Source organism: Saccharothrix sp. ST-888, assembly GCF_000955975.1.
GTDB lineage: Bacteria > Actinomycetota > Actinomycetes > Streptomycetales > Streptomycetaceae > Kitasatospora.
Genome location: NZ_JYJF01000014.1, coordinates 1 through 57671, shown reverse-complemented (window position 1 = coordinate 57671; position 57671 = coordinate 1). Strand labels below are relative to the sequence as shown.

At 71.7% G+C, this 57671-nt stretch carries 54 protein-coding genes and 1 pseudogene (1 of these 55 running past the window's edge); 7 read left to right on the top strand and 48 right to left on the bottom strand.

The genetic code is table 11. The annotated features are described in order from the left end of the window. Nucleotides 1-2, bottom strand: partial view of a 30S ribosomal protein S2 gene (gene rpsB, locus UK12_RS08220; RefSeq protein ID WP_045301229.1) — a 2-nt sliver only. 877 nt of this gene lie to the left of the window's left edge; a 2-nt sliver of its 879-nt coding sequence is all that appears in the window; its start codon straddles the left edge of the window (only 2 of its three bases are visible, at nt 1-2); the stop codon falls past the left edge of the window. 197 nt (nt 3-199) lie between these two features. Here rpsB and UK12_RS44725 point away from each other — a divergent pair, with 197 nt between their 5' ends. Then, nucleotides 200-1462, top strand: coding sequence for a M23 family metallopeptidase (locus UK12_RS44725; protein ID WP_331386642.1), 1263 nt, complete (start codon nt 200-202; stop codon nt 1460-1462). Between the two features lie 77 nt (nt 1463-1539). Here UK12_RS44725 and UK12_RS08210 read toward each other — a convergent pair whose 3' ends face one another. The 18 genes from UK12_RS08210 to proS form a co-directional block, all read right to left on the bottom strand. Further along, on the bottom strand, nt 1540-2163 hold the full coding sequence (locus UK12_RS08210; protein WP_045301227.1) for a TetR/AcrR family transcriptional regulator: 624 nt from the start codon (nt 2161-2163) through the stop codon (nt 1540-1542). A 128-nt stretch (nt 2164-2291) separates the two neighbouring features. After that, nucleotides 2292-3131: an RNA polymerase sigma factor WhiG gene (whiG, locus tag UK12_RS08205; protein ID WP_269431998.1), complete on the bottom strand. Its 840-nt coding sequence runs from the start codon at nt 3129-3131 to the stop codon at nt 2292-2294. Between the two features lie 637 nt (nt 3132-3768). Beyond that, complete coding sequence (gene dprA, locus UK12_RS08200; RefSeq protein ID WP_197084660.1) at nt 3769-4845, bottom strand: DNA-processing protein DprA; 1077 nt, start codon at nt 4843-4845, stop codon at nt 3769-3771. A gap of 337 nt (nt 4846-5182) precedes the next feature. After that, nucleotides 5183-6850 (bottom strand): YifB family Mg chelatase-like AAA ATPase, encoded by a 1668-nt coding sequence (locus UK12_RS08195; RefSeq protein WP_045301225.1) that lies wholly within the window; start codon nt 6848-6850, stop codon nt 5183-5185. A 1-nt stretch (nt 6851) separates the two neighbouring features. After that, complete coding sequence (locus UK12_RS08190) at nt 6852-7331, bottom strand: YraN family protein (protein WP_197084659.1); 480 nt, start codon at nt 7329-7331, stop codon at nt 6852-6854. A 160-nt stretch (nt 7332-7491) separates the two neighbouring features. Next, entirely contained in the window at nt 7492-7818 is a 327-nt protein-coding gene (locus UK12_RS08185; protein WP_045301221.1) for a DUF2469 domain-containing protein, read from the bottom strand. Next, the gene (locus tag UK12_RS08180) at nt 7815-8438 is read right to left on the bottom strand and encodes an NUDIX hydrolase (protein WP_045301289.1); all 624 of its coding nucleotides are present in this window, start codon (nt 8436-8438) and stop codon (nt 7815-7817) included. The genes UK12_RS08185 and UK12_RS08180 overlap by 4 nt, the downstream gene beginning before the upstream one ends. 169 nt (nt 8439-8607) lie before the next feature. Beyond that, nucleotides 8608-9453, bottom strand: coding sequence for a signal peptidase I (gene lepB / locus UK12_RS08175; RefSeq protein ID WP_231591094.1), 846 nt, complete (start codon nt 9451-9453; stop codon nt 8608-8610). A gap of 64 nt (nt 9454-9517) precedes the next feature. Continuing rightward, nucleotides 9518-10273 carry a signal peptidase I gene (gene lepB, locus UK12_RS08170; protein ID WP_197084658.1) on the bottom strand — a complete coding sequence of 252 codons (756 nt, stop codon included), beginning with the start codon at nt 10271-10273 and terminating at the stop codon, nt 9518-9520. A 475-nt stretch (nt 10274-10748) separates the two neighbouring features. Then, nucleotides 10749-11567 carry a signal peptidase I gene (gene lepB / locus UK12_RS08165; RefSeq protein ID WP_197084657.1) on the bottom strand — a complete coding sequence of 273 codons (819 nt, stop codon included), beginning with the start codon at nt 11565-11567 and terminating at the stop codon, nt 10749-10751. Nucleotides 11568-11796: 229 nt separating this feature from the next. Continuing rightward, a complete protein-coding gene (lepB, locus tag UK12_RS08160; protein ID WP_063838224.1) occupies nt 11797-12768 on the bottom strand; it encodes a signal peptidase I in 972 nt (323 codons plus the stop codon). Between the two features lie 77 nt (nt 12769-12845). Then, nucleotides 12846-13196 carry a 50S ribosomal protein L19 gene (gene rplS / locus UK12_RS08155; RefSeq protein ID WP_045301282.1) on the bottom strand — a complete coding sequence of 117 codons (351 nt, stop codon included), beginning with the start codon at nt 13194-13196 and terminating at the stop codon, nt 12846-12848. 153 nt (nt 13197-13349) lie between these two features. After that, complete coding sequence (trmD, locus tag UK12_RS08150; RefSeq protein ID WP_045301214.1) at nt 13350-14168, bottom strand: tRNA (guanosine(37)-N1)-methyltransferase TrmD; 819 nt, start codon at nt 14166-14168, stop codon at nt 13350-13352. Nucleotides 14169-14173: 5 nt separating this feature from the next. Then, nucleotides 14174-14809 (bottom strand): ribosome maturation factor RimM, encoded by a 636-nt coding sequence (rimM, locus tag UK12_RS08145; RefSeq protein WP_045301212.1) that lies wholly within the window; start codon nt 14807-14809, stop codon nt 14174-14176. Nucleotides 14810-14939: 130 nt separating this feature from the next. Next, entirely contained in the window at nt 14940-15179 is a 240-nt protein-coding gene (locus UK12_RS08140; protein ID WP_030275689.1) for an RNA-binding protein, read from the bottom strand. 2 nt (nt 15180-15181) lie between these two features. Next, entirely contained in the window at nt 15182-15613 is a 432-nt protein-coding gene (gene rpsP, locus UK12_RS08135) for a 30S ribosomal protein S16 (RefSeq protein WP_045301209.1), read from the bottom strand. Nucleotides 15614-16297: 684 nt separating this feature from the next. Next, the gene (locus tag UK12_RS08130; protein WP_045301207.1) at nt 16298-16876 is read right to left on the bottom strand and encodes a hypothetical protein; all 579 of its coding nucleotides are present in this window, start codon (nt 16874-16876) and stop codon (nt 16298-16300) included. A gap of 385 nt (nt 16877-17261) precedes the next feature. Continuing rightward, on the bottom strand, nt 17262-18674 hold the full coding sequence (proS, locus tag UK12_RS08125) for a proline--tRNA ligase (protein WP_045301205.1): 1413 nt from the start codon (nt 18672-18674) through the stop codon (nt 17262-17264). Nucleotides 18675-18892: 218 nt separating this feature from the next. Between proS and UK12_RS08120 the strand changes: the two genes are divergently transcribed. Continuing rightward, nucleotides 18893-19726 (top strand): class I SAM-dependent methyltransferase, encoded by an 834-nt coding sequence (locus UK12_RS08120; RefSeq protein WP_197084656.1) that lies wholly within the window; start codon nt 18893-18895, stop codon nt 19724-19726. Between the two features lie 163 nt (nt 19727-19889). Here UK12_RS08120 and UK12_RS43080 read toward each other — a convergent pair. From UK12_RS43080 to nsdA, 9 genes and pseudogenes are all read right to left on the bottom strand, one after another. Continuing rightward, nucleotides 19890-20663 (bottom strand): annotated as a pseudogene (locus tag UK12_RS43080) (hypothetical protein). 16 nt (nt 20664-20679) lie between these two features. Continuing rightward, nucleotides 20680-21354, bottom strand: coding sequence for an AAA family ATPase (locus UK12_RS41025; protein ID WP_197084653.1), 675 nt, complete (start codon nt 21352-21354; stop codon nt 20680-20682). Between the two features lie 14 nt (nt 21355-21368). Continuing rightward, entirely contained in the window at nt 21369-21821 is a 453-nt protein-coding gene (locus UK12_RS41020) for an ATP-dependent metallopeptidase FtsH/Yme1/Tma family protein (protein WP_197084652.1), read from the bottom strand. Nucleotides 21822-21877: 56 nt separating this feature from the next. Then, nucleotides 21878-22396 (bottom strand): GNAT family N-acetyltransferase, encoded by a 519-nt coding sequence (locus tag UK12_RS08110; RefSeq protein WP_231591096.1) that lies wholly within the window; start codon nt 22394-22396, stop codon nt 21878-21880. A gap of 202 nt (nt 22397-22598) precedes the next feature. Beyond that, nucleotides 22599-24164, bottom strand: a complete 1566-nt coding sequence (ffh, locus tag UK12_RS08105; protein ID WP_045301199.1) for a signal recognition particle protein — start codon at nt 24162-24164, stop codon at nt 22599-22601. A 213-nt stretch (nt 24165-24377) separates the two neighbouring features. Next, the gene (locus UK12_RS08100) at nt 24378-26822 is read right to left on the bottom strand and encodes a [protein-PII] uridylyltransferase (RefSeq protein WP_045301197.1); all 2445 of its coding nucleotides are present in this window, start codon (nt 26820-26822) and stop codon (nt 24378-24380) included. A 166-nt stretch (nt 26823-26988) separates the two neighbouring features. Next, nucleotides 26989-27327 (bottom strand): P-II family nitrogen regulator, encoded by a 339-nt coding sequence (locus UK12_RS08095; protein WP_045301195.1) that lies wholly within the window; start codon nt 27325-27327, stop codon nt 26989-26991. Next, nucleotides 27324-28721 carry an ammonium transporter gene (locus UK12_RS08090; protein ID WP_045301193.1) on the bottom strand — a complete coding sequence of 466 codons (1398 nt, stop codon included), beginning with the start codon at nt 28719-28721 and terminating at the stop codon, nt 27324-27326. The genes UK12_RS08095 and UK12_RS08090 overlap by 4 nt, the downstream gene beginning before the upstream one ends. Before the next feature lie 367 nt (nt 28722-29088). Beyond that, nucleotides 29089-30543, bottom strand: coding sequence for a transcriptional repressor NsdA (gene nsdA, locus UK12_RS08085; protein WP_231591093.1), 1455 nt, complete (start codon nt 30541-30543; stop codon nt 29089-29091). Between the two features lie 516 nt (nt 30544-31059). Here nsdA and UK12_RS08080 point away from each other — a divergent pair. Then, the gene (locus UK12_RS08080) at nt 31060-31749 is read left to right on the top strand and encodes a bifunctional DNA primase/polymerase (protein WP_045301188.1); all 690 of its coding nucleotides are present in this window, start codon (nt 31060-31062) and stop codon (nt 31747-31749) included. Between the two features lie 142 nt (nt 31750-31891). On the opposite strand, the gene ftsY is transcribed toward UK12_RS08080, so the two are convergent. The 6 genes from ftsY to UK12_RS43070 all read right to left on the bottom strand — a co-directional run bounded on the left by ftsY (nt 31892) and on the right by UK12_RS43070 (nt 40239). Further along, a complete protein-coding gene (gene ftsY / locus UK12_RS08075; RefSeq protein ID WP_045301186.1) occupies nt 31892-33130 on the bottom strand; it encodes a signal recognition particle-docking protein FtsY in 1239 nt (412 codons plus the stop codon). 262 nt (nt 33131-33392) lie between these two features. Further along, nucleotides 33393-37058: a chromosome segregation protein SMC gene (gene smc / locus UK12_RS08070; protein WP_082119422.1), complete on the bottom strand. Its 3666-nt coding sequence runs from the start codon at nt 37056-37058 to the stop codon at nt 33393-33395. A gap of 276 nt (nt 37059-37334) precedes the next feature. After that, nucleotides 37335-37538 (bottom strand): hypothetical protein, encoded by a 204-nt coding sequence (locus UK12_RS08065; RefSeq protein ID WP_045301185.1) that lies wholly within the window; start codon nt 37536-37538, stop codon nt 37335-37337. Nucleotides 37539-37942: 404 nt separating this feature from the next. Then, nucleotides 37943-38236, bottom strand: coding sequence for an acylphosphatase (locus UK12_RS08060; protein ID WP_045301184.1), 294 nt, complete (start codon nt 38234-38236; stop codon nt 37943-37945). Nucleotides 38237-38246: 10 nt separating this feature from the next. Next, complete coding sequence (locus UK12_RS43075) at nt 38247-38753, bottom strand: winged helix-turn-helix transcriptional regulator (protein WP_045301183.1); 507 nt, start codon at nt 38751-38753, stop codon at nt 38247-38249. 139 nt (nt 38754-38892) lie between these two features. Further along, complete coding sequence (locus UK12_RS43070) at nt 38893-40239, bottom strand: hypothetical protein (RefSeq protein WP_045301182.1); 1347 nt, start codon at nt 40237-40239, stop codon at nt 38893-38895. 166 nt (nt 40240-40405) lie between these two features. Here UK12_RS43070 and UK12_RS08045 point away from each other — a divergent pair, with 166 nt between their 5' ends. After that, on the top strand, nt 40406-41326 hold the full coding sequence (locus UK12_RS08045) for a hypothetical protein (RefSeq protein ID WP_045301181.1): 921 nt from the start codon (nt 40406-40408) through the stop codon (nt 41324-41326). Between the two features lie 127 nt (nt 41327-41453). Here the strand turns inward: UK12_RS08045 and mutM are convergent, their stop codons facing one another. The 10 genes from mutM to UK12_RS07995 form a co-directional block, all read right to left on the bottom strand. Then, nucleotides 41454-42335, bottom strand: a complete 882-nt coding sequence (gene mutM, locus UK12_RS08040; RefSeq protein ID WP_045301180.1) for a bifunctional DNA-formamidopyrimidine glycosylase/DNA-(apurinic or apyrimidinic site) lyase — start codon at nt 42333-42335, stop codon at nt 41454-41456. A 10-nt stretch (nt 42336-42345) separates the two neighbouring features. After that, the gene (gene rnc, locus UK12_RS08035; RefSeq protein WP_045301179.1) at nt 42346-43119 is read right to left on the bottom strand and encodes a ribonuclease III; all 774 of its coding nucleotides are present in this window, start codon (nt 43117-43119) and stop codon (nt 42346-42348) included. A 19-nt stretch (nt 43120-43138) separates the two neighbouring features. Further along, nucleotides 43139-43312, bottom strand: a complete 174-nt coding sequence (gene rpmF / locus UK12_RS08030) for a 50S ribosomal protein L32 (protein ID WP_030275709.1) — start codon at nt 43310-43312, stop codon at nt 43139-43141. A 2-nt stretch (nt 43313-43314) separates the two neighbouring features. Beyond that, on the bottom strand, nt 43315-43959 hold the full coding sequence (locus UK12_RS08025; RefSeq protein WP_231591092.1) for a YceD family protein: 645 nt from the start codon (nt 43957-43959) through the stop codon (nt 43315-43317). A gap of 173 nt (nt 43960-44132) precedes the next feature. Further along, a complete protein-coding gene (locus tag UK12_RS08020) occupies nt 44133-45386 on the bottom strand; it encodes an ATP synthase F0 subunit B (protein ID WP_045301172.1) in 1254 nt (417 codons plus the stop codon). Nucleotides 45387-45614: 228 nt separating this feature from the next. Continuing rightward, nucleotides 45615-46118 (bottom strand): pantetheine-phosphate adenylyltransferase, encoded by a 504-nt coding sequence (gene coaD / locus UK12_RS08015; protein WP_045301170.1) that lies wholly within the window; start codon nt 46116-46118, stop codon nt 45615-45617. A gap of 28 nt (nt 46119-46146) precedes the next feature. Continuing rightward, the gene (gene rsmD, locus UK12_RS08010; RefSeq protein ID WP_045301169.1) at nt 46147-46731 is read right to left on the bottom strand and encodes a 16S rRNA (guanine(966)-N(2))-methyltransferase RsmD; all 585 of its coding nucleotides are present in this window, start codon (nt 46729-46731) and stop codon (nt 46147-46149) included. 167 nt (nt 46732-46898) lie between these two features. After that, nucleotides 46899-47411, bottom strand: coding sequence for a hypothetical protein (locus tag UK12_RS08005; protein WP_045301167.1), 513 nt, complete (start codon nt 47409-47411; stop codon nt 46899-46901). A gap of 116 nt (nt 47412-47527) precedes the next feature. Continuing rightward, on the bottom strand, nt 47528-49744 hold the full coding sequence (recG, locus tag UK12_RS08000; RefSeq protein ID WP_045301165.1) for an ATP-dependent DNA helicase RecG: 2217 nt from the start codon (nt 49742-49744) through the stop codon (nt 47528-47530). 71 nt (nt 49745-49815) lie between these two features. Then, the gene (locus UK12_RS07995) at nt 49816-51456 is read right to left on the bottom strand and encodes a DAK2 domain-containing protein (protein WP_045301163.1); all 1641 of its coding nucleotides are present in this window, start codon (nt 51454-51456) and stop codon (nt 49816-49818) included. A 310-nt stretch (nt 51457-51766) separates the two neighbouring features. Between UK12_RS07995 and rpmB the strand changes: the two genes are divergently transcribed. Further along, entirely contained in the window at nt 51767-51952 is a 186-nt protein-coding gene (rpmB, locus tag UK12_RS37655) for a 50S ribosomal protein L28 (RefSeq protein WP_014138233.1), read from the top strand. A gap of 121 nt (nt 51953-52073) precedes the next feature. On the opposite strand, the gene thiD is transcribed toward rpmB, so the two are convergent. The 3 genes from thiD to UK12_RS07980 all read right to left on the bottom strand — a co-directional run bounded on the left by thiD (nt 52074) and on the right by UK12_RS07980 (nt 55232). Next, nucleotides 52074-52871: a bifunctional hydroxymethylpyrimidine kinase/phosphomethylpyrimidine kinase gene (thiD, locus tag UK12_RS07990; protein ID WP_045301161.1), complete on the bottom strand. Its 798-nt coding sequence runs from the start codon at nt 52869-52871 to the stop codon at nt 52074-52076. A gap of 77 nt (nt 52872-52948) precedes the next feature. Next, on the bottom strand, nt 52949-53974 hold the full coding sequence (locus tag UK12_RS07985; protein WP_045301278.1) for a 6-phosphofructokinase: 1026 nt from the start codon (nt 53972-53974) through the stop codon (nt 52949-52951). Nucleotides 53975-54263: 289 nt separating this feature from the next. Further along, nucleotides 54264-55232, bottom strand: a complete 969-nt coding sequence (locus tag UK12_RS07980; RefSeq protein WP_045301159.1) for a thiamine-phosphate kinase — start codon at nt 55230-55232, stop codon at nt 54264-54266. Between the two features lie 223 nt (nt 55233-55455). Between UK12_RS07980 and UK12_RS07975 the strand changes: the two genes are divergently transcribed. Together UK12_RS07975 and UK12_RS07970 are read left to right on the top strand one after the other, a co-directional pair. Further along, complete coding sequence (locus UK12_RS07975) at nt 55456-55689, top strand: Lrp/AsnC ligand binding domain-containing protein (protein ID WP_045301157.1); 234 nt, start codon at nt 55456-55458, stop codon at nt 55687-55689. Nucleotides 55690-55708: 19 nt separating this feature from the next. After that, on the top strand, nt 55709-56230 hold the full coding sequence (locus UK12_RS07970; RefSeq protein ID WP_197084650.1) for a DUF3515 domain-containing protein: 522 nt from the start codon (nt 55709-55711) through the stop codon (nt 56228-56230). A gap of 25 nt (nt 56231-56255) precedes the next feature. Here the strand turns inward: UK12_RS07970 and UK12_RS07965 are convergent, their stop codons facing one another. After that, the gene (locus UK12_RS07965; protein ID WP_045301154.1) at nt 56256-57407 is read right to left on the bottom strand and encodes a D-alanine--D-alanine ligase family protein; all 1152 of its coding nucleotides are present in this window, start codon (nt 57405-57407) and stop codon (nt 56256-56258) included. Nucleotides 57408-57671 lie beyond the last annotated feature (264 nt).

The following is a 57671-nucleotide window of genomic DNA, read 5'->3' as shown; positions in this document are numbered from 1 at the left end:
ATGGCCGTGCTCCTCAGTGTTGCGCCCGGCCTGCTTGCCCTCGTCGTTGCCGAGATCGGGAAGCTGCCAGGTCAGGCTCGGTTTGTCCGTGCCGGTCGGGTGACCGCCACGCCTGACGCCCCGGACGTGCCGAGCCACCTCGGCCTGGCGACCACTGGGGCCGCAGCAGGCTCGGCGGACCGAGCGGCACTCGCACCGGATGTGTCGGGAGGCTGGTTCGGGCCCTTGCGGATCCGCACCTTCCGACGCATTTCGACCGGTGGCGGGGCGTGCGAAGTCGACCCGGGTGGACCGGGTCGCGTGTGAAGTGTACGGGAAGCGCCGAGTGACGAGCGACTCCGGACGATTCGAGGCGGCTTCCGGGCGGCCCCGGACGGACCCGCACACGCTCCTGCGGGGTGTTCCCGAGGCACTGGTACGCCTGTCTTTTCACCCGTCCGGGGGAGCGCGGGTTTCCACAGGCGGGAGTTGTCCACAGGAATCGGGGTGGGGCTGGTCAGCCGGGCGCACGGGCACCAGCCTCCTGCACATGGCGAACCTTCTGACGGCGGTCCCTTGCACGATGGGGTTTACGAAGCAGGGGCTGGGGCGGGCGCTGGCCTGGGCTCCGGCGCGGGGGCGGGGCCGGACTCCGGCGCGGGGGCGGGAGCGGGCTCCGGCTTGGGCCCTGGCTTGGGCTCCGGCTTGGGCTCGGTTCGCGCGCCGGGCGCGCTCGAGGTTTCTCGACGGGCTTTCGGGCCGACCCGTGCCCGACTTCTGGGGAGCCGGCTGCCGCAACATCGACGTGGCGATGCCCCCACCGGCTCCGGACCGCCGGATTCAGGCAATACTGCTCACGCTGCTGCTGGTCGCGCTGGTACTGGCCCGGCAGCCACTGCCGTCCGCGCACGCGGCGTGGACACCGCGCGGCAGTCAGGTCGGCCGACCGGGAGGCGCTGCGTCCGCGTCCGGGCTCGGACCTTCTGCCGTGACTGACCCTGGCGTGGAGATCGGTCCTGGTGCCAGGAGTGGATCTGGCGTGGGGGCTGGCCCTGGACCGGGACGCGCATGGCCGGTCGGTGCGCGCTCCGACCTACAGCGGCGCTTCGACGCGCCACCGACGCGGTGGGCAGCTGGTCACCGCGGGGTCGACCTCGCGGCGTCGGAGGGCATGACCGTGCGAGCTGCCGCACCCGGGGTTGTCTCGTTCGTGGGCATGGTCGCAGGCCGACCCGTGGTGACGGTGACCCACCCCTCGTCCGGGACTCCCCCGCTGCGGACCACCTATCTACCGGTCACCGGAAGTGTTCCGGTCGGCACTCCGGTGTCGGCGGGACAGCCCATCGGGACGATGGCCACCGGGACAGGACACTGCGCAACCGGCTGCCTGCACTGGGGGCTGCTCCGCGGGAAGCGCTACCTCGATCCGCTGGCACTGCTGGGCGGCGGCCAGGCCCGCTTGCTGCCGTTGAACGGCCCGTGACCGCCCCGGCGGCGGCAACTCCGACCGCCAGCCGTCGCAGCTCAGGCGGCCATCGGCGCCCCGGCGGGCGTCACAGCTCAGGCGGTCTCGACCGCAGGGGCCGCCGCCTCCACTGCGATCGCAGTCGCAGCCGCAGTCGCCACTTCGGTGACCAGGCCGTGCAGAGCGAACGCGACCGTGGCGTCCGCGATGGTATCGGCGTCGTCGGCCGGGGCGCGCTCGGCCTGCCGAACGGCAGCCTCGACCACGCCTTGGAGCAGTGCTGCCGCCAACCGGGGCTGGGCATGTCCGAGATCTCGAAGAGCCCGAACGACCAGTGAGACCAGTTCGGCGTGCGAAGCGCGGATGCGCTCCCGGGCCGCCTCGTCCAGTTCGAGCATCGAGATCGCCGTGACCGCGCGGTGCCTCGGGTCGCCGGCCAGCGCCAACTGACCGCGCACATAGGCCTCGACCCTGGCCGCCGGTCTCTCACAGGCAGCCATACCTGCCTCGATCTCGGCCGCCCAGAGCGGGAAGTCCACGGCGCAGAGCTCCTCGACCACGGCGGCCCGCGAACCGAAGTACTCGTACACGGAGGAGCGGGCCAGACCGGTCCGCGCAGCAAGAGCAGGGAAGGTGAGGGCGTCCATCCCGCCCTCGGTGAGCAGAGACCGGGCAGCGTCGAGGAGGGCTGCACGCTGCAGCTGACGATGCTCGGCCACTGTGGCTGCTCGGATTTTCGGCACGTTCCTACTGTACGGAGACCGATGACCGCTCGATACAGCACCACGCAACTGGCGGTCGCCGGATGTCCGGACGTGCAGGTCGGCCCACCCGCCGAACCGTACGGTCAGCGGATGTCCGTCAGTTTGGCCCGGAGTTGCAGCACGGACTTGGTGTGGATCTGGCTGACCCTGCTCTCCGTCACACCCAGCACCTGGCCGATCTCGGCGAGGGTGAGGCCCTCGTAGTAGTAGAGCGTCACCACCGTCTTCTCCCGCTCGGGGAGGGTGTTGACCGCTGTGGCCAGCAGACGGCGTAGCTCCCGATCCTCGGCGATCTCGACGGGGTTGTCGGCTCCGGTGTCCTCAAGGGTGTCCATGAGGCTCAGCCGGTCACCGCTCTCCCCCACCGGGTGCAGCAACTCGTCCAGGGCCACCACGTTCGCCAGCGAGAGCTGGCTGAAGATCGCATGCAGGTCCTCGATCGCGATGCCCATCTCCGCGGCGACCTCGGGCTCGTGGGGAGTGCGGCGCAGCCTGGCCTCCAGGGTGGCGTACGTCCGCTCCACCGCCTTGGCCTTCTGCCGGATCGACCGCGGGATCCAGTCGAGTGCCCGGAGCTCGTCGATGATGGCGCCACGGATCCGGCTGATGGCGTACGTCTCGAACTTGATCGCCCGGTCTACGTCGAACTTCTCGATCGCGTCGATCAGGCCGAAGATCCCCGAGGAGACGAAGTCCGCCTGTTCCACGTTGGCGGGGAGTCCGACGCTGACTCGCCCCGCCACGTACTTGACCAGCGGTGAGTAGTGCAGGATCAGCTGTTCGCGCAGCCGGGTGTCCCCGGTCTCCTTGTACGAGCGCCAGAGCGACTCCAGAGCGGTGCGCTCGGCAGAGGCACGCGCATCCGCCCCGGCTGCGGAGGGGATGGCGGGCGTACGGGACTTCACGGGTGAGGGGAGCGGCACCGGGGCCGGGGTGGGCACTGCGGCAGGTCCGGGCACGGGAACTGCGGCAGTTCCGGGAGCTGAGGCAGTTCCGGGGGGCGCGGCGGTCTCGGGACCTGGAGGCACCGCGCTCCCGGGGCCTCGCCGGGCAGCCGGCGGACGGGCTCCGACCGGGGGTGAGGTCTCCTCCTTAGAGCCTGGGGACGGTGGCCGCCCGGCCTGCCGGGTCAGCCCCATCACCCCTGGCGTCTTCGGCTGGTGATCAGCGTTGGGGCGTGCCTCGGCCCCTGGCCCTCCCGAGGACCGGAGGCCACCGACTACCCGATGTCCGGGAATGTGTGTGGGCATGCGTTGGTCTGCGCCGTTCTGCCGAGTCATGTGCTGATAGGAGGCACTGCGAGCGTAGCGTGACCGACTCGCTGCGTTGTGCTACCGCCACTCGGTCGTCCCTCGAAACGGTGGCGATCCCGGTGCGCCGTTCCGTTCTCGTCACCACGGCAGCCGGTTCACCACCTCCAGATGCGATTCACCGTGGTCAGGCCGGTAGGCCGACACCTGATCCGCCAAGCGCGATCCACCGGCGTGCGAGCCGGTAGCGAGGCGTACGGACCGGCGCGCGGTCGGGGAAGCGCGCCCATCCGCCGGGGAGTCCGGCATCTCAGCGCGGGACGGATCGGGCGCCCTTGGCCAGCCTCCAATGTGCCCCGAACCGCTCCACGAAGCCGAGCGAGCCCAACTCGTAGAGTTTCTGCAGGGTTTCCTCGACCGGCAACCCCGCTGCGCGGGCCAGGCGTTCGACGGGTGCACCTTCGGCGGTCGCCGGTACCGCTTCCAGCACCCGCGCGATTGCGGGCTCCAGGTGATCCCGGGGCAGGATCGGGCCGGATGGGTGCGGCGCCAGGTCGTCCCCGATGGCGCCGATCAACTCACCGATCTCGGCGGCATCGGTGACCAGGGTCGCGCCACCGCTACGGATCAGGGCGTGCACCCCGGCGGAGAGCTCCGACGTCACCGGACCGGCCACCCCCATGGTGTGGCGGTTGAGGTCCCTGGCGCGGCGCGCAGTGCTCAAAGCCCCGCTACGGAGGGCTGCTTCGACCACCACCGTCCCTCGTGTCAGCGCCGCTATCACGCGGTTCCGAAGCACGAACCGGAACCTGTTGGGGTGCTCACCCGGCGCCAATTCGCTGAGCAGCAGACCTTGTTCGGCGATCCGCGAGATGAGCTCGAAGTTTCCCGACGGATAGGTCTCGTCCACTCCGCAGGCGAGGACTCCGATGGTGACACCGCCGACAGCGAGCGCGCCTCGGTGGGCGGCGGCGTCGATCCCGTACGCCGCACCCGAGACAACCACCCAGCCGCGCTCGGCCAGTTGAGCCGAGATCTCCCCGGCGACGTGCGCGCCATAGGCGGTGCAGGCCCGGGCTCCGACGATGGCGACGGAGCGCAGCGCGAGGAGACGGAGTGAGCCGGTACCCCTGATCCAGAGACCGACCGGCCTGCTGTCGCCCAGGTCGTCGAGTTGGGAGGGCCACTCCATGTCGCCCGGAATGATGAACCGCCCACCGACGCTCTGCACCCGCGCCAAGTCCGCCTCGGGGTTGAGGAACGGGAGCCTGGCGCGGTAGCCGTCGAGCCTGGTGGCGTCCAGGTCGAGGTAGCCGGGCACCGTACGCGCGCGGATGGCCTCGATGAGGGTGGGTGCGCTGACCTTGGAGAGCCATCGACCGACCACCGCGTCGCCAGGCTCGGTAAGGCGCGCGAGGGCTGCTCTGGCAAGCCGCTCCGGCTCGGGGTGCCCTGGTCCCGAGTGCCCTGGTCCCGGGCGGCCGGGCAGAGGTCGAACCGGCGGCGACGGGGCTGACGGTGGCTGGACCAGCGGGGGTTGCCCCGGCGGCGCAGTACCCGATGCTCCAGAAGGTCGGGTGGGCGGAGCCGTGCGGGTGGGCGTGGAGTGGCCGGGCTTCGAGTGGTTGGGGGTGGTCCGGGTGCGGTTCACCTGCGCCTCCATAGGGACGGCAGAAAAGGGACGGCAGATCAAGGGCTTTCTGCACGGGCTGGCTGAGCGCTGGTCAGCTTTCGCCGCCCGCTCCCACATCGGGATCCTGATAGTCGGGATCCCGATGTGGGAGCGGCCGCGGGGCGACGGCGGGGAGCCCGCGCTCGACACCGGTCCGGAGAACCAGGGCTGTACGGACGTCAAGCCTGGTGGGGCGGTCCCGGCCGACCAGGTCGGCGATCGTCCAGGCGACCCGCAGGACTCGGTCCAACCCCCGGGCGGTGAGGATTCCGCGTTCCAGTTCCTGCTCGGCATCGGTCAGAGCTCCCGGCGCGAGCTGCCACCGTGTACGCAGGAAGTGGCCCGGCACCTCGGCGTTGGTGCGCCAGGGGGTATCGCCGAGCCTGGCAGCAGCGCGCCCACGCGCCATCAGTACCCGGGCGGCGACCGTGGCGGTGTTCTCCACCGCCCCGGCGCGCTCCATCAACTCCACCCTTGTCACCGGGGCGACTTGGACCTGGAGGTCCACACGGTCCAGCAGTGGACCGGAGAGCCTGGCCTGGTAGCGGTGGACCATTGCCGGGGTGCATTCGCAGCCCTCGCCCCGCCTGGAGTACCGGCCACAGGGACAGGGGTTCGCGGCCAGGCACAGCTGGAATCTGGCCGGCAGCCGCAGCGATCCGGCGGCTCGGGCGATGGTGACCTCGCCTGATTCGAGCGGCTGCCGCAGGGCGTCGAGCACACGGACCGGGAACTCGGGGGCTTCGTCCAGGAAGAGGACGCCCCGGTGAGCCAGTGAGACCGCACCTGGTCTCGGCAGGCCGCTGCCGCCCCCGACGATGGCGGGCATGGTGGTCGAGTGGTGCGGCGCGTAATACGGCGGGGTGTCGATCAGCGGCCGATCGGGCGGCAGCAACCCGGCGACCGAGTGGACCGCCGTCACCTCCAGCGCCTCGGCCTGGCTGAGCGGCGGAAGCAGGCTGGGCAGTCGCTCGGCGAGCATGGTCTTCCCGGCTCCCGGCGGGCCCTTGAGATAGAGGTGGTGACCGCCTGCGGCGGCGATCTCCAAGGCACGGCGGGCTTCGTACTGCCCCGTGACATCCGCGAGGTCCAGCCGGGCAGCGTCCTCCCGCAGGTGCCCACGGATCCCGACGCCGGGGACCATCAGCCCCGACAGCGACGGATCGCGGCGCCCGAACAGGTGGTCCGGCTCCTCGTCGGGGACCGGCGCTTGAGTGAGCACGGCGATCAGTTGGCGCAGGCTGCGGACGCCGAGCACGGAGACCCCGGGGACGAGGGCAGCCTCGGCGGCTGTCGGTTCTGCGACGACGACCTGTTTGTACCCCGCATCCGCCGCGGCGAGGACGGACGGGAGTACCCCTCGGACCGGACGGACCCGTCCGTCCAGGCCCAGCTCGCCGATGATCAGCAGATCGGCGATGGAGGCCGGCTCCAACCGCTCGGCTGCAGCCAGGACCGCGCAGGCGACAGCAAGATCGAAGCCGCTGCCGCTCTTCGGCACGGAGGCCGGGCTGAGGCCCACCGTCAACTTCCGCTGCGGCCAGCTCTCTCCGCTGTTGACCACTGCGGCGCGGACGCGATCCCGCGCCTCGGTGAGGGCTTTGTCCGGCAGACCGACCAGGGCGAAGGCCGCGAGGCCGGGTTCGAGGTCGGCCTGCACTTCGACCACTACACCGTCCACGCCGACCAGCGCGACAGAGCAGGTACGGGCGAAGGCCATCTCACACCGCCCCTCGGTAGTGCTCGACCTGGGCGGCGCCCTTGACCCGGTTGACCACCGCGATCAGGTCGATCCGGACCCCACCGGGCGGCAGGGGAACCGGTCGGGCCTGCGGTACCGCTGGTGTCTTCGCCTCACGATCGGCGCCAGGGCGCGCTCCAGAATCCGCTCCGGCTACCGCGACGGACCGGGCGAGGCCGTCGAAATGGGTCGGCCAGCGTTCGCCGAGCCAGCGCTCAGCCAGGTGCCGCAGGCGCTCGGCCTTGGTCCGGTCGATGCCTTCACTCGGCTGCTGGAACCCGTGCTCGGACCGGGTTTTGACCTCGCAGACCGCGAGCGTGTCGCCATCCAGGGCGACGATGTCGAGCTCACCCTCCGCGCAACGCCAGTTGCGCTCCAGGATTCTCAGGCCGCCTGCGGTGAGCCACCGCGCGGCCACCTCTTCGCCGTAACGGCCGAGACCGTTGTTGGAACTCTGCACGGCTATCACCTCCGTGTCGGGGAGGTTGCCGTTCCTCCTGCAATCAGGCCAGGGGGTTCTCAATTCCTGTGGATAACTCGGGCCTGTGGATAACCCGCGTCACTCACAGGAGTGAATATCGACCAGAACGCTGGACATCGATCCGAACCTCGGACCAAGGTCAGCTGCCAAACGCCGCATCGTCGGAGGGCAGCTCCAGGTCGCTCTTCGCCAGCTCCTCGATATTGACGTCCTTGAAGGTCAGCACTCTCACCTTGCGGACGAACCGGGCCGGCCGGTACATGTCCCAGACCCAGGCATCCGCCATCGACACCTCGAAGAACACCTCGCCCTGGACCGAGTGCACCTGCAACTCGTAGTCGTTCGTCAGGTAGAAACGTCGTTCGGTTTCGATCACGTACTTGAACAGGCCGACGACGTCCCGGTACTCCCGGTAGAGCTTGAGCTCCATCTCGGTCTCGTACTTCTCGAGATCCTCGGCACTCATTCAGGCGTCCCCTCAACTCGTCTGGTCCACCCCATTGTGGACCACCGCACCCGCTCGGAGAGCCTTACCGGCAGGACTGGCGGGCCGTCCCTCCGCAAACGGTCGACCAAGTCCGCCAGCGCAGCGGGGTAGACCGTCTCCTCAGTGGCCCGCAACTCCGGCACAGTCCACCAGCGGGCGCTCAGCAGCTGCGCGTGTTCCTCCGCCTCGCGGGTTGCCGTCAGCGGCCCGGCACCCGGATTCGCCGAGCCGACCCCCGTCTCGCTCCCTGGCCGGCTGTCCCCTCCGATCCCCGGCCCACCGTCTCCCCCGTTCCTCCGTCCGTCGTACCGGAGGCGGGCGAGGTGGAACGACTGGTCCTGTTCGTAATGCTGCCCTTGGAAGGAGTAGACAACCGTGTCGTACGCCACCACCGGCCCCAGCTCGATGTCCGTCAGCCCGGTCTCCTCCGCCAGCTCGCGCAACGCTGCGTCGCGCGACTCCTCACCCGGCTCCAGCCCGCCGCCGGGCGTGATCCACCAGGTCACGCCAGGGACTGCTGGGTCCATGCCGCGAAAGAGCAGAATCCGCCCGGCTCCGTCCAGGAGCAGGACCCGCGCCGCGCGTCGCCGCTCGGCCATGCCCGTCACCTCCACCTGTCGCGAAAGCCATCCCGCCGGCCCCAGGAGTCACGGGAGTCGCAGGAGGCCCCTGACCCACCCGACGGGTCTCCATGGGTGCCCGGGGGACCACACCGCGGAGCACGTCGGTCTCCGCAGCCATCCGGCCGATGCCGGCCCACCGCGAGGATCAGGCGCTGCGGCGCCTCAGTTTTCGGCCGAGCGAGACCACCCCGCCGAGGGCCGAGGCGAGCACGACCACCCCGGCACCGCCGGCCATCGCGTACATCGCCGGCGCCACCGGCCCCGGCTCTGCCTCCAGCGGCGCACCGAGCCCGTCGAACGCAACCGTACGCTTGGTGACACCGAACCGACCGTACGGCCAGACCGTGGCCTCGACCCGAGCGGTCACGTCGGAGGCGGGAACGGTACCGCTCGCGACGTCGAGGTGCGCTCGCGAGTCCAGGGAGTTCGCCCTGTAGTCCCCGAGCAGGAAGAGGCGACCGGCCGGGACGGTCGTCCTGAAGTCCGCACCGGGCATCATCGGCAACGCCACGTACGGTTCATCGACCGGCTTGCCGTTCACCAGCAGGTGCTGCTTGGAGTCACAGCACGCCACGGTGTCACCGCCGACCGCCACCACCCGTTTGACCATCGTCAGGCCACCCCACTGCGAGTCCCGGAAGACCACGATGTCCCCCCGGCCCACAGCGCCACCCTTCACCGTGCGGGCGAGCACGGTGTCCCCCGACTGCACCGTCGGGGACATCGAGTCCGTCGGGACCTTGTACGGACGGTAGTTGAGCGCGAGCACCACGAATCCGCCGGCCATCGCGGCGAAGCCGAGGCCGATGACCAGGCCGTGCAGCAGCGATCCCAGACTCCGCCGGTTCGCTGCACCCGGCTTGCCGGCCGCAGCCGACGCCGGAGTCGTGTGCTCCACGACACCGCTCATCGCCACCGCCCCTTCCAGGTCGTCCCGTGCACCGCACGAGTACGCCGCGGCGGGCTCGGAGAAGCCGACGGGCCGTGGCACGTGCGAGCAGATTACTCGCCGGTACCACGGCCCGCGCAAGACCCAACAGCAGACCCAGCAGGTCTCAGCGGCGGGACCTCCGAAGCCACCAGACCACCGGCAGCGCGGCCGCCGCCCCAGCGGCAGGCGGCGCGAACGGCATCGCGGCGGCCAGTCCCTTCTGGTCGAAGGTGTCGGGCACCGGCAGCGTCGACCAGTCGCTGATCGGCCAGGCGACCACGAACGCACGACCGATGACGTTGCCCACCGGCACCGTGCCGCCACCGGGCTGGTCCTGGTGGAACCGGGAGTCCAGCGAGTCCCCGCGGTGGTCACCCATCACCCAGATCCGCCCGTCCGGCACCTTCACCGGACCGAACGGCTTGTCACCACAGGGGGTGTTGCCGGGGAAGATGTACGGCTCGTTCAGCGCGAGCCCATTGACCTTGACCGGACCGGCGCCCTGGCACTCGACGGTGTCACCGCCGACCGCGATGACCCGCTTGATCAGGTCCTTCTCATTGGCCGACGGCATGAGGCCGATGAAGCCGAGCACGTCCTGCAAGCTCCGGACGAAGGAGTTGCTGCTCTGCTGAGTGGGCTCGTCGTTCAGCCAGCCGCCCGGATCCTGGAAGACGACCACGTCACCGCGCTCCGGCTCCGCACCGAACCAGGGCGTGAACTTGTCCACCAGGACCCGGTCACCGATCCGCAGAGTGTTCTCCATCGACCCCGAAGGAATCGAGAAGGCCTGGACGAAGAACGTCTTGATCACCAACGCCAGGATCAGCGCGATGCCGATCAGGATGGGCAGTTCTTTCCAGAAGGAACGCTGCTTCACAGGCTCCGGAGTCTCCTCCGACTCCTCGCCTGAAGAACTCACCGACCCATCGTCGTTATTGCCACTACTCAACCGAGCGGCCCCACTACCCGAGCCACCGCTGTCCGAGTCGCCCGCCGCTCCGGCAGCCGACCCGTCCTCGCCGGGCTCCGACGGTTGTGCGGACTCGGTGGACCGGACCGTACGGCTGCCGGCGCCCTCGGGCTCGGGGGCCCCCGAGCGGGCGCCGATCACCAGATCCCCCACAACATCTCCTCCCTGCTGTGCGGACGCCTGCGCGCCCGCGCTCACCAGTGCCGCACAGCGGGCACCACGCTCTGTGACCGACCGTCAACCCGCCTCAGGCCTGCCCTGCACGGGCGGTCCTGACACCGGAACAGCCTCCGGAGGCAACCGGAACGTACACCGAGCGCTCCAGAACTTCTCTATCACTCCAGGACATCAGCCCACCGCTCCCACACGGTGGAAGCTGCGATCAACCGGCCGGCAATCCGGGCCGGACCGCTGCCCGCCTCGGCCGTGCGAGGAACGGAATAACGCCCAACACACCCATAACGAGCGGAGGTTCCACTGGATCCGGGTTGACCCCGACTGATTCCTCGGCGCCGGCACCTGCACCGATACTGCTGCCGACCACCTGCGGACCGGCAGCGCCGGCCGACGACGGCAGGGCGGAAAAGGAGGCAAGTACGTCAAGTTGACGCATGCGTCCCATCGGCCACGCAATCACGAAGGCCCGGCCGATCACGTTGTCGACCGGGACGGTGCCGCCACCGGGCCTGTCCATGTGGAAGCGGGAGTCGGCTGAGACGTCCCGGTGGTCCCCCATCACCCAGAGCCGCCCGGCCGGGACGGTGACCTTGAACGGCCTCCGCGACGGCGCGTTACCAAGTGCGACGTAGGGCTCGTCCAGCGGTTTGCCGTTCACGCTCACCCGCCCCGTGGCGTCGCAGCACTCCACCGTGTCCCCGGCAACACCGATTACCCGCTTGATCAGATCCTGCTCGTTCTCCGACGGCAGCAGGCCGACGTTCTCGAAGAGCTGTTTCACACCGTGGAGCACCGGCCCGTCCGAGGAGGGCTTCCGCTCCGACTCCAACCATCCGCCCGGGTCCTTGAATACGACCACTTCACCGCGCTCGGGCTTGGCGCCGAACCAGGGCGTGGCCTTGTCCACCAGCACCCGGTCCCCGATCTGGATGGTCTGTTCCATCGAACCGGAAGGGATGACGAAGACCTGCACCAGGAACGTCTTCAACAGCAGTGCGATCACCAGCGCGACCACCAGGATCATCGGCAGTTCACGCAGCAGGGAGCGGCGCCTGCGGCGCTCGGCACGGCGGGCCGTTCGCCGGCGTTCGGCCCGGCCTCGGGCAATGGCCGGTCCGGCAACCGGTTCGACAGCCGGTTCGGTGACCGCCCGGCCCAGGGTCGATTCGGCTTCCGGGCCGGGTGCCGTCTCCGAACCCGAATCCGAATCCGCCGCTGTCTCCGAGGCCGACGCCGAAACAGCCGGACGGCCCCTACCTCTGACCCCCATGACCACCAGTCCCCTCAACGGCGGCGAACCCGGCAGAACGGTCGAGCGAAGTCCAGCGTCCGATCGGGAAGACCACCCAGTCTGCGCGGCCTATCACCTTGTCCTCGGGGACGAAGCCGCCACCGGGCTCGCCGAGGTGGTCCCGTGAATCCCGGGAGTCACTCCGATGGTCCCCCATCACCCACAACTTCCCGGCCGGCACCACGACATCGAAGCCTGCCTTCGAGGGGGCGTCCCCGGGATACAGGTACTCCGACTCGTCCAGCGGTACGCCGTTGACCTTGATCCGACCGTCCGAGCCGCAACAGGTGATCCGGTCCCCGCCGATCCCGATCACTCGCTTCACATAGACCGAGTCGGCACCGGAGGACAGACCGAACCCGGCGAGGAAGCGCTGCCCAGGTGGGGGCTCGGACGCGTACGGGAGGAAGGAGCCGACGCCGTCGAAGACCACCACGTCCCCACGCTGGACGTGTCTGCCGAAGTCGTACGCCAGCTGGTTGACCAGGAGCCGGTCACCGGGGCGGAGCGTGCCCTCCATCGACTCGGACGGCACCGCGAAGGGGCGGGCGACGAAGAAGTTCACGAGCAGCAGCGTCAACAGGCATATACCGACCCCCAGGAGGAGCGTCCGTGAGAACCACCGATCCCCGCCCTCCGGCTGTTCCTCGCTGTCGGAGTGCACCGCGCCGGCCGACGGGGCTCCCGAACTGGGTTCGGCCCCATCACCTGCGCCGGATTCGACTGCCGCACTGGCTTCGACTCCTGGGGCGGCTTCGACTTCTCCCGTGCGACTGTCGGCTCCGCCCGCACCGGCTTCGGTCTCTCCCACCCCCAGGCCGACCTCTCCCGAGAGCCGACCTTCGCCGGAGACGACTGCGGACCGCGACGGCGAGTCCGCACCCGGAGGTGCAGGACTGCCATCGCGGTCCGCGAGTGGTTCGTGCGTGCTCATCGGGGCTGAGCTTATCCCTAAGGTTCTCAGCCCGATCCGAGCGTACCCAACCCCCGGCGGAGCCGGGGGTGAGCGGATCAGCGCTCGCGCTTCTCCTTGATCTTCGCGGCCTTGCCGCGCAGGTCACGCAGGTAGTACAGCTTGGCGCGGCGAACGGCACCACGGGTGACGACCTCGATCTTCTCGACGACCGGGGTGTGCACCGGGAAGGTGCGCTCCACGCCGACGTTGAAGCTGACCTTGCGGACGGTGAAGGTCTCACCGACGCCCGCACCGTGGCGGCGGATAACGACGCCCTGGAAGACCTGGACACGGGAGCGGTTGCCCTCGATGACCCGGACGTGAACCTTCAGGGTGTCACCGGCGCGGAACGCCGGGATGTCGGTGCGCAGCGAGGCCGCGTCGACAGCAGCGAGCTTGTTGCTCATGATGCTCTCCATCGCAGGCGCCACGGGCCGCCTACGGAAATTCGTCTCAATGGGGTGTGTTGCGGGCCGCTTCGGCCTTCGGCGTTCCCCCCGTGGCGAGGGCACCGGACCACTGACCCCTACGAGAGGAGTCCAGCGACAGACAACAGTCGCCTATTCTTCCACAGCATCGACCGCGGACCGAAATCGGCCGAGCCGCTCGTCCCATACCAGGCCGAGAATACTGAGGGCCTCCCGTTCCTTCTTGTCGAAGGAGCCGTACTGCCAGCGCTCGACGAGGTCCGGCCGGTTGGCCAGGGTGCGGGCGAATGCCTGCTCGCGGCGCCAACGGGCGATCTTGCCGTGGTGCCCGCTGAGCAGCACCTCCGGCACGGCCCGCCCACGCCACTCGGCGGGCTTGGTGTAGACCGGGCCTTCCAGTAGGTCGGCCATCGCACCAGGGGCGAACGAGTCGTCCCGGTGCGACTCCGCATTGCCCAGGACGCCGGGCAGCAGCCGGGCGATCGCCTCGACCATGACCAGTACGGCGACCTCGCCACCCGCCAGGACGTAGTCGCCGATCGAGGCCTCGACCACGGGCATCCGCGTCGCGGCCTCTTCGATCACTCGGCGGTCGATGCCCTCGTAACGGGCAGGGGCGAAGGCCAGCCAGGGCTGCGCAGCCAGTTCCTGGGCCAGCTCCTGGGTGAACGGGCGGCCGCTCGGGGTGGGAACGACCAGGGTCGGCACCGCACCCTCGGGCCCCTGGGAGACCACCGCGTCGAGCGCGGCCCCCCACGGCTCAGGCTTCATCACCATGCCGGGGCCGCCCCCGTACGGGGTGTCGTCCACGGTGCGGTGGATGTCAGTGGTCCAGCTGCGCAGGTCGTGCAGGTGCACGTCCAGCTGGCCGCGAGCGCGGGCCTTGCCGACCAGGGAGACGTTCAGCGGGTCCAGGTACTCGGGGAAGATCGTGACGACGTCGATCCGCATCTCGCTCATGCGTTCGCCTTGCCTTCGCCAACCTCGCCAACCTCGCCAACCTCACCGGAATCGGCATCGGTATCGGTATCCGCATCGGCTTCGGCTTCGGCTTCACCCGACGCGGCAGCGACCACCGCCTGCTCGAGGTCGATCAGGCCGAGCGGCGGGTCGATCACGACGCGCTGGTTCTCCAGGTCGATGGTGGGCACGATCTTCTCGACGAACGGCACCAGCACCTCTGCCCCGTCGGCCTTCTTCACGGTGAGGAGGTCCTGGTAGGGCAGGTGGATGATCTCCGTCAGCTCACCGACCGGAGTGCCGTCGAGCAGGACCACGTCCAGGCCGATCAGCTGGTGGTCGTAGTACTCGTCCTCCTCCTCCGGGCGCTCCTCCGGATCGACCTCGGCGATCAGGAGGGTTCCGCGCAGCGCCTCGGCGCCGTTGCGGTCCTTCACCCCGGCGAAGCGCAGCAGCAGCCGGCCGCTGTGCACCTTGCCCGACTCGACGGTCAGCGGGCCGGCCGACGCCGGGTCCGTGAGCAGCACCGCACCAGGGCCGAGCCGGAGTTCCGGCTCGTCGGTGCGGACCTCGACGCTGACGTCACCCTTGATGCCGTGGGCGCGGCCGATCTTGCCGACGACGAGCTGCACGGTGATCGCTCTCCTGAAGTTGCTGAGCTTGCGCTGCGAAGGACCGAAAGGACGGAAAGGACGGAAAAACGAAAGAAGGCCGGTCGGGACGACGAGCGTCCCGACCGGCCCCAAGCCTGACGGCTGTGCGTCAGCGAATGCTGTCCACGTCGACCAGGTCGACCCGGACGTTGCGACCGCCGAGGGCGCCGACCACGGTACGCAGAGCGCGCGCGGTCCGGCCGCCCCGGCCGATCACCTTGCCGAGGTCATCGGGGTGCACCCGCACCTCGATGGTGTTACCCCGCCGCAGGTTGCGCGAACGCACCTGAACCTCGTCGGGGTGCTCGACGATGCCCTTCACCAGGTGGTCGAGGGCCTCCTCGATCACGATCAGGCCTCGGTGGAAGCGGCCTCGGCGTCAGCCTCGGCCTTGTCCGACTTCTTGGCCTTCGGGGTGATGGCAACACCGGTGGTGCTGTCCTCGAAGCCGGCGACGGCCTTGGCGAACAGGTGCGAGAAGTCCTCGACCTTCGGCTCGGCAACCTTCAGCGGCGCCGGGGCCGGCAGGCCCTTGAACTTCTGCCAGTCGCCGGTCAGCTTCAGGATGGCGAGAACCGGCTCGGTCGGCTGGGCGCCGACGGACAGCCAGTACTGGGCGCGGTCGCTGTCGACCTCGATCTTCGAGGGGTTGTAGGTCGGCTGGTAGATGCCGATCTCCTCGATCGCACGACCGTCACGCTTGGTGCGGGAGTCGGCGATGACGATGCGGTAGTGCGGGGAGCGAATCTTGCCGAGACGCTTGAGCTTGATCTTGACTGCCACGGGAGTGGATTCTCCTGGTGTTGACGTGGGTGAGCGGCCGCTGCCATCGCGTGGGGTTGCGGGGCCGGCCGTTCAAGGGACACGCCAGCCGTAGGAGAGAGGGGTCCTGCTCGGCTGCCGAGTACTCAGCTGTCCATTCTGCCACACCCCGGCCGGCCCGCCCGCCCCCCGGGCTTCCGTCCCGACCGGTCGACGCGCTGTCGGTCGGCCGAACCGAGGGCCCCCACCCCCGGTCGAACCGAGCTTCTGTCGCTGCGACGGCCTTCTTCCACGGCTCGGCCCCGCGGCAGAAGAGCGAACGGCCCGCGGCAGCACGCCCGCTGCCCACGGCATTTCGAACGGTTGAGCCGGACTCCGACAGTCGCGGCATTCGACGCGCCCCGGGTGACCGAGGCGACTTCGGCGAGCCACACCGAATCGACGAGTCGTACGCCATCACCGGCCCGACCAACCCGACCAGCGAAAACCCACCGGACCGACCCGACCAACCGACCCGACCAACCGACCCGACCAACCGACCCGACCAACCGGACCGCCCCGCCGGACAGGCAGAAATCACCCGACCGCCCCGGATCAACCGATCCGACTCGCTCGACTCACTCGACCGAGTTCGCCGACGCGCTGTTCGCCGACGCGCTCGACCGACCCGACCGAGTTCGCCGACCCGGCGGACGCAGGCGCGCGTCAGGCGATCCGGAACGGCTGCTGGCAGGCGCCGCAGACGATCGACGCCTGGGCGAGCACCGAGGGCACCACCCGGACGTTCCGGCCGCAGCCGCAGACCGCCTTGACCCGGACGCCCCCGCCCGAGGACCCGTGCCGCGCGGCCGGCCCGCGGAACGTACGCTGCCCGCCTTCGCCGGCCACGGCCAGCTGATGCGCACCGAGGGCGCGGTCGAGCCGCTCGATGGTCTGGGCGTAGCGCTCCTGGGTCTCCTTGAGCATGGTCACCTGGGAGAAGCCGCTGCTGGCGTGCGGCTCGATCGGGTGGGCCAGCCCGAGCTCGCTGGCGAGCATCAGGAAGCGGCGGTTGTGGTAGCGACCGGCCCGCGAGGTGTCGCGGATGTCTCGCGCGGCAGCCAGGCCATGGGCGGCCTCGTGCAGCAGTCGCTCGAAGCCGAGTCGCGTGCCGCAGGCCGAGGAGGACTCGCCGATCAGAGCCTCGGGCGAGGCCAGGTCGGGGAGGTCCTGGTGGTGTGCCTGGATGTCGCTCCAGGCGGCGGCCAGTTCGGCCGCGAGGACGAGGGGCTGTGTCGTGCTCACGCTATGCCAACGATGGAGTGAGAGCCGATGTTCCGCGAGTTCCCCGCCTTGGGGAATTCCCAGGAAACTCTCAGGAATGCGCATCGCTGCGCGAATTTCGCTGCTCGGATCTGACGCAAGACCAACCCCCTGCAACTGTGGGCCCAACAAGCCTCGCCGGGCTCTTGGATTTGCCTCGGGCCGGGCTCCGTACGCATCCGGCACGGCGCCACCCCAAGGCGGACGGCCCGCGGCAATGTCGGGAATTGACAGTGCCACGGGCCGTATACCGTACCGCTAGTTCCATAGGACTGGCAGTTGACCGGTCAGTAGTCTCAACTGGCAGTCTTCAGGTGCCGGAACAATCGCCGTCGCCGGACTCGGAACCGAGGCCGGTAACGGAACGTCAGTAGGCGCGCGCGACGATCGCGACATTGCCTTCCTGATCGTCCGTCAGCGGGACCGAGCCGTCGGCCGCGACGATGCAGCGCACCGAGACGCCCTGCTCGGCCAGCTTGGCCTCACCCTCCGGGCCCAGCTCGGCCCAGGAGATCCGGCCCCAGCCGGTCGCGGCCGCCTCGACGGCCTCGTCGATGTTCTTGACCTCGGCGGTGCGGGCCTCGCGGCGCTCGCGGGACTCGCGGAGCAGCAGGGCCTGGTCCTCCTCGAGGATGCCCGGCAGCAGCGCGGCCAGGCCGTCGATCGAGACCGGCTCCTTGCCGCCGGGGATGCGGCGGGCGAGCATCGCGGTGCCGTTCTCCAGGTCGCGCGGGCCGACCTCGATGCGCAGCGGTACGCCCTTGAGCTCCCAGTCGACGGCACGGCGGCCGAACGGGGTGTCGGTGCGGTCGTCGACCACGACGCGGATGCCGGCGGCCTCCAGCGCGGCACCGATCTCGCGGACCTTGGCGAGCACCGCGTCGTCGCCCTTGATGGCGAGGACGACGGCCTGGACGGCGGCCAGACGCGGCGGAACGCGCAGGCCGTTGTCGTCGCCGTGGGACATGATCAGGCCGCCGACCATACGGGTCGAGACACCCCAGGAGGTCTGCCAGACGTACTCGCGCTCGGCGCCCTGGAGCTGGTAGGTGGTGTTGAACGCCTTGGCGAAGTTCTGGCCCAGCTCGTGGCTGGTGCCCATCTGCAGCGCCTTGCCGTCCCGCATCATGCCCTCGAGGGTGAGGGTGTTGATGGCGCCGGCGAAGCGCTCCTTGGCGGTCTTGCGGCCGAGCACCACGTCGATGCCCAGCACGTTGGTCATGAAGTCGCCGTAGACGTCGGTGTGGATCATCGAGGCGTACGCGTGCGCGTCGTCGTAGCTGGCGTGGGCGGTGTGGCCCTCCTGCCAGAGGAACTCGGTGGTGCGCAGGAACACGCGGGGGCGCAGCTCCCAGCGGACCACGTTGGCCCACTGGTTGATCAGCAGCGGCAGGTCGCGGTGGCTCTGCACCCACTTGGAGAAGTACTCGTTGATGATGGTCTCGGAGGTCGGCCGGACGACGATCGGCTCGTCCAGCTCCTTGCCGCCACCGTGGGTGACCACGGCGAGCTCGGGGGCGAAGCCCTCGACGTGCTCGGCTTCCTTGGTCAGGTAGGACTGCGGGATGAACATCGGGAAGTAGGCGTTCTGGGCGCCGGCCTTCTTGATCCGGGTGTCCATCTCCTGCTGCATCCGCTCCCACAGGCCGTAGCCGTACGGTCGGATGACCATGGTGCCGCGCACCGGACCGTTGTCGGCCAGCTCGGCCTTGTTGATGAGGTCCTGGTACCAGCGCGGGAAGTCGTCCGCCTGGGGGGTGAGAACGGGTGCCTTTGCCATGGGGCAGATGGTACGGGGAGCGAGGCTCCGAGCGTGAATCGCCCTTGCCGGGTATCGGACTCACCGCTGCGAAGCGGGGGGCGCACGACCGCCGCGCGCGGATACCACCGCGCACCCCTCTGGACGCCGGGCCCCAGCCGCTGTTCGCTGGACTCGGGGTGGAACTTTCCGGGGGGTGTCACGGGCAGGACGACCAGAAAACCGGATGGGAGGCCGCGATGGCTTCAGCGCAGGTGACCGGTACGACCGCGCAGCGACCCAGCGCCCATGGTGGGGCGCGTTCACGCGGACGGGCGCGCGACTGGGCGGAAATCCAGGAACGCATGCTCGTACCGCTCTACCAGGCCGTGTACGAGCGCCTGGAGGTCGGCGCGGCGACCAGTCTGCTCGGTCTCGGCTGCCGGTCGGGGCTGTCCCTGCTGCTGGCGGCGGAGCGGGGTGCCCAGGCGGCCGGCCTCGAGCCGGACACGGAGCTGCGCGAGCTGGCGCAGGGCCGGCGGCTGCGGGTGTCCGGTCCCGGACACCGCGACCGGTCCGCCGGGATGTTCCCCCGCACGGCCTACTCACTGGTGACTCTCTTCGAACTGTGGCAGGCACCGTTCCTGCGACCGTCCGCCGAACCGGAGCAGTCGGTGGCTCTGGCCGCCCGGCTGGCCCTCCCGGGCGGGCAGGTGGTGCTGGCGGGCTGGGGTCCGCCGGAGCGCTGCGAGAGCGCCGTCGTCCTGGACGTGGCGCGCCGCCGCGCCGCCCCGGCATCCGGCTGCGACCCGTTCGCGCTGAGCACGCCCGGCGCGCTGGAGGCGCTGCTGGCCGACGCCGGACTGCGCCCGGCGGGCAGCGGCCGGGTGAACTGCCCGTTCGCCTATCCGGATCTGGACAGCGCGGTACGCGGGATGCTCTCGACGGGCGTCTACGAGGCGGCGATCGAGGACTCCGGCGCGGCCCTGGTGGAGAAGGAGTTGGAGGAGGCGCTGCACCCGTTCGTCCAACCGGACGCCTCGGTGCGGATGGCCAACCTGTTCCGGTACGTCATCGCCGAGCGGGTCCGCTGACCGGAGGCCACCCGACAGCCCGTCGGCCACGCCTGCACGCCAGCCGCAGCCGCAGCCGCAGCCGCCGGGCCTGAACCGCCGAATCCAGCACCACCCCGAACGGCCGGGCCGGATCCACCGGAGCCGGAACCACCGGACCGGACCCGCCCGGCCGCAGACGGCCTCAGGGCAGGTCGGGCTGTCTGCGCGGCACTCCCGCCGCCCGGTAGGCGGCCTCCTCGTCCAGGGTCTCGGCCTCCAGCAGAGCCGTGGCGAGGGCGTCCAGCTTCGCGCGGTGCTCGGTGAGGAGGCGGATCGCGTCGTCGTAGCACTCGGCGACGATCCGCCGGGCCTCCTGGTCGACCGCGTCCAGTGTGGCGGGGGCGGCCGAGAGCCCGTACGTGCCCTGGCTGTCGCTCGGGACGGCGGTGAGGCGGCCGACCCGCTCGCTCATGCCCCAGCGCCCCGCCATGCCCCGGGCGATGTTGGTGACCTGCTCCAGGTCGCTCTCGGCGCCGGTGGTGATGATCCCGTAGACGACCTGCTCGGCGGCCATCCCACCGAGAGCGCCGATGATCCGGCCGCGCAGGTACGGCTCGGTTTAGGAGTACCGGTCGGTGTCGGGGGTGGAGAGGGTGACGCCGAGGGCCCGGCCGCGCGGCACGATGGTGATCTTGCGGACCGGGTCGGCGCCCGGCTGCAGCATGCCGAGCAGCGCGTGGCCGCTCTCGTGGTACGCGGTGCGCTCACGCTCGCTCTGCGGCATCACCAGCGGCCGCACGGCGCCGAGTTGGACCTTCTCCAGGGCGTCCGAGAGGTCGTCCGGGCCGACCTGGTCCTGCTTGCGCTTGACGGCCGGCAGGGCTGCCCCGTTGACCAGGTTGGCCAGGTCGGCGCCGGTCATGCCCGGGGTGACCTTGGCAAGCTGGTCGAGGTCGCTGCGCGGGGAGAGCTGCACCCCCGGGTGTGGATCTTCAGGATGGCCTCGCGGCCGCCGCGGTCCGGCGGGCTGACGGTGATCCGGCGGTCGAAGCGTCCCGGGCGCAGCAGGCCGGGTCGAGGATCTCGGCGCGGTTGGTGGCCGCGATCACGATCACGCCCTCGGAGCCGGTGAAGCCGTCCATCTCGGTCAGGATCTGGTTGAGGGTCTGCTCGCGCTCGTCGTGGCCGCCCATGCTGCCGCTGCCGCCGCGCTGGCGGCCGATGGTGTCGATCTCGTCGATGAAGATGATCGCGGGGGCCACCTTGCGGGCCTCGGCGAAGAGTTCGCGGACCCGGCTCGCGCCGACGCCGACGATCATCTCGATGAACTCGGAGGCGGAGGCGGAGAAGAACGGCACATCGGCCTCGCCCGCGACGGCCCGGGCCAGCAGGGTCTTGCCGGCGCCGGGCGGGCCGCTGAGCAGGACGCCGCACGGCATCTTGGCGCCGAGCCTGCGGTAGGCCTGCGGATTCTTCAGGAAGTCGACCACCTCGGTGAGTTCGGCCTCGACCTCGTCGATGCCGGCCACGTCGGCGAAGGTGGTGCGCCGGCCCGCCGTGGTGTCCACGGGCTTCGGCGGCGCCTTGCGGCCGAACGCCCCGGCGGCGCCCATGCCGCCAGCCATCCGGCGGGCCAGCAGCACCCAGACCAGGATCAGCAGCAGCATCGGGGCGAGCGAGATCAGCAGGTTGGAGAGGAAGCTGCGCTGCTGGACGACGGGCTCGGCAGTGACGGTGACGTGCTGCTGCTGCTGCTGCTGGAGGGTGGCCCAGACCAGAGGTTGTCGTCGGCGAAGGACGGCCGCTGGGTGGTGAACTCGCTGTAGTTCCCCTTGCCTTCAGGCGTGGGCGCGGCGCTCTTCAGGGTGCCCTCGATCGCGTCGCCCTTGGCGTAGATCTTGGTGATGTTGCCCTTGCCGAGCTGGTTGTTGAACTCCGTGTAGGAGATCGTGGTCGATCCGCCGGTGCCGAGGAAGCTGAGCAGCAGGTCCGAGATCAGGAAGACGACCAGGGCTGTGAGGACCAGCCCGACCCAGCCGCCGGGCATCTTCCGGCGGGGCGGCGGCGGGGGCGGGGCTCCCTCCGAGCGCCAGGGCTGGTCGGGGGTCTGGCGCGGCGGTACGGGAGTGCTCACCCGCCGGACGATACGGACGACCGGACGGGCGATCCATGCGAAACGCCGCGCCCCGGCTACCCCCTGGGCAGCGGCTCCCACTCCTCCGCCGTCAGCGCGAAGCGGTCGTGGTCGCGCCAGGCGCCGTCCAGGAAGAGCATCCGGGGGGTGTGGCCCTCGTGCCGGAAGCCGAGCCGCTTCGCCAGTGCGATCGAACGGTCGTTGTCCGGCTGGACGTTGATCTCCAATCGGTGCAGCCCGAGGCCGCCGTACTCCAGCGGGGCGAAGCAGCGGTCGACGACCAGCCGCATTCCCTCGCTCATCCGGCCGGTCCCGACGAACGGCAGGTAGGAGTCGTAGCCGAGCGCACCGTTGCAGAACCGGCCCATCACGATGTTGGCCACATTGCACTTGCCGACCAGGCCACCGGTGTCCAGGTCCACGATCAGGAAAGTCCGCAGCCCGGGCCCCTGACGCTCCAGCAGGTCCGCCAGGCCGTCCGGCTCGACCGGGTTCCACCGGCCGACGTGCTCGGCCGACCGCCGGACCGCATCGGCGTACAGGGGCACGTCTGCGGGCTTCGGGGCTCGGATCATCACTCGCACGCACCCATCATCCGTCATGCGTACGGCCCACGGCCATGGCGCCTCGGGGTGCCGAGCCGGCCGGGCGACGCCGAGGGGCGCGGGGAACCGCGCCACGAGCCGGGCACCTCCGTGGAGGACCGGTCGCGCAGTTCCCCGCGCCCCTGGATGGCTCACCCGCGACCCCGAAGGGCTTCGCCGGGCCCCTGAGGACTCAGAGCAGGTCCTTGAACTCCTTGGGGAGCTCGAAGTCCGCCGGGCCCTTGCCCGCACCGAGGCCGAAGGCGCCGCCCTCGGCCGGGGCCTGCTGGCCGCCGGGGCCGAGCGCCTTGCGCTGCGCGGCGGCCGCCTCCTCCTGGGCCCGCTTCAGCGGGTTGCCGGACTTCTTGCGCCCCTTGGCCGCCGGGGCCTTCTTGCCGGACTTCTTGGCGCCGCCGCCCATGCCCGGGATGCCCGGCATACCGGGGATCCCCTTGCCGGAGGCCATCGCGGACATCATCTTGCGGGCGTCGAAGAACCGCTCGACCAGGTTGTTGACCTCGCCGACCTGGACGCCCGAACCCTTGGCGATACGGGCGCGCCGCGAGCCGTTGATGATCTTCGGGTCGGTGCGCTCGGCCGGGGTCATCGACTTGATGATGGCGCCGACCCGGTCGACGTCCTTGTCGTCGATGTTGTTGATCTGCTCGCGGATCTGGCCCATGCCGGGCAGCATGCCGAGCAGCTTGGAGATCGAGCCCATCTTCCGGACCTGCTCCAGCTGGGCCAGGAAGTCGTCGAGGGTGAAGTCCTTGCCGCCGCCCTGCAGCTTGGAGGCGATCTTCTCCGCCTCGGCCTGCGAGAAGGTCTGCTCGGCCTTCTCGATCAGGGAGAGCACGTCGCCCATGCCCAGGATGCGCGAGGCCATCCGGTCCGGGTGGAAGGCGTCGAAGTCGTCGACCTTCTCGCCGTTGGAGGCGAACATGATCTGGCGGCCGGTGACGTGCGCGACCGAGAGCGCCGCGCCACCACGGGCGTCGCCGTCCAGCTTGGACAGCACCACACCGGTGAAGTCGACACCCTCGAGGAAGGCCTGCGCGGTGGTCACCGCGTCCTGGCCGATCATCGCGTCGAGGACGAACAGGACCTCGTCCGGGTTGACCGCGGCGCGGATGTCCGCGGCCTGCTGCATCAGCTCGGCGTCGATACCGAGGCGGCCCGCGGTGTCGACGATGACGATGTCGTGCTGCTTCTGCCGGGCGTACTCGATCGAGTCCCGGGCGACCTTGACCGGGTCGCCGACGCCGTTGCCCGCCTCGGGGCCGTAGAAGGCGACACCGGCCCGGTCCGCCACCACGCCCAGCTGGGTGACGGCGTTGGGGCGCTGGAGGTCGCAGGCGACCAGCAGCGGGGTGTGCTTCTGCTTCTTCAGCCAGTGGCCGAGCTTGCCCGCGAGGGTGGTCTTACCGGCACCCTGCAGACCGGCCAGCATGATGACCGTCGGGCCGGACTTGGCGTACTGCAGGCGCCGGGTCTCGCCACCGAGGATGTTGACGAGCTCCTCGTTGACGATCTTGACGACCTGCTGGGCGGGGTTCAGCGCGCCGGAGACCTCGGAGCCCAGCGCACGGTCCTTGACCTGCTTGATGAAGGCCCGCACCACCGGCAGCGCGACATCCGCTTCGAGCAGGGCGATCCGGATCTCGCGGGCGGTGGCATCGATGTCCGCCTCACTGAGGCGGCCCTTGCCCCGGAGGTTCTTGAACGTCGCTGCGAGGCGGTCGGAGAGGGTGTCGAACACGTCGGTCGCGGGTCCCTTGCGGCATCGGTACGGGTACTGTCGTCGCCCCCAGGGTATCCGGCCGCCCCAGGTACGGTCTCCACCCCGCCCCCGGCCCCGGTCCGGGAGGCCCTCCACCACCCGGGTGACCAGGGCGGCTCCGCCCGCGAAGGCCAACCGCCCGCCAGCCGCGTCCCCAGCCTCACAGGACGGAACACCCGGGCCCACCGGTGTTCAGCACAGCGCCCCCTGCACCTGGGCGGCGACCTCCCGGGCCCGCTCGGGCGCCAGCGGGCGGCCGTCCGGATCGGTGAGGTAGAAGGCGTCCACCGCGTCCGCGCCGAGCGTGCTGACGTGGGCGGTACGGACCACCACGCCCGCCGCGTCCAGGGCCCGGCCGATCCGGTGCAGCAGGCCGGGGGCGTCGTGCGCGCGGACCTCCAGCACGGTGGCGCTGGACGAGCCGCCGGGGGCGACCGCGACCACCGGGGGCGGGGTGGTGATGCCCCGGCGGCGCGGGGCCGCGGCGTCCCGTTCGGCGAGCTTGCGGGCCACGTCCAGCGAACCGTCCAGGGCCCGGCGCAGATCCGCCCGCAGCCGGTCCGCCTCGGGCAGCTCGCCGTACGCGGCGGCGACCTTCCAGCGGATCAGCAGCACCTGGCCGGCGCCGATCGGGTCGAGCAGCCGCAGCGCCGCCGAGCGGACCGTCAGCCGGTGCAGCGCGATCACCCCGGCCGCCGTGCTCAGCAGCGCCGGGCGGTCCGGAATGGCCAGCGTCAGCTCGACGCCCGTCGGCTCGGCCGCGAAGGCGTCCTGCGGCGGCTGGGCGAGCAGGGCGAGCGCCGGTTCGCCGGTCCGGGCGGCCTCCACCGCCAGGCGCTCCTGGTCGACGGTGGGCTCGGCCTCGGCCGGGAACGGGTCGCCGCCCGCGAGCTGGGCCGCCACCCGGTCCACCAGCCGCTCCACCAGGGACGCCCGCCAGCTGCTCCAGGCGGCGGGCCCGGTGGCGGTCGCGTCGGCCTCGGTGAGGGCGTGCAGCAGTTCCAGGTGCGGCAGGGTGCCGACCACCTTGGTCATCAGGTCGATGGTGGCCGGATCGTCCGGGTCACGGCGGGTGGCGGTGTCGACCAGCGTCAGATGGTGCCGGACCAGCAGGGCCAGCGTCTCGGTGTCGACCTTGTCGAAGCCCATCCGGACCGCCACGTCCCGGACGATCACCTCGCCCGCCTCGGAGTGGTCGCCGGGCCAGCCCTTGCCGAGGTCGTGCAGCAGCGCCGCGACCAGCAGCAGGTCGGGCCGGGCCACCCGGCGGGTCATCCCGGCCGCCCGGACCGCCGTCTCGACCAGGTGCCGGTCGACCGTCCAGCGGTGCACGGCGTTGCGCTGCGGCCGGCAGCGGACCCGCTCCCAGTCCGGCAGCAGGCGGGTGATCAGGCCCTCCGCCTCCAGCGCCTCCCAGACCGGCAGACAGGACTCCCCCGCGCCGAGCAGGGTGATCAGCTGCTCGCGGGCCTCGTCGGGCCAGGGCACCGGCAGCGGCCGGCTCTCGGCGGCCAGCCGGCGCACGGTGGCGTACCCGATCGGGAGCCCGGCCTGCGCGGCGGCCGCGGCGGCGCGCAGCGGCAGCACCGGGTCCTGCGCCGGGCGGGCGCCCTGGGCTAGCACCACCTCGCCGTCCTGCTCGACCACGCCCTCGGCGAGCGGTCTGCGCTCGACGGCTCCGCGTGCCACCGCGCCCGAGCCGCGCCCGGTGCCGGTGAACGGGAAGGCCAGTCGGCCGACCCGGCGGCCCCGGCCGGTGCGGGCGGCGAGGACGCGTTCGACGGCCCGCCAGGTGACGTCACCGGCGTAGCTGACGGTGCGGGCCGCTTCGTACACCTGGCGCAGCAGGGTGTCGGCGTCGAGCACCCCGAGCCGCTCGGCGACCTGGTCCTGGTCGTGCAGGCTCAGCCGTTCGGTGGCCCGTCCGGTGGCCAGGTGCAGGGCGTCGCGGACGTCGGCGATTTTCGCGGCGGCCGCCTCCAGGCCGTCCCTGGGTGCGTCGGCGAGCCAGCTGGCGGCGATCGCGTTGAGCGCGACCACGTCCCGCAGACCGCCCCTGGCCTCCTTGAGGTCGGGTTCCAGCAGGAAGGACAACTCGCCGTGCCGCTCGGCGCGTTCGAGGCAGAGCCGGTGGAGTTCGGGCAGCCGTTTAGGGGCAGCGGCGCGCCAGTCGGCGAGTACGGCGGAGCGCAGGGCGGCGGTCAGCTCCGGGTCGCCCGCGAGGTGGCGGGCGTCGAGCAGGCCGAGCTGCGCCTTGAGGTCCTCGGCGGCGACCGTACGGGCCTCGGACACGGTGCGGACGGAGTGGTCGAGCGCGGCGCCGCCGTCCCAGACCGGGTACCAGATCCGCTCCGGCAGGGCGGGGTCGAGCGTGCCCTGGTGCAGCAGCAGCACGTCCAGGTCGCTGCGCGGCGAGAGCTCGCCGCGGCCGTAGCCGCCGACCGCCACCAGAGCGGTTCCCGACGGTGCGCCGGACGCCTCGTACAGCTCGGCCAGCCAGTCGTCGGCCAGCGCGGCGAGGGCTGTCCTGCGTTCGGCGCCGTGCCGGCCCGGCTCGGCGAGCAGGCGGCTGCGGGCGGCGGCGAAGGCGGACGGACCGGCCGGATCTCCGGCGGGCGAGGTGTCGGGGGTCGTCACGTCAAGGTCCCCATCCGTGGTGCGGGTGGTGCCGATGAGCTGGGCTCTGTGCCGAATGGTAGGCGCTGGTGCGCCCACGGGGAGCGGGGAACCGCGCGACCGGCCCGCTACCGAGGTGCGTGGCCGGTCGTGCGGTTCCCCGCTCCCGCTGGGGCGTCAGAGCGCGTCAGAGCGCGTCGGGGCCGCGCTCCCCGGTGCGGACCCGGACGGCGGTGTCGACCGGGATGCTCCACACCTTGCCGTCGCCGATCCGGCCGGTGCGGGCGGCCTTGACCAGGACCTCGATCAGTTCGTCGGCGTCCTCGTCGGAGACCAGGACCTCGATCCGGACCTTCGGGACCAGGTCGACGGTGTACTCGGCACCGCGGTAGACCTCGGTGTGGCCGCGCTGGCGGCCGTAGCCGCTGGCCTCGGTGACGGTGAGGCCCTGGATGCCGAAGGCCTGCAGCGCGTTCTTCACCTCGTCCAGTCGGTGCGGCTTGATGACGGCGGTGATGAGCTTCATCGGGCGTCGACCTCGGTCCTCTTGGCAGGCTTCTCAGCGGTCTTGTCGGTGGTCTTCACGGCAGGCTTCCCGGCCGGCTTCTCAGCGGTCCGCGCTGCGGGCCGATCGGTTCCGGGGGCGGACAGGGCCCGGGCCAGGCTGGCCCCGACCGCGCTGAAGTCGTAGGCCGACTCGGCGTGTTCGGCCTGGTCGATCCCGGCGACCTCGACCTCCTCGGCGACCCGGAAGCCGACGGTCCGGTGGATCGCCGTACCGAGCAGCCAGGAGAGCACGAACGAGTAGACGCCGACCACGGCGACGCCCATCGCCTGCTTTCCGAGCTGCCCGAACCCGCCGCCGTAGAAGAGGCCCTGGGCAGTCTGCCCGACGTGGCCGGTGGCGAACAGCCCCACCGCGAGCGAGCCGACGATGCCGCCGACCGCGTGCACGCCGACCACGTCCAGTGAATCGTCGAAGCCCAGGCGGTACTTGAGGCCGATCGCGGCGGCGCAGACGGCGCCGGCGAGCAGGCCGATCGCGATCGCGCCGAGCAGCGAGACCGAACCGCAGGCCGGGGTGATGGCGACCAGTCCGGCCACCGCACCGGAGGCGGCGCCCAGCGTGGTGAACGCGCCGTGCTTGATCCGCTCGAAGGCGAGCCAGCCGAGCATCGCGGCGGCGGTGGCGACCTGGGTGTTGAGGAAGGCCATCCCGGCCACGCCGTTGGCGGCCAGCGCCGAGCCCGCGTTGAAGCCGAACCAGCCGAACCAGAGCAGCCCGGAGCCGAGCATCACCAGGGGGAGGCTGTGCGGCCGCATCGGGTCCTTCCTGAATCCGACCCGCTTGCCGAGCACCAGGCAGAGCGCGAGACCGGCGACGCCGGCGTTGATGTGCACCGCCGTACCGCCGGCGAAGTCGATCACGCCGCTGCGGTCGCCGAGCCAGCCACCGTGGCCGTTGTCGAAGAAGAACACCCAGTGCGCGACCGGGAAGTAGACCACCGTCACCCAGAGCGCCACGAACAGGGCCCAGGCGGAGAACTTGGCTCTGTCCGCGACGGCACCGCTGATCAGTGCCGGGGTGATCACCGCGAACATCAGCTGGAACGAGGCGAAGGCGGTGACCGGGATCGATCCGCTGAGGTCGTTCAGCCCGATGCCGCGCATGCCCAGGAAGTCGAGGTTGCCGATCAGGCCGGCGCCGGCGTCGGGGCCGAAGGCGAGCGAGTAGCCGTAGAGCACCCAGAGCACGCTGACCACGGCCAGCGAGATGAAGCTCATCGCCAGCATGTTGAGCGTGCTCTTGACCCTGACCATGCCTCCGTAGAAGAAGGCCAGGCCCGGGGTCATCAACATGACCAGGGCCGCACTGATGAACACAAAGGCGGTATCGCCCGCGCTGAAGCCGTCCGGCATCGGCGTCTCCTCTGATGAAACCGCCCCCGGGATCCCTGTCCCGTGCCACCCGGGGTGTCGGCGATGAAGAGGAGAGTGCCGAAGGCTGATTTCGGCCGATGCGGCTCGTTGTTTCGCCGGCGTGACGGCGTTGACGGGAGAGTTACGAGCACGTGAATTGCGGCCGCGTCACTTGCCAGGCTGCGCTACCGTGCGGCCGCACAGCACCGGACGCAGCCGACGGCTCACCGACCGTGGCGCCCCTTGGGTTCCGGGGCGGGGGAAGCCCGGCCGGTCGCCCACCTGCGGGGTGTCCACGGTCACGACGGAAGGCCCGGGACGGCCGGAACACGGAGGCCGTCGCCGGGCTGCCTCACCCGGACGGCGGTCACACGGACGGGGCGAACTCCGGGATGTCGTGCACCACCCGCTCGGCCAGCCGGTCGACCGCGTCCAGGCCCTTGAAAGTCCGCGACGCGGCCGCCGAGGTCTTGCGCACCCGGGTGTTGAGCCGCTCGGAACGGACCGTCCTGGCGATGTCCACGGCCTGCTCGGCCATCACCACGGCCTGCTCGGGCTCGTTCTGCAGCAGATGGACGCTGGCCATCCCGATCAGGTTGAAGGCGTAGCTGCGGACGTGGTCCCCGTCCTGCCGGAACAGGTCCACGGCGCGCTCCATCACCGGCGCCGCCATCGAGGCGTAGAGCGGGCTGCGGGTGGAGTTGTAGGCGAGGTCGCGGAAGGAGTGCGCGTTCTCCGCGTTGAGCTCCGCCTCGGAGAAGAACTTGAGCCAGTTCGGGTCGTTGTCGCCGGGACGGCAGTCGCTGAAGGTGTCCTCGGCCAGCCGGGCCGCGCGGGCGCAGCGGTTGATCTCACCGATGTTGGAGTACGCGCGGGCCTCCATCGCGTACAGCAGGGCCTGCTGGCGCGGAGTGGCGGTGTCCCGACTGCCGTACTGGGCCAGGTGGATCAGCTCCAGGGCGTCCTCGCCCCGGTTGAGGTGGATCATCTGGCGGCTCATGTCGGTGAGGATCAGCGCGCCGAACGGCCGGTCCCCGGCCTCCTTGGCGGCGTGCAGCGCCAGGACGTAGTACTTCTGCGCGCTGGGGTGCATACCGACGTCGTACGACATCCACCCGGCCAGGTGGGCGAGTTCGGCGGTCAGCCGGAACAGCCGCTTGGTGGTCTGCTCGGGGTACGTCTCCTGCAACAGGTCGGTGACCTCGTGGAGTTGGCCGACCACGGCCTTGCGGCGCAGCCCGCCGCCGTTCTGCGCGTCCCACTGGCGGAACATCACCGTGGTCTGCTCCAGCAGTTGGAGCTCCGGCTCGGAGAGCCGGCCGGTGTGCGGCTCCCCGCCGTTGGCGGCGGCCAGGATCGGGGTGGGCGTGCCGCTCGGGCCGGGGGTGAGCCAGCGCTGCATCGGCTCGATCAGCGCGGCACCGGCGGTCAGGGCGAGCGAAGTGCCGAGGAATCCCCGGCGGTTGAGCATCAGGTCACTGCGCGAGTACTCACTGATCAGCTGGACGGTCTGGGCACCGCTCCACGGTAGGTCCACCCCGCCGCCGACGGTGCTCACCGGGACCACGGTGCGCAGCCCGAGGTCCTCGACCGAGACCACCGAGCCGAAGCGCTCGGAGAACAGCTCCGACATGATCTTCGGGATCGGCTCGCGCGGCTGCTCACCGTCCAACCAGCGGCGCACCCGTGAGGTGTCGGTGCTGACGTGGTGGGCGCCGATCTGGCGCGCGCGGCGGTTGACCTGGCGGGCCAGCTCGCCCTTGGACCAGCCGCTGCGGCCGAACCAGGACGTCAGCTTCTCGTTCGGTTGCTTCTCTGCCATGGGAACGTCCCCATCCCGCCCGGCCCCAGGGGGCCCGTTTGTCATATGACCCGACCGCCGTACCTGGCGGCGCCTGTCTCGGCTCCGCCCCCAGGTGGACGGTCCGCTGCGTTCCGTATGCCGAACGTAACGCCCCGTCCGCCATCCGGGGGAGCACCAACGGGGAAACGCCACCTTTCGCCACCCCTACGAGTGAACTAATCGGCACCGCACCACGCTTCACTGGAAGTCGGCCCGGCTCCGCCCCCGCCGATCGGCCCGCATTCGCCCGCTCCACGGTCAACTCGCTTCGACGACATGGGCCTTGTCGGCCATGAATGAGGACGGAGACACCCAGTGCAGCAACGACGATCCGGCATCCGGCCCGCCGGGGCAAGGCGGTTCCTCGCACGAGCGACCCGAATCGGAGCACGCCGTCCAGCGCGCGCCGCCGACACACAACACACTCCACATCGGACAATCGACGCACCGTCACAGTCCCGTAACCACCCGCAAACACAATCTGTTGGGGGAGGCATGGACAACCTCTTCGGTGATCTCCGTTTCGGTGCCCGCCGCCGCACTCGGACCACCGCCTTCCAGGCCGCCGCCGAGTACACCGGCCGCTGGGGCTGGACGGTCGCCGTCGGCTCCGGCCGCACCCCGGCGGACGGCCGCTGCGGCTGCCGGGAAGCCCACTGCGCGGCGCCCGGCCTGCACACCGCCGTCGGCCCGGAGCACACCGTCAGTCCCCGCCCGGAGGCCGGACCGCCCGCCGTCGCCCTGCGCGAGCTCTGGGCCGGCGACGCACCCGTACTCCTCCCGGCCGGCCGCGCGTTCGACGTCCTGGACGTACCGGCGCAGCCCGGTCTGCGGGCCCTGGTCCGGCTGGAGCGGATGGGCACCCAGGTCGGCCCGGTGCTCGCCCTGCCGACCGGGCGGCTGCTCTTCTTCGTCGCGGTCGGCACCGCGCAGCGGCTGCCCGAACTGCTGTACCGGATGGGGTGGGACGACGCCGCCCTCGACCTGGCCTGCCACGGCGAGGGCAGCTGGATCGCCGCGCCGCCCAGCTCGCTCGGCTCGCTCGGGCCGGTCCGCTGGCTGCGCCGCCCGTCCCGCGACAGCGCCGGCTGCCCCCCGGAGGCCCGCCTCCTGCTCGGCACCCTCGCCTACGCCTGCCACCGCAGCCGCGAGCGCTCCGCCGAACCCGCCTGGCTCGCCTCCTGAGCCCGACCCCGCACAGCGGATCTCGATGTCACCGTAAGCACGTTGCGCTGCCTCGGGGCGCGACCTCGCGCCCCCGGTTGTCCTCGCGCTACGCGAAGAGGGCCCGCCCCAATGTGGAGCGGACCCTCTGGGTACGGGTGGATCAGTCCCCGATCAGGGCGTCCACGAACGCGCCCGGCTCGAACGGCGCCAGGTCGTCCGCGCCCTCGCCGAGCCCGATCAGCTTGACCGGGACACCCAGCTCGCGCTGGACGGCGACCACGATGCCGCCCTTGGCGGTACCGTCCAGCTTGGTGAGCACGATGCCGGTGATGTCCACGACCTCGGCGAAGACCCGGGCCTGCACCAGGCCGTTCTGACCGGTGGTGGCGTCGAGCACCAGCAGCACCTCGTCCACCGGACCGTGCTTCTCGACGACCCGCTTGACCTTGCCGAGCTCGTCCATCAGGCCGGTCTTGGTGTGCAGTCGGCCGGCGGTGTCGATCAGGACGGTGTCCGCCTGCTCGGCGATGCCCTCCTTGACCGCGTCGAAGGCGACCGAGGCGGGGTCGCCGCCCTCGGGTCCGCGGACGGTCTGCGCGCCGACCCGCTCGCCCCAGGTCTGCAGCTGGTCGGCGGCGGCGGCGCGGAAGGTGTCCGCCGCGCCGAGCACGACCTTGCGGCCGTCCGCGACCAGGACCCGGCCCAGCTTGCCGGAGGTGGTGGTCTTGCCGACGCCGTTGACGCCGACCACCAGGACGACGGCCGGCCGGCCGCCCTCGTGCTTGGCGGTCTTCAGCGAGCGGTCGGCGTCCGTGCCGATCAGCGCGACCAGTTCCTCGTGCAGCAGCCCCCGCAGCTCCTCCGGCGTACGGGTGCCGAGCACCTTGACCCTGGTACGCAGCTTGTCCACCAGCTCCTGGGTGGGCGCGACACCGACGTCGGCGGTGAGCAGGGTCTCCTCGATCTCCTCCCAGGTGTCCTCGTCCAGCCGCTCGCGGGAGAGCAGCGTGAGCAGCCCCTTGCCGAGCGAGTTCTGCGAGCGGGAGAGCCGGGAGCGCAGCCGGACCAGGCGGCCGGCGGTGGGCTCGGGGACCTCGAGGGCCGGGGCCTCCTCGGCGGCCGCCGGGAGCTCCACCTCCTCGACGGTCTCGGTGGGCTCCGCCACCGTGGGCGCGGCCTGCTCGCCGACCGGGGCCTCGCCCGGCTCGGCCTCCGGAGCGGCCGTCGGAGCAACCGTCGCGGTGGCGCCCGGCTCGGCCTTCGGCTCGGCCGGCTTGGTGATGACGGGTGCCTCGGACTTCGGAGGCAGCTGCTTCTGCCGTCTGCCGTTGACGACGAGCCCCGCGACCGCGCCGATGGCGATCACGGCGATGACGACGGCAAGGATCACGTATTCCACATAGATCTCCCTTGCTGGATCCCCCGACCGGACGGCCGAGGGGTGACAGTGATCCTTCGGTCGGCAAGGCGCACCGCGCTGCCGCTCCACTGCTGCGCCCCGGCCGGGTCATCGGGGACCGGTCGGGGCCTGGCCGTCATGAGGTCATCACAACGACCGAGTGAGAAGCCCCCTCGTCCGTGAGGGGGAGGATTCACAACCTGTCCAGTATCCGCGACCGGCCCGCGATACGGGCAGAAGCTCCGGTGGCCGAGCCGGTGGATCAGCCCGTCGGCCCGCCGACCGGCTGAGTGCCCGTCCGCCCGCCGACGAGCTCCGCGTCCGTCGGCCCGTCGGCCGCCTGCCGGGGCGCGGGGGCCCGCCCGCGCTCCCGGTGCTCGTCGCGCAGCCGCTGGCTGATCACCTGCGAGATGCCGTCGCCCTTCATCGTGACCCCGTACAGCGCGTCGGCCGACTCCATGGTCAGCTTCTGGTGGGTGATCACGATCAGCTGGGAGCTCTCCCGCAGCTCCTCCATGATGGCGATCAGCCGCCGCAGGTTGGTCTCGTCCAGCGCCGCCTCGACCTCGTCCATCACATAGAACGGGCTTGGGCGCGCCTTGAAGATGGCGACCAGCAGCGCCACCGCCGTCAGTGAGCGCTCGCCGCCGGAGAGCAGCGAGAGCCGCTTGACCTTCTTGCCCGGCGGCCTGGCCTCCACCTCCACCCCGGTGGTCAGCATCGACTCCGGGTCGGTGAGCACCAGCCGCCCCTCCCCGCCGGGGAAGAGCCGCGAGAACACGCCTTCGAACTGGGCCGCCGTGTCCTGGTAGGCCGAGGTGAACAACTGCTCGACCCTGGCGTCCACGTCCCGCACGATGTCCAGCAGGTCGCGGCGGCTCTTCTTCAGGTCGTCCAGCTGCTCGCCCAGGAACTGGTGCCGCTCCTCGAGTGCCGCGAACTCCTCCAGCGCGAGCGGGTTGACCTTCCCAAGCTGCTGGTACGCCCGCTCGGCCGCCTTGAGCCGCCGCTCCTGCTCACCGCGGTCGTACGGCCTCGGCTCGCCGGGCTCCCCGCCGTCCTCCGGCAGCGCGGGCGGCACCGGCCGGTCCGGGCCGTACGAGGCGAGCAGTTCGCCGCCCTCGATGCCGAACTCCTCCAGCGCCTTGGCCTCCAACTGCTCGATCCGCAGCCGCTTCTCCGCCCGCAGCACCTCGTCCCGGTGCCCGGCGTCCACCAACCTGTCCAGTTCGGACTTGAGTTCGTGGCCGCTCTCGCGGCCCGCCCGCAGCTCCGCCTCGCGTTCGGCGCGGGCCTGCTCGACCTCCGACCGCTCGGCCTCGGCCCGGACCAGCGCATGCTCCAGCCGGGCCAACAGCTGCCGGGCCCCGGCCGCGACGGCGGCGGCCACGGACGCCTCGTGCCTGGCCCGCTCGCGGCGCTCGGCCGCGCGGGCCCGGGCCTCCCGCTCCGCCCGTGCGACGCGGTCGAGTTGGTCCGCCCGTCCGGCCAGGTTGCGGACCCGCTCCTCGTGCGTACGGACCGAGAGCCTGGCCTCCAGTTCGATCTGCCGGGCCCGGACGGCCTCCTCGGCGAGCCGGTCACGCTGGGAGCCGTCCGGCTCGTCCTCGCCGGACTCGGCCGCCTCCTCGGCGAAGGCCAGGCGCTCGGCCAGCTCCTCGGCCGCCGCCAGGGCCTGGGCCAGCCCCTGCTCCGCCCCGGCCGCCGCGGCCGCCAGCCGTTCGGCCTCCCCGGCCGCCGCTCTGGCCTGGCCGCCGAGGCGTCCGAGCGTGCCGGCGGTCCTGGCCTGCTCCTTCTCGGCCTGCCGCCGCCGTACCGCCAGCTGCTCGACCTCGGCGGCCAGCATGCGCCGCCGCTCCTTGGCCAGCTCCGTGCGTTCGGCCAAGTCCGCACATCGGGCGTCGAGTTCACCGAGCAGCCGGTCCGCCTCGGCCACCGCCGCCCGGGTCTCCAGCAGGCTCGGTGTACCGGCGGAGCCGCCCTGGGCGAAACCGGCGCCGAGCAGATCCCCCTCGGCCGTGACCGCGGTCAACTCGGGCCGTTCGGCGACCAGTTGCCGAGCCTCGTACAGGGAGGCGACGACGGCCGCCCGGGCCAGCAGCGCCTCGACGGCGGCACGCAGCCCGCTCGGCGACTCCACCAACTCGGCCGCCCAGCGCGCGCCGTGCGGAAGCCCACCGCGCTCGGCCAGGGCCACCGGCACCGCGGAATCCGCGATCAGCAGCGCCGCCCGGCCCGCGTCCTGCTTGCGCAGCAGTCGCAGCGCCTGGGCGGCGGCGTCCACGCCGTCCACCGCGACCGCGTCCGCCGCCGCGCCGAGCGCCGCCGAGACCGCGGCCTCGTACCCGGGCGTGACCCGCAGCAACTGCGCCGCCGGGCCGAGCAGTCCGGCCGGCCGGTCCGCCGCGCCGAGCAGGGCGTCGCTGCCGTCCTTGCGCCGGAGCCCGAGGGACAGCAGCTCGTGCCGCGCCGCCAGGGCGGCCCGCTCGCGCTCGGCCAGACCCGAGGCGTCGCGCACGGCGGCGAGTTCGCGCTCGGCCTCGGTCAGCGCCTCGCTCGCCCGTTCGTGCGCGGTGTCCAACTCCTGGTCCCCCGCCGCCTCGCCGTCGACCTGCTCCTGGAGCTGCCGGTACTCCTGCTGCGCGGCCTGCGCGCGCAGCAGTGCCGCGTCCCGGGCCTCGGTCAGCCGCCCGATCTCGGCCTGCGCCCCGGCCGCCCGGGAACGGGCCGCCGCCGCCTGGCCCTGCAGCCGGGCGAGGCCCTCCCGCCGGTCCGCGAGGGCACGGGCAGCGGCCTTCAACCGGGCTTCCTCCAGCGCCAGTTCACGTTCGAGCTCGGACTTCTGCTCGACCGCCTCGGCGAGCGCGTACTGCGCCTGTTCCAGCGCCTCGGCGAGGGCGGCTTCCTCCTCCCGGACCCGGGCGGCATCCCGCTCCAGCTCCTCGGGGTCGCGCCCGCGCCGCTCCTCCCCCTGGGCGCCGCTCGTCGCATGCCGCACCCGCGCCTCGGCCAGCCCGATGGTGCCCCGGGCCCGTTCGGTGAGGGCGGAGAGCCGGTACCAGGACTGCCGGGCGGCCTCCAGCTGCGGTCCGAGCTGCTCGACCTGGGCCTCCAGGACGGCTTCGCGCTGCTGGGCCTTCGCCAGCTCCTGTTCCACGGTGGAGCGGCGGAGCTTGAGCGCCAACTCGTCGGCGACCTCCGCTTCGACGGCCCGGCGCAGCGTGAGCAGGTCGTCCGCGAGCAGCCGCAGCCGGGCATCGCGCAGCTCGGCCTGGATCCCGGCGGCCCGCCGGGCGATCTTCGCCTGGCGTCCCAACGGCCCCAGCTGGCGGCGGAGTTCGGCGACCAGGTCCTGGACCCGGTTGAGGTTCCCCTGCATCGCGTCCAGCTTCCGCAGCGCCTTCTCCTTGCGCTTGCGGTGCTTGAGCACACCGGCCGCCTCCTCGATGAAGGCCCGCCGCCCCATCGGGTCGGCATGCAGGACCGAGTCCAACTGCCCCTGCCCGACGATGACGTGCATCTCCCGGCCGATACCGGAGTCGGAAAGCAGTTCCTGGATGTCCAGCAGACGGCAGACACTGCCGTTGAGCGCGTACTCGCTGCCGCCGTTGCGGAACATCGTCCGGGTGATGGTGACCTCGGAGTAGTCGATGGGCAGCGCGCCGTCGGTGTTGTCGATGGTGAGGCTGACCTCGGCCCGGCCGAGCGGCGCCCGCCCGCCGGCCCCGGCGAAGATGACGTCCTCCATCTTGCCGCCGCGCAGCGACTTGGCCCCCTGCTCCCCCATCACCCAGGAGAGCGCGTCGACCACGTTGGACTTGCCGGAGCCGTTCGGTCCGACCACGCAGGTGATGCCCGGCTCGAAGCGCAGCGTGGTGGCCGAGGCGAAGGATTTGAACCCGCGCAGCGTGAGACTCTTCAGGTGCACGCGTCCTCCTCCTGGCCTCGGCAGATGTCCGCTGGCCGACTGTATCCGGCCGTACGCACAGCAACCCGCCAGGCGGCGGTTTGACCACGCCGGAGGAAGGGCAGTCTCCCCCTCGACAGAGCGTCCTCAGCGCGGCGCCCCCGGCCGTCGGTCCCGGGACACGACGAAGGGACGCCACCCGGGCGTCCCTCGGAAGCTGCGTCCCATATACGGCTGCATCCGCGTATACGGGAAGCTCATGCGCAGCAGCGTCGATCGGTGAGGATCGGGTCAGGATCAGGTGAGTGCGGGCTCCCGCTGATCCAGTTCGATGCTGCTGAGCAGCGAGTGCTCGTCAGCGACAGCGGTGAGTGCGTCGTTCTCGGCCTGCACCCGGAGGAGTTCTGCCTCCAGGTCCTGAACGCGCTGCTGCAGCCGTCGCATCTCGGAGAGCATTCGCGGGTCGGGGCCGCCGACGTACCCGAGAAGCGCCTTTGCCATGATGAATGGTCCTCCACGCTGAGTGACCGAAACCGAAGCGGTTTAGATCTAGGGGGAAGGGGGGTACGCACCCGTCAGCGCGCCGGAAGTGCCGACTGGGCACCGCCGGAATGCCGCCATGAGCTGCGCCCACGAAAACATGACCCTGCCGGGAGTACGCAGACTGGTGCGCGGGCTTTCAGCGTCTCACCAAAGACCGTACGGGTCAACACGATCACCGCACGCTACCGCGCGCCTGTCACCTGCATGGCGGGATCGTCACGCCAGGGGGATGGGCGGGCCATCGGTAACGGCACCGCTCGAACCCGGGATGGATCACTGTTCGCTGCGGAGTCAACCACGAGTCTGCCCAGAAGGCAACCGTATGACACCGGCAGTTGCCAGACGCCAGCCCCAGCCGCAGGTCAGCGGAGTGCGAAGCTGTCGTAACCGTCGCCGGTGGCACTCCAGATCTCGGTGACGCCGACGACCCGGCCGGGTGTGTCGGGCCCGCGCAGCAGGGCGAGCAGCCGCTCGCAGTCGGCGTGCGGTCCCTCGGCGACCACCTGGACCCGGCCGTCGCCGAGGTTGCTGGTGTAGCCGGTCAGACCGATCTCCATCGCACGGGCTCTGGTCCACCAGCGGAAGCCGACCTCCTGGACCTTGCCCCGGACCCAGATGGTGGCCCGGACCGGCTGGGTGCTGTCGTGACCGTGCATGGCCCCGACCCTATCCGGCAGTCGAACCGTCATTCGACGACCGGCCCTGCCGGTCCCAGCCCGGGGAGTTGACCCGCAGGGTGAGGTCCACCCCGGTCGCCTCCTCACCGCAGGTGCGGCAGGTCCAGGCGGGGTCGAGCGGGTGCGGGCGGTGGCCGGCGGGAGCGTGGTCGAGAGTCACCGGGGGCACGGGCAGCAGCCAGCGATCGCCCCAGGCGAGCAGCGCCTGGGTGACGGGCACCAGCTCCCGGCCGGCCTCGGTGAGGTGGTACTCGTACCGCAGCGGGCGCTCCTGGTACGGGCGGCGCTCGATCACACCGGCCTCCTCCAGCGCCCGCAGCCGGGCGGTGAGCCGGTCGCGCGGCGCTCCGGTGTTCTGCACGATCCGCTCGAAACGGTGGTTCCCGTACAGGAGTTCGCGGATGGCCAGCAGCGCCCACTTCTCCCCGACGACCTGCAGCGCGGCGGCGATCGAGCAGGGGCGGCCCGGGAGGTTCTCGGCGGCATGGGAGGTCACCGCGCCAGCCTGCCACAGCGCCAGTGGTTCCGGCCCCGTCGACGGCACCGGCCCCGGTGGACCTGCCGAGCAGGTCACCGGGGCCGGGTGGTGGATCGAGGCCGCCGTGCGGTGGGTCGCGGGCGGGGCCGTAGTGGGGTCAGAAGCCGCCGAAGTCGCCGTCGCCGCCACCGCCGAAGCCGCCGTCGTCGAACCCGCCGAAGTCGGAGCTGTTGAAGTCCGCGCCGCTGACGTCGCCGCCCTCGAAGCCGGAGCCGTAGCTGTCACCGGCCGCCCAGGCGGTGCCGGGCGAGGCGAAGACCGAGCCGAGCGCGGTACCGACCAGCAGGCCCGGCAGCAGGCCGCCGCCGAAGTAGCCGCCGGCCCACGGGCTGTAGGCCGGGCCCGCGTTCCAGTACGGCTGCTGGCCGTACTCGGTCTGCACGGTACGGATGTCCGGCTGCTGGCCACTGGCGAGGCGGGCGGCGTCCGTCCCGCAGGCGGGCACGGTGCGCGGCGCGCCGCCCTCCGGCGCCCAGTCGACGTCCTGCACCGACGGGCCGTGGCGGGGGTCGAAGAAGCACGGCGGACGGCGGTCCGGCAGCGGGCGCTTCTCCCGCCGGGCGGCCAGCGTGGCCAGCGAGAACCGGCCGTCCGCCAGCGCCTCGGTGACCGGCGCGACATCGGTGGGCCGCTTGGCCGCGTCCATGGTCTGCTTGGCGCGCTCGTAGGAGTCGAGGGCGTGCGAGTAGTCGGCGCGCTGGGCGTCGTCGGCGTCGGGTGCGCCGGGGTTGAAGTCGAGGCGGTCGAGCTCCTCGCCGAAGGCGGTGATGTCCTCGTCCACGACGGTGCGCAGCTGGGCGAGTTCGGCGCGGGCCTGCTCCTCCCGGCGCTTCCTGGCCCGGCGGAACAGCAGGAAGACCCCGCCGCCGGCCAGCGCCAGCAGGGCGAGCGGGATGACGATCGCGGCGGTGCTCACCCCGCCGGAGTCGGACTCGGCGGCGTGGCCCTTGACCTGGTGGACGGCCTGGTCCACGAAGTCGTTCAGGGTCGCGTCGATGTCTCCCGGGTGGTCGCGGAAGGCGGCGCCGGCCATGTTGGCCGCGGTGTTCGGGGAGAGGGCCGCCCGGTCCGGGAAGGCCTTGAACTGGCTGCCGTGCCAGATCGCGTAGACACCGACCACGCCGACCCTGGTCCGCAGGTCACGGGCGACGGTCGCGCTCGGGTACTGCGCGTTGTCGGGGACGACCGCGACGTAGATCGGCTTGTCGGCGTCCTTGAGCTTCCTGCTCAGGGCCGCCGCCTGGTCCTCGGAGAAGCGGCTGGTCATCGCCGGATCGACGTAGACCTGGCTGTTCTTCAGCGCGGTCGCGGCCTCGTCGATACCGCCCGCCGCCGAGGCGGTGGGTGCGACCAGCAGGAGGAGCAGCCCCAGCAGGCCCGCCAGCAGCGCAGCCGAGCGGACGGCGGGCCTGGCGGTCGGGGAACGGCGGAGCACAGTTCTCATGGGAGAGACGCTACCTGGCCCGGCTACCGTTGCGGGACCTGCCCCAGGCCCATGTCACCCCCGCCGAGCGGCTCAGCCCGGGTTCCTCCCGACGGGTGACTCAGCGCCTCTTCGCAGCAGGCATAGTTGTGCTGATCAGTCCTGCCAGATCCGATCGGAGCTTTTGGTGATCCTCGGTCTTGTCACCGCCGTCGCGGCGTCCGCCTGCTACGGCACCGGTTCGGTACTCCAGGCGGTCGGCTCACGCCGCTCCGCCCGTGCGGAGGCGGCGGCCAAGGGCTCCGGCACCGGCGTCACCGAACACGGCGGACCGAGCCTCTCCTCCACCGCCAAGGCCGTGGTGACCTGGGAGTTCATCCTCGGCACCGTCCTGGACTTCATCGGCTTCGGGCTCGGCGCACTGGCCGCCCGGCTGCTGCCGCTCTTCCTCTCCCAGACCATCATCAGCGCCAACCTGGTGATCACCGCCGTGCTGAGCATCAAGCTGCTCGGCCTGCGTCTGAAGAACCTCGAATGGGCCTCGATCGGTGTGCTCTGCGGTGCGCTGGTGCTGCTCGCCACGGCCGCCGGGCCGGAGGGCGGCCACCATGTCGAGATGGCGGTGCACTGGTGGCTGCTGGGCGTGTCGGTGGTGCTGATCGCGGGCGGCAGCCTGATCGTGCGGCGGCTCGGTTCGAGCGGGGCGATCGTCGCCGGTCTGCTCTCGGGCCTCGGCTTCGGTGCCCTGGGCATCGGCGTCCGGATCCTGAACGGCATCGAGCCCTTCGGCCTCGGTGAGCTGGCCTCGGACCCGGCGCTGTACGCGATCCTGGTCGGCGGGATCGGCGGGATGTACCTGCACACCGTCGCGCTGCAGGTCGGCTCGGTCAACGGTGCCACGGCCGCGCTGGTGGTCGGGGAGACCGTGGTGCCCGGCGCCGTCGGCGTGCTGTGGCTCGGGGACTCCTCGCGGGCCGGCCTGGGCTGGCTGGCCGCCTTCGGCTTCCTCCTCGCGGTGGTCAGCGCGGTCGGCGTCGCCTACTTCGGCCAGGAGGAGGCCGAGGTCCACGGCGCCCAGCCCAAGACCCCGGAGCCGGTCCACCGCTAGGCAGACCCCTCCCTGGGGGAAGCTCCGGAGACTTCTCAGGGGCGCGGGGAGCCGCGTGGGAAACCTTTCCCGCACAGCTCCCCGCGCCCCTGGTCGTGTACCTGGCCCGTCCGCGGGCGGGGCCGGCTCAGGGCCGCGTGCGGGGCGGGCGCTGGCAGCGCGGGCAGAAGTAGCTGGAGCGGTTCATCCAGGCGGTCCGGCGGATCGGGGTGCCGCAGCGGCGGCAGGGTTCGCCCTCGCGCCCGTACGCGTCCAGATCGCGGGAGAAGTAGCCGCTCTCGCCGTTCACATTGACGTACAGGCTGTCGAAACTGGTGCCGCCGACCGCGAGGGCGGCCTTCATCACGTCCCGGGCGTGCTGCAGCAGCAGTGCGGCCTGCGGGCGGGTCAGCGTCGCGGTGGGCCGCTCGTAGTGCAGCTTGGCGCGCCACAACGACTCGTCGGCGTAGATGTTGCCGACACCGCTGATCAGGGTCTGGTCGAGCAGGGCGCGCTTGACCGTGGTGCGCTTGGCGCGCAGTGCGGTGACGAAGGCGCCGTCGTCGAAGCGGGGGTCGAGCGGGTCGCGGGCGATGTGCGCGATGGAGACCGGAGTGCCCTCGGGGTCGTCCGCCTCGGCCTCCTCGACGGCGAGGCCGCCGAAGGTGCGCTGGTCGACGAAGCGCAGCTCGCGGGCGCCGTCGGTGAAGCGGAAGCGGACCCGCAGATGGGTCTCGTCGGGCACGGCGGAGTCCTGGACGAGCAGCTGCCCGCTCATGCCCAGGTGCCCGATCATCGAGAAGCCGGTGCCGAGCGCCCCCGAAGAGGTCAGGGGAACCCAGAGGTACTTGCCGCGCCGCTGCGCCTCCCCGAAGGTGGCGCCGGTCAGCCGGGCGGTGAAGTCGGGGGCGCCGCCGGGCTGGCGACGGACCGCGCGCGGGTGCAGGACCTGAACCTCGGCGACGGTACGGCCGGTGATCCAGCGGGCCAGGCCGCGCCGGACCACCTCGACCTCGGGAAGCTCGGGCACTCCTGCGGCCTCAGGCCGCGTTGCCGGGCAGCTGGTCGGCGTACTTGGCCTTGATGGCCCGCCAGGCGCTCTCGGCGGCCTTCTGCTCGGCTTCCTTCTTCGAGCGGCCGCTGCCGTGTCCGAAGTCCTCGCCTGCCACCCGGGCGGCGGCGTCGAAGGTCTTCTCGTGGTCGGGGCCCGACTCGGTGACGACGTACTCGGGGACGCCGATTCCGGCGGCGGCGGTGAGTTCCTGGAGGCTGGTCTTCCAGTCCAGTCCGGCGCCGAGCTGAGAGGACTCCTCGATCAGCGGGTCGAACAGCCGGTGGACGAACTCGGTGGCCGAGTCCAGGCCCTTGTCCAGGTAGATGGCGCCGATCACGGCCTCGACGGTGTCGGCGAGGATCGACGACTTGTCCCGGCCGCCGGTACCCTCCTCGCCCTTGCCGAGCCGGATGAAGGTGCCGAGCTCGAGACCGCGGCCGACCTCGGCCAGCGCACGGGAGTTGACCACTGCGGCGCGCAGCTTGGCGAGCGTGCCCTCGGCGACCTCCGGGTGGAGGCGGTAGAGGGTGTCGGTCACCACCAGGCCCAGCACCGAGTCGCCGAGGAACTCCAGGCGCTCGTTGGTGGGCAGCCCACCGTTCTCGTACGCATACGAGCGGTGGGTCAGTGAACGTACCAGAAGGGCGCGCTCAAGTGAGTACCCGAGGCGCCCTTCCAGGACGTCGTATTCGGTCGAAGCCGGCCCGCCGGCCTTACTCCCGTTGGAAGCGGACTTGCGGGAAGAGTTGCTCTCCGACATCGATCCGTACACCCGCCGATCAGACCGAGAGGACCTGGCGACGGTTGTACGTGCCGCAGCTCGGGCACGCGATGTGCGCCAGCTTCGGCTCGTGGCAGCGGTCGCACGCCACGAGGGCCGGAGCAACGGCCTTCCAGTTGGACCGGCGGTGGCGCGTGTTGCTGCGCGACATCTTCCGCTTCGGAACAGCCACGGCTACTTCTCCTGGTTCTCGGCGAGACCCTCACGGGTGTCGCTGTTCTTGTTCTCGTCACCCTCGTCGCCGGGGGCGGCGGAGAGTCCCTGCAGAGCCGCCCACCGAGGGTCGGCGGCGTCATGGTGGTGGTCCGGGTCGTCGCTCAGGCGTGCCCCGCACTCGGAGCACAGACCCAGGCAGTCTTCCTGGCACACCGGCTGCAGCGGCAGTGCAAGCACCACCGCGTCACGCAGCACCGGCTGGAGGTCGAAGAAATCGCCCTCCAGGCGGTAAGTCTCTTCGTCCGAGTCCTCGTCGAGGTCCTCGGTCCCGGCGGTCCGGGCGCGGTGGCGCTCGTCGGACTCCGGGTAGTAGTAGAGCTCCTGGAAGTCCACGTCGAGGTCGTCCTCGATGGGCTCCAGGCAGCGAACGCACTCGCCTTCGACGTGGGCCTCGGCGGTGCCGGACACCAGCACGCCCTCGACCACGGACTCCAGCCGGAGCTCCAGCCTGAGCTCGCTCTTCTCCGGTACGGCGATCACATCGATGATGCCCAGGCCCTCCGGGGCCTCCAGGGTCCGGGAGATCCTGCGCATCGATCCCGCGCGGCGGCCGAGCTCGTGCGTGTCGAACACGAGCGGGTCGCGGTGGTCGAGGCGGTTCAAGGTTTCCTGACTTCCTGGCGGCGGCACGCATCCCTGCATGTCGCGAAATGGGTTCGTACGATGTGCGGCACCGCGCTGAGAGCTACGAGCGAGCAGCCGGACGATCCGGCGCTGAGCAGGCCGGAGTGGTCAGACTACCGGACACTCCGGTCTGGCCCAACTCCGGCGATCGGCTACCGTCCGCCGAGCTCCCTCAGCCTGGTCATGTCGATCATGCTGGTGTCGAAGAAGCTGGTCTCGTCCAGGCCCGCCTGCTGCTGGTGGGGCAGCTGTGCCTGCGGGGGCTGGTGGGGCTGCGGAGGCTGCTGCGGGTAGCCGCCACCGGCCTCCGGCAGCGGGTTGCCCCACGCGTCGTAGCCCTGCTCCTGGTACACCGGCTGCTGCGCGTAGACCTGCGGAACGCCGTACGGGTCGTGCAGCCCCTGGTCCTGCGGGGGGTAGCCGGGCTGCTGCGGGTAGCCGCCGACCTCCGGCTGGGAGTGCCCCCACGGGTTGCCGTAGGGATCCGTCTGCGGCTGGCCCGCCGGGTCGAAGCCGCCGTTGTAGACCTCGGCGTACTGCTCGGCGGGCGGGCTGAAGTCGGCGGCCGGGGTGAAGCGGCTGTCGTAGCCCTCCTCGCCCGGCGCCTGCCAGCCCGTCGGGGCCGCAGCCGGAGCCTGGGCCTGCTCGGGCCAGCTCTGCTGCTGCGGCACCTCCTCCCGGTACCAGGGCTGCTCCTCGCCGTCCTCGGCGAAGCCGGCGGCGACCGCCTCGGCCCTGACCTTGAGCTGCTGCGCCTCGTCGGCGGCGGCCAGGTAGGCACCCAGCTCGTCGATCGGGGCCTTGCCGAGGAGCTTGTCGCGGCCCTTGCCGACCGCCTCCAGGGTCGCGCTGAGCACGGTCTCCAGGGTGGCGAGCTTCACATCGACGTACTCGTCCACCTCGGGGCTCGGCGTGCCGCGCGGGCGGAACTCGTCGCCCTCGCCCTCGGCGCCCGTGTCGAAGGCGTCGCCGCGCAGCTTCTGCCGGCCACGGCCGACCGAGCCCAGCGTCTTGGTGAGCACGACCTCGAAGTTGGCCAGCTTGCTGTCCACGTAGTCGTCGGCCTCGGCGCGCTTGGTCTCGATCTCGGCGCGGGCCTCGGCGAGGATCCGGTCGGCCTCGTTCTGGGCGCGGCGGACCACCTCGGTGTCCGAGATCAGCGAACCGCGCTCGTCGTGCGCACCCCGGATGATCTGGTCGGCCTGGGCCTGTGCGTCGGCCACCACCTGCTCGTGGTCGGCCATCACCGACTTGGCCTGGGCGAGTTCGGACGGGAGGGCGTCCCGCAGGTCCTGGAGCAGGCCCACCAGCTCGGCCCGGTTCAGCACGCAGGACGCCGACATGGGCATCGAGCGGGCGTTCTCCACCGCCGCGACGATCGCGTCGAGTCTGTTCTGCACGTCCACGGGCGCTTCTGTCTTTCCGTGTGCCGCCGAGGTGCGGCGGAGGCAGGCCCGGACGGCACAGTATCGCCACCGGGCAGTGGAGTACTGACTGTACGGCCACTCACCCCGCAGCTCACAACGGCCGTGCCCGTCGAGCCGTCCGGGCGGCGGCCGCCGGTGGTGACAGCTCGCCAGAACCGTCCGATCGGCCCGGCTCCAGGCCGGGTTGGCGCCGCCTCCCGGCCAGGATCAACCAGTCTGGCCCTTGGCCGCGTTCCGCTCGGCGATCCGCGCGGTCAGCCGGCGGTGGACCGTCTCGGGAAGCAGGTGCGAGACGTCCCCACCGTACGAGGCAACCTCCTTGACCAGGCTGGAGGAGAGGAAGCTGTACGTCGGCGAGGTCGGCACGAAGAGCGTCTCGACGCCGGTGAGTCCGTGGTTCATCTGAGCCATCTGCAGCTCGTAGTCGAAGTCGCTGACCGCCCGCAGCCCCTTGATGATCGCGGGGATCCCGCGGTCCCGGCAGTAGTCCACCAGCAGGCCCTGGTGCGACTCGACCACCACGTTCCCGTACGGGGCGGTGGTCTCCTCGATCAGCGCGATGCGCTCCGCGATGCTGAACATGCCCTGCTTGTTGGGGTTGATCAGCACCGCGACATGGACGACGTCGTAGAGCTTCGACGCACGCTCGATGATGTCGAGGTGGCCGTTGGTGATCGGGTCGAAGGACCCCGGGCAGACGGCGCGGCGCATGGCGTGGACTCCCTTGTGGGGTGCGGTGCTACGAGTCTTGATCAACCTCGGCAGCGGCGCGACCGTACCAGAGGGTGCCCTCGCCGTACCGGCGTGAGCGCAGCACTTCGAAGCCCTCGGGCCAGCCGAACTCACCACCCCTTGTGCTGCGTTCCACGGTGACGAGTGCGCCGTCCGTGATCCAGCCCCCGGCCAGGAGTGTGATCAGCATCTCCCGCACCGCGTCGTCGGTGACCGCGTACGGCGGGTCGACGAAGACCAGGTCGTACGGGGTCGCGGGAGCCGGGCCGATGAGCACCCGCTCAGCGCGGTCGGTGCGGAGCTCGGCGCCCGGGAGGTCGACCGTGCGGATGTTCGCGCGGATGGTGCGGGCCGCGCTCGCGTCCGACTCGACCAGCAGGATGTGCTCCGCACCGCGGGACAGCGCCTCCAGGCCCACGGCGCCCGAACCGCCGAACAGGTCCAGCATCCGGGCGCCGTGGATCGTCCCGCGCAGGGACTCCAGCGTGGAGAACATCGCCTCCCTCGCCTTGTCCGAGGTCGGGCGGGTGTTCCGGCCGGGCGGCACGGCCAGGCGCCGGCCGCCGGCCGCACCGGCGATCACGCGGGTCATGAGGTGCAGGGTCCTTTCGTGGGTCGGCCACCACGCTATATGGACCCGCCGGTCGGGCGCCTACTCGCGCCGCCGCCCGGGCGCGGGGCTCTGCCCGGCCGGCCGGCCGCACCACCGACCCGACCGCCCGCGCGGCCCCGCGCCCGGGGTGGCACCGGGCCGACCGGCTACTCGGCCGGCGCCGCGGCCCCCAGCAGGGCCGGGGAGGCGTAGCGGGACCAGGAGAGGCAGCCGTCGGGCGGGCAGTACTCGGGGCGGCGCGGGTCGTGGCCGAGCTCGCGCAGCTTGGTGCGGACCGAGTCGGGTGTGCGGCCGAAGCGGGCCGCGATCCGGGCGATGGTCTCGCTCTCGTGGAAGCGGCGGACCAGCTCCTCCTCGTGCTGCGGCACCCACGGGGCGCCGTGGCCGGGGTACAGCTCGCGCAGCACGTCACGGTCGGGGATGGGCTCGGAGACGTCGGCGACGATGGACAGCGCCCGCAGCGCCCGGTTGAGCGCGATCCGGAGGTTGGCGACGTCCTCGACCGGGAGGCGCAGCTTGCCGGAGGCGAGCGGGCTGGCGGACGCCCCCTCGCGCCAGCCGGTCAGGGTGAGGGTGACTTCGCGGTCGTCCTCGCTGGCGAGCTCGATCCGGAAGATCTTGTCGCCGAGCGGGAGCTCGTTGAGATGACGAAATGCCATGGCAGGACCCCCAAATGTCGTGCCAGGTACGCACCTTGGGGTGCGCCCTGAACACCTTCATTCTCTCCCGGGGCACTGACAATCGGCCGCCCCCGACCGGGCGGCCGACCCCCGCGTCAGCCCTTCTCCAGGTACTCCGCGCGGTCCTCGTCGAGGAGGCTCTCCAGGGCGGTGCGCAAGTCCGGGTGGTCGGCCAGCGACGGGTCCTCGGCAACCAGGGCGGCGGCCTCCTCGCGGGCGGTGGCGATGACGTCCTCGTCCTCCAGGACGGAGAGCACCTTCAGCGAGGACTTCACCCCGGACTGGGCCTGCCCGAGCACATCGCCCTCGCGGCGCTGCTCCAGGTCGATCCGGGAGAGCTCGAAGCCGTCCAGCGTGCCGGCCACCGCGTCCAGCCGGGCGCGGGCCGCGCTGCCCGCGGGCATGTCGCTGACCAGCAGGCAGAGGCCGGGGGCACTGCCCCGGCCCACCCGGCCGCGCAGCTGGTGCAGTTGGGAGACGCCGAAGCGGTCGGCGTCCATGATGACCATCACGGTGGAGTTGGGGACGTTGACGCCGACCTCGATCACGGTGGTGGCGACCAGGACGTCCACCTCCCCCGCCGTGAAGCGCTTCATCACGTCGTCCTTGGCCTCGGGCGTGAGCCGCCCGTGCAGGATCTCCACCCGGAGGCCGGCCAGCGGGCCCTTGGCGAGCATCTCGGCCGTCTCCACCACCGAGAGCGGCGGCCTGCGGTCGTCGCTGGAGGCACCCAAGTCCTCCGGGTCGTCCGGCACGGCCTTGCGCTTCTTCTTCGAGTCCTCCGGCTCGTCGCCGATCCGAGGGCAGACGACGTACGCCTGGTGGCCCTTGCCGACCTCCTCGCGGACCCGCTCCCAGGCGCGGGCCAGGAAGTTGGGCTTCTCCACGGCGGGCACCACATGGCTGGAGATCGGTGAACGCCCGGCCGGGAGCTGGTCGAGGACGGAGGTCTCCAGGTCGCCGAAGACCGTCATGGCGACGGTGCGCGGGATCGGGGTGGCCGTCATGACCAGCAGGTGCGGGGGCTGTTCGCCCTTGGCCCGCAGCGCGTCCCGCTGCTCGACGCCGAAGCGGTGCTGCTCGTCCACCACGACCAGGCCGAGGTCCTGGAACTGGATCCGGTCCTCGATCAGGGCGTGGGTGCCGATCGTCAGGCCCGCGTCGCCGCAGGCCATGTCGAGCATCACCTGGCGGCGGGCGGGGGCGCCCATCGAGCCGGTGAGCAGCGCGACCTTCGTCCCCAGCTCGGAGCCGCCGAGCATGCCGCCCTCAGCGAGGTCGCCCATCATCTCGACGATCGAGCGGTGGTGCTGCTGGGCGAGGACCTCGGTCGGGGCGAGCAGGACCGCCTGGCCGCCCGCGTCGACCACGGTCAGCATGGCCCGCAGCGCGACCAGCGTCTTGCCGGAGCCGACCTCGCCCTGGAGCAGGCGGTGCATCGGGTGGGCGGAGGCGAGATCGGCGGCGATCTCGGCGGAGACCTTCTGCTGGCCGTCGGTGAGGGTGAAGGGCAGCCGGGCGTCGAAGGCGGCCAACAGCCCGTCCGGGCGGGCCGGCCGGGGCACCGCGGGCAGCGCGGCGTCAGCGGCCCGGCGCTGGGCCAGGGCGACCTGGAGGACGAACGCCTCGTCCCAGCGCAGGCGGCTCTGGGCCCGCTCGCGCTCCGCCTGGCTGCGCGGCCGGTGGATGAGCTCCAGTGCCTCGGGCAGCGGGATCAGCCGGTGCTTCTCGCGCAGTTCGGCGGGCAGCGGCTCGCCGACGTCGCCGAGGTGCTTGGTGAGGGCGGTCTCGATGCAGATGGACAGCTTCCAGCTGGGCATCTGGGCGCTGGCCGGGTAGACCGGGATCAGCCGGCCGGCGAACTGCCGGGCGGCGCCGCCCGCGCCCTCCCCGGCGGTGGCCTCCTCGTCCAGCAGCTGGTAGTCGGGGGAGGCGAGTTGGCGGGTGCGGTTGAACAGGCCGACCTTGCCCGCGAACAGGCCCTGCGCGCCCGTGCGCAGCTCCTTATGCCGCCAGCCCTGGTTGAAGAAGACCAGCGACAGCCGGCTGCGGCCGTCGGTGACGATCACTTCGAGGCGGTCGCCCTTGCGCGCCTTGAAGGGGATCAGGGTCACCTTCTCGATCCGGGCGAGGACGGTGACGTGCTCGTCCACCTCCAGCTCGTCCAGGCTGGTGAGCTGGCCGCGCTCGACGTAGCGGCGCGGGTAGTGGTGCAGCAGGTCGCCGACCGTGCGCAGCTTGAGACTGTCGGCCAGCACCTTCGCGGTACGGTCGCCGACCAGCTTGGTCAGTGGTTCATCGAGAGCGCCCATCGCACCCTGTGTACACCACAGCTGTGACAGACCGGGTCGCTCCACCCCGATCCGCCCCGACCCGGGCCGGTTCACTCCACCCCGATGAGCAGCGGCGCGGCCTCCTGCCCGCCCTGGAAGACCAGGGTGTCGACCTCCGGCCGCTGCCGGCGGGCGAGTGCCACCAACTGGTCGGCCAGGCCCGCGGGTACTCCTTCGCCGAGGACCAGGGTGACCAGTTCGCCACCGGCCGCCAGCATCCGGGAGAGCACCACGGCGCCGGTCTCGGCCAGTCCGGTGCCGATCACGGCGACGTCGCCGTCGATCAGGCCGAGGACGTCCCCGGCCTGGCAGACCCCGGCCATCGTCCAGGACTCGCCCTCGGCGACGGCGAGTTCCGCGCAGCGGGTGGCGCCGGCGGCGGAGGTCATGGCGACCACGTCCTCGTCGAAGCGCCGGGCGCTCTCGTGCACGGCGAGCGCGGCCAGCCCCTGGACCGGCGAGCGGGTGGGCAGGACGGCGATCCGCACGCCCTCCTCGCGGAGCTGGTCGGCGGCGGCCCCGGCGGCGGCGCGCAGTTCGGGGTCGTTCAGCAGCAGGACGACCTCGCGGGCGGCGCAGCGGCGGACGGCCTCGGCGAGTTCGGTGCTGGCCGGTGGCCGGTCGGGGTCGGCGAGCAGGACCGCCGATCCGGCCTGTTCGCAGAGTTCGGCGAGACCGGTGCCGGAGACCACGCTGAGGACGGCGCGGCCCTCGGGCGCGGCCTGGGTGCGCTCCCCCGCGCGGGCGGCGGCCTCGGCGAAGTGCGTGATCCGGATCCGGTGCGGGCGCCCGGCCTCGACCCCGGCCTCGACGGCGGCTCCGGCGTCGTCCACGTGCACATGGACGTTCCACAGGCCGTCGCCGCCGCCGACCACCAGGGAGTCGCCGAGGGCGGCGAGCCTGCTGCGGAGCAGCGGGAGGGCCTCGTCGGACGCGTCCAGCAGGTAGACCACCTCGAAGGCGGGGTGGCCCGGGCCCGGCGGGCGCCGGTGGCCCCCGCAGCCGTCCGGCTGGCCGGTCTCGGCCGGGGTGGGCCCGCCGAGCCCCTGGCGCAGCGCGACCGGGCCCATCGGGGTCTGTCCGGCGACGGCGTCGGCGAGGGCGCCGAGCACGGCCACCAGCCCGCGGCCGCCCGCGTCCACCACCCCCGCCTCGGCGAGGACGTCCAGCTGCTCGGGAGTGTGCATCAGCGCGGTCCGGGCGGCCCGGTAGGCGGTGTCGGCGGTCTCGGCGAGACCGCCGGTGGCCCGGGCAGCGGCCTTGGCGGCCTCGGCGGCGACGGTGAGCAGGGTTCCCTCGACGGGCTCGGCAACGGCCTGGTAGGCGGCCTCGGCGGCCCGCTGGAGGGCCTGGCGGAGCAGCGCGGGGTCACCGCCCCGGGCGAGCACCTCGGCCATGCCGCGCAGCAGCTGGGCGAGGATCACGCCGGAGTTGCCGCGGGCCCCGATCAGCGCGCCCCTGGCCATGGCGGCCACGGCGGCGCCGAGGCCCGGTCCCTCGGGGTGTTCGGCGAAGCAGATCTCGACGGCGGCGGCGGCGGACTCGACGGTCAGGTAGAGGTTGGTGCCGGTGTCCCCGTCGGGGACGGGGTAGACGTTGAGTGCGTCGATCTCCTCGCGGGCCTGGCCGAGGGCGGTCAGGGCGAGGCGGCTCCAGGTGCGGACGGTCGGGGCGTCGAGCGTGTCCAGCACCAGCTCTCCTCCGGGTGAACGCCACGGGAATCCGACGGAACGCGGTGGCGAGGGGCGATACCCGCAGGTTATCGGTGGCCGTCGGCAGGCCGCGCGCAGGGCGATCGCCGCCGGTCAGCGGGGGGCGACGGAAACGATCATCGTCCGGAGCATGGTAGTTTCGTTGAACCGGAGGAGGCGTTGTATGCTCTCCCGGTTGCCTGGAACAACCCGGGCTCACCCCTTGAACCGATCCGTTCCACGCGAGTGGGCCGGGAGGGTCAGCCGGGGTTTTCGAACGTAAATGATCTGAAGTCTTGGAGTGACTCCTGTGGCTGCCAACTGCGACGTCTGCGGCAAGGGGCCGGGCTTCGGCAACAGCATCTCCCATTCGCACCGCCGTACCCCCCGTCGTTGGAACCCCAACATTCAGACGGTGCGCGCTGTGATTGGGCGGACGCCGAAGCGGCTCAACGTCTGCACCTCGTGCATCAAGGCCGGTAAGGTCTCGCGCTGACGCGCAGACCGGTAAGCCGGTCCTCCGGACAGCCGATCCACCCTCGGGTGGGTCGGCTATCTGTTTTGCCTTGCCCTACGGCCCGGGGTTCCCACCCCGGGCCGTAGGCGTGTCCGGGGTGCTAGCGCCAGCGCCAGCCGTGGTCGACCGGGCCGATGCCCGCGCCGAGCGGGAAGCCCCGGCGGATCGCGCCGGTGACGTACGCCTTGGCCTCGCCGACCGCCTCCGGCATCGTCCGGCCCTTGGCCAGCTCGGCGGCGATCGCGCTGGCCAGCGTGCAGCCGGTGCCGTGGGTGTGCCGGTTGTCGTGGCGCTCGGCGCGGTACCAGTGCTCCTCGCCACTGCCGCCGTAGAGCAGATCCGCGGCCTCGCCCGCCAGGTGTCCGCCCTTGACCAGGACCCAGCGCGGACCGAGGTCGTGCAGTGCCTTGGCGGCGTCCAGCATGCCGCTCTCCTGCTCCACCGTGATGCCGGTGAGCTGCGCCACCTCGTGCAGGTTGGGCGTGGCGAGGGTGGCGACCGGCAGCAGCCGCTCCCGGAGGGTGGCGACGGCCTCGGCGGCGAGCAGCGCGTCGCCGTGCTTGGAGACGCCGACCGGGTCCACCACCACGGGCACCCGGACTCCGGCGAGCAGTTCGGAGACGGTCTCCACCAGTTCGATGGAGGCCAGCATGCCGGTCTTCACGGCCTGCACGCCGATGTCGTCGACCACACTGCGGAACTGGGCGCGGACGGCTTCGGCGGGCAGCTCCCAGTAGCCCTGCACGCCGACCGAGTTCTGCGCGGTGACGGCGGTGATCACGCTCATGCCGTGCACGCCGAGCGCGAGCATGGTCTTGAGGTCGGCCTGGATGCCCGCACCGCCGCCGGAGTCGGAACCGGCGACGGTGAGAACGCGAGGGGGTACGGACTGGCTCATGCCTGCCAACCTACCCAACGCCGGTCGGCGGCACGGCGCTGCGCCCGGCGGTCCGGGCCGGCCCCGGCGCCGACCGCTCAGAGCACGGCTTCCGACTCCAGCCAGCGGTCCTCGGGCACGGTCTTCAACTGGACCACGGCGTCCGCGATCGGCACCAGCCGGATCTCCGTGCCGCGCAGTGCGGTGAAGTGCCCGAAGGCGCCCTTGTGGACGGCCTCCACGGCGTGCCAGCCGAAGCGGGAGGCGAGGACCCGGTCCCGCGCGGTCGGCGTGCCGCCGCGCTGGGTGTGGCCGAGGATGACCGGGCGGGCCTCCTTGCCGAGCAGGTCCTCCAGTTCGTGGGCGAGCCGGTTGCCGATCCCGCCGAAGGTCTGGTGGCCGTACTGGTCGATCGAGCCGTGGTCGAAGCGGAGGGTGCCCGGCGCGGGCTTGGCGCCCTCGGCGACCGCGATGATGGCGAACTTCTTGTGGCGCTCGAAGCGTTCCTCGACCATCCGGGCGACCGCCTCGATGTCGAACGGCTTCTCGGGGATGAGGATTCCGTGCGCACCGCCGGCCATCCCGGCGGTCAGGGTGATCCAGCCGGTGTGACGCCCCATCAACTCGACCACCATCACCCGCTGGTGTGACTCGGCGGTGGTCTTCAGCCGGTCGATCGCCTCGGTGGCGACGTGCACGGCGGTGTCGAAGCCGAAGGTGACGTCGGTGGCCTCGATGTCGTTGTCGATGGTCTTCGGGACGCCGACCACGGGCAGCCCGGCGTCGGAGAACATCTTGGCGGCGGTCAGCGTGCCCTCGCCGCCGATCGCGATCAGGGCGTCGATACCGATGTTGTCGGCGAGCGTCCGGGCGTTCTCCACCGCCCAGTTGATCCGGTCGCGCTGCACCCGGGCCGAGCCCAGGATGGTGCCGCCGAGGGTGAGCAGGCCGGTGACGTCGTCGTGCGAGACCGGGCGGGCGCGGCCCTCGATCAGGCCGAGGAACCCGTCCTCGATACCGATGATCTCGTCGCCGTGGACGTCGGTGCCCCGGTGCACCACCGAGCGGATCACCGCGTTGAGGCCGGGGCAGTCGCCTCCGCTGGTCAGGACGCCGATTCGCATGGTGGCTGCGCTCTCCCGCTCCAGGAGCGGCACCGCCCCCGAGTAGATGGATCCGTACGGGCCGGGCAGACCGGACAAACCCGGCCAGGACCGACAGCGCAAGACTACGCGTCGGAACCCTCCCGGACAGCATTCCCTCGCCTGGCCCGCTCAGCTCTCCGGGCCGCCGTTCCGGGGGGTGAAAGGGGCATCCGGGGGGCGCGGGGAGCCACGCGGACCGCCGCGCGCCGCAGCGGCCGGCCGGTTCCCCCCGTACCCCGACCGGCCGTTCCGCCGCCCGGCGGCCGTGCTACTCCGCCGCGAAGTGGTCCCAGCCGCCGACCCGGTCCCAGGGGGCGCCGTCCACGGTGACCTGGCCGCCGCGGGCGGCACCGGCGACCCGGACCACGCTGCCCACCACCCGCCAGCGCGCGGGCAGCTGGACGCTGCTCGGGAAGGTGGCCGCGATCGCGTGGTCCTCGCCGCCGGAGAGCACCCAGACCAGCGGGTCCACCCCGACCGCCTGGCCGATGTCGGCCATTTGCGCGGGGACGTCGAAGTCGGCCGCGCGCAGGTCGATGTCCACGCCGCTGGCCTTGGCGACATGGCCGAGGTCGGCCACCAGGCCGTCGCTGACGTCGACCATCGAGGTGGCGCCGAGGTCGGCGCCGGCCGGACCGGCGTGGTACGGCGGTTCGGGCCGCCGGTGAGCCTCGACGAAGGCGCGCGGGGAGCGGAAGCCGCGCTGCAGCACGGTCAGTCCGGCGGCCGACCAGCCCAGCCAGCCCGTCACCGCGACCACGTCGCCGACCTGCGCGCCCGAGCGCCGTACGGGGGCCCGGCCCTGCAGGTCGCCGAGTGCGGTGATCGCCAGGGTGATGGTGTCGCCGCGCACCACGTCGCCGCCGACCACGGCCGCCCCGGCCACCTGGCACTCGTCGCGCAGGCCGTCCATCAGTTCGGTGGCCCAGGTGGTGGGCAGGTCGGCGGGGGTGACCAGGCCGAGCAGTATGGCGGTCGGCACGGCGCCCATCGCGGCGATGTCCGCCAGGTTCTGGGCGGCGGACTTGCGGCCCACGTCGTAGGCGGTGGACCAGTCCCGGCGGAAGTGCCGGCCCTCGATCAGCACGTCGCTGGTGGCCACCACGCGGCCGTCCGGCGCCTTGACCACGGCGGCGTCGTCCCCGGGTCCGAGTTCAACGGCCGGGGTCAGCGGCAGCCGGGCGGTCAGCTCCCTGATGAGTCCGAACTCGCCGAGCTCGCCCACGGTCCCCTGCATCTGCCGTCCTCTCCACTGTTGACTGAAGCACTGACCCGGCCGCGTCCGATCCCGGCTCTCGCCCGATCGCGACCCGCGGCCGCCGTCCCTGCTCGCGCTCGCACGCCCCCGCGCGCAGCGTACGCCCTCGGGCCCTGCCGGGGTCTCCCCTCCCGGCCCCGCTGAGCGGTAGCGTGGTGATCAGACTGCCGGTCAGCCCACCCCCCTCGCCTGGAGGTCTCCCGTGGTACAGGCATACATCCTGATCCAGACCGAGGTGGGCAAGGCCACCGCGGTGGCCCAGGCCGTCTCCAAGGTCACCGGCGTGCTGCAGGCCGAGGACGTCACCGGCCCCTACGACGTCATCGTGCGGGCCGAGGCCGACACCGTGGACGACCTGGGGCGCCTGGTGGTGGCCCAGGTCCAGCAGGTCGAGGGGATCACCCGCACACTCACCTGCCCCGTGGTCCATCTGTAGCCCCGGTTACGATCGGCGGGTGTCCCGTATCCCCGGTGTGAGCGCCGCCCGCCTCAAGTCGCTGCCCGCCCCGGTGCGCTGGGCCGCGCCGCCGGTCGCCCTGCTGGGCGGGGTGGCGCTGCTGCTCGGCGGCTGGGGTGCGCCCGCGGAGGTCACCCCGCCGACGCCGAAGCCGGCCGTGGCGCGGCTCTGTGCCGCCCTGGACAGGGCACTTCCCGACACCGTGCTGGGGCACCGGCGCCAGGACCCTTCGCCCGCCTCGCCGTACACCGCCGCCTGGGGCAGTTCGCCGCGCACCGTGCTGAAGTGCGGCATCGACCGCCCCGACTACCTCAACGACGATCCACTGACCTCCGCACCCGAGGTCAACGACGTGCAGTTCGGCATGGGTCCGGACGGCCACGGCGGCTACCGCTTCGTCACCACGCTGCGGAAGGCGTACGTGGAGATCACCGTCCCCAAGGGCGCGTACCCGAACTACATCGACCCGCTCAGCTCGCTCACCGACGCGATCAAGTCGACGGTCCCGGACGGCCTGTAGCCCTCCGGGACCGTACGAGCGTGCCTCAGCGCAGACCGGTGGAACGGCGCAGCGCCGCCTGGAGCAGCCGGTCGATCAGCTCCGCGTAGCCCACGCCGCTGGCCTCCCACATCTTCGGGTAGGCCGAGATCGGGGTGAAGCCGGGCATGGTGTTGATCTCGTTGACCACCCAGCGGCCGTCGGTGAGCAGGAAGAAGTCCACCCGGGCCAGGCCCTCGCAGCCGAACGCCTCGAAGGCGGCGACGGCCTGGCGGCGGATCTCGGCGGTCTCGTCCTCGGTGAGCTTCGCCGGGATCTGCACCTCGGAGGAGTCGATGTACTTCGCCTCGAAGTCGTAGAACTCGTAACCGCCGCCGACCAGGATCTCGGCCGGCACGCTGGCCCGCGGCCCGTCCTCGAACTCCAGCACGGCGCACTCGATCTCGCGGCCTTCGAGCCCGGCCTCGACGATCACCTTGGGGTCGTGCCGACGGGCCTCCTCGATCGCGGCGTCCAGGTCGGCGAGGTCCTTGACCTTGGTGATGCCGATGCTGGAACCGGCCCGGCAGGGCTTCACGAAGAGCGGCAGACCGAGTGCGGCGATCCGCTCGCGCGCCGCGGCGCGGCCCGGCTCGGACTCCCACTCGCGCGGCTTGACGACCGTGTAGTCGCCGACGCCGATGCCGTGCGACTGGAGGATCCGCTTGGTGAACTCCTTGTCCATGCCGGCCGCGCTGGCCAGCACGCCGGAGCCGACGTACGGGACGCCGGAGAGCTCCAGCATGCCCTGGAGGGTGCCGTCCTCGCCCCAGGGGCCGTGCAGCAGCGGCAGCACCACGTCGACCTCGCCGAGGTCCTTGGGCGCGTTGCCCGAGGTCGTCCAGACCACCTCACGGCTGTCCGGGCTGGACGGCAGCAGGACCTGGCCCTCGGTGGACTCGGCGATCTCGGACACGGCGGGCAGCCTGCCGTCGGTGATCGCCATCCGGGACGGCTCGTCGCTGACCAGGGCCCAGCGGCCCTCGTGAGTGATGCCGATCGGCAGCACCTCGTACTTGGTGCGGTCGATGGCCTTGAGCACGCTGCCGGCCGTGGAGACCGAAATGGCGTGCTCGGAGCTGCGACCGCCGAAGACGATCGCGACGCGCGGCTTGGCGCCCGAGGCGCCCGGGTTCGGAGAGTCCTGTTCGATGCTCATATCGCGTTTGAGACTACCGTGCGAGCGGTTTCGGGAAAGTCACGCCGACTGCTCGAATCGGGCGTCTTTCGACTTCGGCGCCGCCTGGCTCGCTCAGACCGACCGGCACATGGGGGGTGGGTGAAGATGGGGGTGCCCCCGGCCGGAGGCGTTGGGGTGGGGGTGCCCCGGCCGGAGGCTGGGGGAGGTCGAGGGCCGAGTCTGGGCGGTGCCGACGTGGGGGTACCTCCCGGCCGAAGGCTGGGGGCGAAGTAGCAGCGGAGC

Coding starts and splice junctions, on each gene's coding strand:
- UK12_RS44725 (WP_331386642.1), top strand. CDS start 200: ATGTGTCGGGAGGCTGGTTCGGGCCCTTGCGGATCCGCACCTTCCGAC.
- UK12_RS08195 (WP_045301225.1), bottom strand. CDS start 6,850: ATGGCCTTCGCCCGTACCTGCTCTGTCGCGCTGGTCGGCGTGGACGGT.
- UK12_RS08185 (WP_045301221.1), bottom strand. CDS start 7,818: ATGAGTGCCGAGGATCTCGAGAAGTACGAGACCGAGATGGAGCTCAAG.
- UK12_RS08180 (WP_045301289.1), bottom strand. CDS start 8,438: ATGGCCGAGCGGCGACGCGCGGCGCGGGTCCTGCTCCTGGACGGAGCC.
- lepB (WP_197084657.1), bottom strand. CDS start 11,567: ATGATCCTGGTGGTCGCGCTGGTGATCGCACTGCTGTTGAAGACGTTC.
- lepB (WP_063838224.1), bottom strand. CDS start 12,768: ATGAGCACGCACGAACCACTCGCGGACCGCGATGGCAGTCCTGCACCT.
- rplS (WP_045301282.1), bottom strand. CDS start 13,196: ATGAGCAACAAGCTCGCTGCTGTCGACGCGGCCTCGCTGCGCACCGAC.
- trmD (WP_045301214.1), bottom strand. CDS start 14,168: ATGCGGATCGACGTCGTCACGATCTTCCCCGAGTACCTGGACCCGCTG.
- proS (WP_045301205.1), bottom strand. CDS start 18,674: ATGGCAAAGGCACCCGTTCTCACCCCCCAGGCGGACGACTTCCCGCGC.
- UK12_RS08120 (WP_197084656.1), top strand. CDS start 18,893: ATGGCTTCAGCGCAGGTGACCGGTACGACCGCGCAGCGACCCAGCGCC.
- UK12_RS41025 (WP_197084653.1), bottom strand. CDS start 21,354: ATGCTGCTGCTGATCCTGGTCTGGGTGCTGCTGGCCCGCCGGATGGCT.
- UK12_RS08110 (WP_231591096.1), bottom strand. CDS start 22,396: ATGATCCGAGCCCCGAAGCCCGCAGACGTGCCCCTGTACGCCGATGCG.
- UK12_RS08095 (WP_045301195.1), bottom strand. CDS start 27,327: ATGAAGCTCATCACCGCCGTCATCAAGCCGCACCGACTGGACGAGGTG.
- UK12_RS08090 (WP_045301193.1), bottom strand. CDS start 28,721: ATGCCGGACGGCTTCAGCGCGGGCGATACCGCCTTTGTGTTCATCAGT.
- nsdA (WP_231591093.1), bottom strand. CDS start 30,543: ATGGCAGAGAAGCAACCGAACGAGAAGCTGACGTCCTGGTTCGGCCGC.
- UK12_RS08080 (WP_045301188.1), top strand. CDS start 31,060: ATGGACAACCTCTTCGGTGATCTCCGTTTCGGTGCCCGCCGCCGCACT.
- UK12_RS08065 (WP_045301185.1), bottom strand. CDS start 37,538: ATGGCAAAGGCGCTTCTCGGGTACGTCGGCGGCCCCGACCCGCGAATG.
- UK12_RS08060 (WP_045301184.1), bottom strand. CDS start 38,236: ATGCACGGTCACGACAGCACCCAGCCGGTCCGGGCCACCATCTGGGTC.
- UK12_RS43070 (WP_045301182.1), bottom strand. CDS start 40,239: ATGAGAACTGTGCTCCGCCGTTCCCCGACCGCCAGGCCCGCCGTCCGC.
- rnc (WP_045301179.1), bottom strand. CDS start 43,119: ATGTCGGAGAGCAACTCTTCCCGCAAGTCCGCTTCCAACGGGAGTAAG.
- coaD (WP_045301170.1), bottom strand. CDS start 46,118: ATGCGCCGCGCCGTCTGCCCGGGGTCCTTCGACCCGATCACCAACGGC.
- rsmD (WP_045301169.1), bottom strand. CDS start 46,731: ATGACCCGCGTGATCGCCGGTGCGGCCGGCGGCCGGCGCCTGGCCGTG.
- UK12_RS08005 (WP_045301167.1), bottom strand. CDS start 47,411: ATGGCATTTCGTCATCTCAACGAGCTCCCGCTCGGCGACAAGATCTTC.
- recG (WP_045301165.1), bottom strand. CDS start 49,744: ATGGGCGCTCTCGATGAACCACTGACCAAGCTGGTCGGCGACCGTACC.
- thiD (WP_045301161.1), bottom strand. CDS start 52,871: ATGAGCCAGTCCGTACCCCCTCGCGTTCTCACCGTCGCCGGTTCCGAC.
- UK12_RS07985 (WP_045301278.1), bottom strand. CDS start 53,974: ATGCGAATCGGCGTCCTGACCAGCGGAGGCGACTGCCCCGGCCTCAAC.
- UK12_RS07980 (WP_045301159.1), bottom strand. CDS start 55,232: ATGCAGGGGACCGTGGGCGAGCTCGGCGAGTTCGGACTCATCAGGGAG.
- UK12_RS07965 (WP_045301154.1), bottom strand. CDS start 57,407: ATGAGCATCGAACAGGACTCTCCGAACCCGGGCGCCTCGGGCGCCAAG.